The organism is Streptomyces sp. SLBN-8D4 (assembly GCF_049739545.1).
Classification (GTDB): Bacteria; Actinomycetota; Actinomycetes; order Streptomycetales; family Streptomycetaceae; genus Streptomyces; species Streptomyces canus_C.
The window spans coordinates 2,975,330-3,031,504 of sequence record NZ_JBMGQC010000001.1 but is presented as its reverse complement, the minus strand read 5'-3'; the positions used below and the strand labels follow the sequence as shown (position 1 = coordinate 3,031,504).

General features: G+C 70.7%; 52 protein-coding genes, 5 tRNA genes and 1 pseudogene (2 of these 58 only partly in view). 37 read left to right on the top strand and 21 right to left on the bottom strand.

The window, feature by feature from the left end:
• Positions 1-183, top strand: partial view of a glycoside hydrolase family 3 protein gene (locus RKD20_RS13250; protein WP_424877902.1) — the end only. It extends 2,829 nt beyond the left edge of the window; 183 of the gene's 3,012 nt are visible here — the last part of the coding sequence; its start codon lies off the left edge, out of view; the stop codon is at positions 181-183.
• Positions 184-233: 50 nt separating this feature from the next.
• The gene (locus RKD20_RS13245) at positions 234-1,631 is read left to right on the top strand and encodes a hypothetical protein (RefSeq protein WP_424877901.1); all 1,398 of its coding nucleotides are present in this window, start codon (positions 234-236) and stop codon (positions 1,629-1,631) included.
• A gap of 147 nt (positions 1,632-1,778) precedes the next feature.
• On the opposite strand, the gene RKD20_RS13240 is transcribed toward RKD20_RS13245, so the two are convergent.
• Together RKD20_RS13240 and RKD20_RS13235 are read right to left on the bottom strand one after the other, a co-directional pair.
• Positions 1,779-2,561 carry a serine protease gene (locus RKD20_RS13240; protein ID WP_424877900.1) on the bottom strand — a complete coding sequence of 261 codons (783 nt, stop codon included), beginning with the start codon at positions 2,559-2,561 and terminating at the stop codon, positions 1,779-1,781.
• A 170-nt stretch (positions 2,562-2,731) separates the two neighbouring features.
• The gene (locus tag RKD20_RS13235; RefSeq protein WP_424877899.1) at positions 2,732-2,953 is read right to left on the bottom strand and encodes a hypothetical protein; all 222 of its coding nucleotides are present in this window, start codon (positions 2,951-2,953) and stop codon (positions 2,732-2,734) included.
• A 565-nt stretch (positions 2,954-3,518) separates the two neighbouring features.
• Here RKD20_RS13235 and RKD20_RS13230 point away from each other — a divergent pair.
• Positions 3,519-3,668, top strand: a complete 150-nt coding sequence (locus RKD20_RS13230) for a hypothetical protein (protein ID WP_424877898.1) — start codon at positions 3,519-3,521, stop codon at positions 3,666-3,668.
• Between the two features lie 133 nt (positions 3,669-3,801).
• Here the strand turns inward: RKD20_RS13230 and RKD20_RS13225 are convergent, their stop codons facing one another.
• Positions 3,802-4,356: a YceI family protein gene (locus RKD20_RS13225; RefSeq protein ID WP_020121027.1), complete on the bottom strand. Its 555-nt coding sequence runs from the start codon at positions 4,354-4,356 to the stop codon at positions 3,802-3,804.
• A gap of 135 nt (positions 4,357-4,491) precedes the next feature.
• On the opposite strand from RKD20_RS13225, the gene RKD20_RS13220 reads away from it, so the two are divergent.
• The 3 genes from RKD20_RS13220 (at position 4,492) to RKD20_RS13210 (ending at position 8,812) form a co-directional block, all read left to right on the top strand.
• Positions 4,492-6,816, top strand: coding sequence for a polysaccharide lyase 8 family protein (locus tag RKD20_RS13220; RefSeq protein WP_424877897.1), 2,325 nt, complete (start codon positions 4,492-4,494; stop codon positions 6,814-6,816).
• Positions 6,817-6,967: 151 nt separating this feature from the next.
• Positions 6,968-8,563, top strand: coding sequence for an acyl-CoA carboxylase subunit beta (locus RKD20_RS13215; protein WP_424877896.1), 1,596 nt, complete (start codon positions 6,968-6,970; stop codon positions 8,561-8,563).
• A 57-nt stretch (positions 8,564-8,620) separates the two neighbouring features.
• Entirely contained in the window at positions 8,621-8,812 is a 192-nt protein-coding gene (locus RKD20_RS13210) for an acyl-CoA carboxylase subunit epsilon (RefSeq protein ID WP_020121024.1), read from the top strand.
• A gap of 183 nt (positions 8,813-8,995) precedes the next feature.
• On the opposite strand, the gene RKD20_RS13205 is transcribed toward RKD20_RS13210, so the two are convergent.
• The 8 genes and pseudogenes from RKD20_RS13205 to RKD20_RS13170 form a co-directional block, all read right to left on the bottom strand.
• Positions 8,996-9,577, bottom strand: coding sequence for a GTP-binding protein (locus RKD20_RS13205; RefSeq protein ID WP_009314218.1), 582 nt, complete (start codon positions 9,575-9,577; stop codon positions 8,996-8,998).
• Entirely contained in the window at positions 9,558-10,139 is a 582-nt protein-coding gene (locus RKD20_RS13200) for a DUF742 domain-containing protein (protein WP_424877895.1), read from the bottom strand. The genes RKD20_RS13205 and RKD20_RS13200 overlap by 20 nt, the downstream gene beginning before the upstream one ends.
• Positions 10,140-10,239: 100 nt before the next feature.
• Entirely contained in the window at positions 10,240-10,653 is a 414-nt protein-coding gene (locus RKD20_RS13195; protein ID WP_007384910.1) for a roadblock/LC7 domain-containing protein, read from the bottom strand.
• A 10-nt stretch (positions 10,654-10,663) separates the two neighbouring features.
• Positions 10,664-13,963 (bottom strand): nitrate- and nitrite sensing domain-containing protein, encoded by a 3,300-nt coding sequence (locus RKD20_RS13190; RefSeq protein WP_424877894.1) that lies wholly within the window; start codon positions 13,961-13,963, stop codon positions 10,664-10,666.
• Between the two features lie 401 nt (positions 13,964-14,364).
• Entirely contained in the window at positions 14,365-14,940 is a 576-nt protein-coding gene (locus RKD20_RS13185) for a GTP-binding protein (RefSeq protein ID WP_007384912.1), read from the bottom strand.
• Positions 14,921-15,319 carry a DUF742 domain-containing protein gene (locus tag RKD20_RS13180; RefSeq protein ID WP_003973454.1) on the bottom strand — a complete coding sequence of 133 codons (399 nt, stop codon included), beginning with the start codon at positions 15,317-15,319 and terminating at the stop codon, positions 14,921-14,923. The genes RKD20_RS13185 and RKD20_RS13180 overlap by 20 nt, the downstream gene beginning before the upstream one ends.
• Positions 15,320-15,429: 110 nt before the next feature.
• Complete coding sequence (locus RKD20_RS13175; protein WP_003993189.1) at positions 15,430-15,843, bottom strand: roadblock/LC7 domain-containing protein; 414 nt, start codon at positions 15,841-15,843, stop codon at positions 15,430-15,432.
• A gap of 9 nt (positions 15,844-15,852) precedes the next feature.
• Positions 15,853-19,705 (bottom strand): annotated as a pseudogene (locus RKD20_RS13170) (nitrate- and nitrite sensing domain-containing protein).
• Between the two features lie 565 nt (positions 19,706-20,270).
• On the opposite strand from RKD20_RS13170, the gene RKD20_RS13165 reads away from it, so the two are divergent.
• The 10 genes from RKD20_RS13165 (at position 20,271) to RKD20_RS13120 (ending at position 25,034) form a co-directional block, all read left to right on the top strand.
• Complete coding sequence (locus tag RKD20_RS13165) at positions 20,271-20,453, top strand: hypothetical protein (protein WP_007384915.1); 183 nt, start codon at positions 20,271-20,273, stop codon at positions 20,451-20,453.
• Between the two features lie 136 nt (positions 20,454-20,589).
• Entirely contained in the window at positions 20,590-21,375 is a 786-nt protein-coding gene (locus RKD20_RS13160) for a fumarylacetoacetate hydrolase family protein (RefSeq protein WP_424877893.1), read from the top strand.
• Positions 21,359-22,843 carry a glutamate--tRNA ligase gene (gltX, locus tag RKD20_RS13155; RefSeq protein ID WP_424877892.1) on the top strand — a complete coding sequence of 495 codons (1,485 nt, stop codon included), beginning with the start codon at positions 21,359-21,361 and terminating at the stop codon, positions 22,841-22,843. Before RKD20_RS13160 ends, gltX begins: the two co-directional genes overlap by 17 nt.
• A gap of 121 nt (positions 22,844-22,964) precedes the next feature.
• A complete protein-coding gene (locus RKD20_RS13150; RefSeq protein WP_424877891.1) occupies positions 22,965-23,627 on the top strand; it encodes a DUF4241 domain-containing protein in 663 nt (220 codons plus the stop codon).
• A gap of 50 nt (positions 23,628-23,677) precedes the next feature.
• Positions 23,678-24,412, top strand: coding sequence for an HAD family hydrolase (locus RKD20_RS13145; protein WP_424877890.1), 735 nt, complete (start codon positions 23,678-23,680; stop codon positions 24,410-24,412).
• Between the two features lie 91 nt (positions 24,413-24,503).
• Positions 24,504-24,575, top strand: a tRNA-Gln gene (locus RKD20_RS13140).
• A gap of 40 nt (positions 24,576-24,615) precedes the next feature.
• Positions 24,616-24,688, top strand: a tRNA-Glu gene (locus RKD20_RS13135).
• Positions 24,689-24,750: 62 nt separating this feature from the next.
• Positions 24,751-24,823: transfer RNA gene (locus RKD20_RS13130), tRNA-Glu, on the top strand.
• Positions 24,824-24,843: 20 nt separating this feature from the next.
• Positions 24,844-24,915 (top strand) — tRNA-Gln (locus RKD20_RS13125).
• Positions 24,916-24,961: 46 nt separating this feature from the next.
• A tRNA-Glu gene (locus RKD20_RS13120) sits at positions 24,962-25,034 on the top strand.
• A 179-nt stretch (positions 25,035-25,213) separates the two neighbouring features.
• On the opposite strand, the gene ndgR is transcribed toward RKD20_RS13120, so the two are convergent.
• Positions 25,214-25,930: an IclR family transcriptional regulator NdgR gene (gene ndgR / locus RKD20_RS13115; RefSeq protein ID WP_007384919.1), complete on the bottom strand. Its 717-nt coding sequence runs from the start codon at positions 25,928-25,930 to the stop codon at positions 25,214-25,216.
• Positions 25,931-26,121: 191 nt separating this feature from the next.
• Between ndgR and leuC the strand changes: the two genes are divergently transcribed.
• The 4 genes from leuC to RKD20_RS13095 all read left to right on the top strand — a co-directional run bounded on the left by leuC (position 26,122) and on the right by RKD20_RS13095 (position 29,438).
• On the top strand, positions 26,122-27,546 hold the full coding sequence (leuC, locus tag RKD20_RS13110) for a 3-isopropylmalate dehydratase large subunit (protein WP_020121017.1): 1,425 nt from the start codon (positions 26,122-26,124) through the stop codon (positions 27,544-27,546).
• A 5-nt stretch (positions 27,547-27,551) separates the two neighbouring features.
• On the top strand, positions 27,552-28,145 hold the full coding sequence (gene leuD / locus RKD20_RS13105; RefSeq protein ID WP_356594125.1) for a 3-isopropylmalate dehydratase small subunit: 594 nt from the start codon (positions 27,552-27,554) through the stop codon (positions 28,143-28,145).
• A 277-nt stretch (positions 28,146-28,422) separates the two neighbouring features.
• Positions 28,423-28,653 (top strand): hypothetical protein, encoded by a 231-nt coding sequence (locus RKD20_RS13100; RefSeq protein ID WP_007384922.1) that lies wholly within the window; start codon positions 28,423-28,425, stop codon positions 28,651-28,653.
• A gap of 137 nt (positions 28,654-28,790) precedes the next feature.
• A complete protein-coding gene (locus tag RKD20_RS13095) occupies positions 28,791-29,438 on the top strand; it encodes an HU family DNA-binding protein (RefSeq protein WP_424877889.1) in 648 nt (215 codons plus the stop codon).
• A 72-nt stretch (positions 29,439-29,510) separates the two neighbouring features.
• On the opposite strand, the gene RKD20_RS13090 is transcribed toward RKD20_RS13095, so the two are convergent.
• Positions 29,511-29,702 carry a hypothetical protein gene (locus tag RKD20_RS13090; protein WP_007384924.1) on the bottom strand — a complete coding sequence of 64 codons (192 nt, stop codon included), beginning with the start codon at positions 29,700-29,702 and terminating at the stop codon, positions 29,511-29,513.
• Positions 29,703-29,711: 9 nt separating this feature from the next.
• Complete coding sequence (gene cofC / locus RKD20_RS13085) at positions 29,712-30,350, bottom strand: 2-phospho-L-lactate guanylyltransferase (RefSeq protein WP_424877888.1); 639 nt, start codon at positions 30,348-30,350, stop codon at positions 29,712-29,714.
• Between the two features lie 155 nt (positions 30,351-30,505).
• On the opposite strand from cofC, the gene RKD20_RS13080 reads away from it, so the two are divergent.
• The 3 genes from RKD20_RS13080 (at position 30,506) to RKD20_RS13070 (ending at position 33,517) form a co-directional block, all read left to right on the top strand.
• The gene (locus tag RKD20_RS13080; RefSeq protein WP_424877887.1) at positions 30,506-31,270 is read left to right on the top strand and encodes a lysophospholipid acyltransferase family protein; all 765 of its coding nucleotides are present in this window, start codon (positions 30,506-30,508) and stop codon (positions 31,268-31,270) included.
• Complete coding sequence (locus RKD20_RS13075) at positions 31,267-32,277, top strand: NAD(P)H-dependent glycerol-3-phosphate dehydrogenase (protein ID WP_424877886.1); 1,011 nt, start codon at positions 31,267-31,269, stop codon at positions 32,275-32,277. The genes RKD20_RS13080 and RKD20_RS13075 overlap by 4 nt, the downstream gene beginning before the upstream one ends.
• Before the next feature lie 82 nt (positions 32,278-32,359).
• A complete protein-coding gene (locus RKD20_RS13070; RefSeq protein ID WP_424877885.1) occupies positions 32,360-33,517 on the top strand; it encodes a D-alanine--D-alanine ligase family protein in 1,158 nt (385 codons plus the stop codon).
• A 19-nt stretch (positions 33,518-33,536) separates the two neighbouring features.
• On the opposite strand, the gene RKD20_RS13065 is transcribed toward RKD20_RS13070, so the two are convergent.
• A complete protein-coding gene (locus RKD20_RS13065; RefSeq protein WP_424877884.1) occupies positions 33,537-34,019 on the bottom strand; it encodes a DUF3515 domain-containing protein in 483 nt (160 codons plus the stop codon).
• Positions 34,020-34,039: 20 nt separating this feature from the next.
• Entirely contained in the window at positions 34,040-34,273 is a 234-nt protein-coding gene (locus RKD20_RS13060; RefSeq protein ID WP_020121007.1) for an Lrp/AsnC family transcriptional regulator, read from the bottom strand.
• Between the two features lie 206 nt (positions 34,274-34,479).
• Between RKD20_RS13060 and RKD20_RS13055 the strand changes: the two genes are divergently transcribed.
• Positions 34,480-35,448 (top strand): thiamine-phosphate kinase, encoded by a 969-nt coding sequence (locus RKD20_RS13055; RefSeq protein WP_424877883.1) that lies wholly within the window; start codon positions 34,480-34,482, stop codon positions 35,446-35,448.
• Positions 35,445-36,242, top strand: a complete 798-nt coding sequence (gene thiD, locus RKD20_RS13050) for a bifunctional hydroxymethylpyrimidine kinase/phosphomethylpyrimidine kinase (RefSeq protein ID WP_424877882.1) — start codon at positions 35,445-35,447, stop codon at positions 36,240-36,242. Before RKD20_RS13055 ends, thiD begins: the two co-directional genes overlap by 4 nt.
• Positions 36,243-36,339: 97 nt before the next feature.
• Here the strand turns inward: thiD and rpmB are convergent, their stop codons facing one another.
• Positions 36,340-36,525: a 50S ribosomal protein L28 gene (rpmB, locus tag RKD20_RS13045; RefSeq protein ID WP_007384934.1), complete on the bottom strand. Its 186-nt coding sequence runs from the start codon at positions 36,523-36,525 to the stop codon at positions 36,340-36,342.
• Between the two features lie 259 nt (positions 36,526-36,784).
• On the opposite strand from rpmB, the gene RKD20_RS13040 reads away from it, so the two are divergent.
• Positions 36,785-38,503, top strand: coding sequence for a DAK2 domain-containing protein (locus tag RKD20_RS13040; RefSeq protein ID WP_424877881.1), 1,719 nt, complete (start codon positions 36,785-36,787; stop codon positions 38,501-38,503).
• A gap of 10 nt (positions 38,504-38,513) precedes the next feature.
• On the opposite strand, the gene RKD20_RS13035 is transcribed toward RKD20_RS13040, so the two are convergent.
• Positions 38,514-41,447, bottom strand: coding sequence for a tetratricopeptide repeat protein (locus RKD20_RS13035; RefSeq protein ID WP_424877880.1), 2,934 nt, complete (start codon positions 41,445-41,447; stop codon positions 38,514-38,516).
• Positions 41,447-43,273, bottom strand: coding sequence for an HSP90 family protein (locus RKD20_RS13030; RefSeq protein ID WP_424877879.1), 1,827 nt, complete (start codon positions 43,271-43,273; stop codon positions 41,447-41,449). The genes RKD20_RS13035 and RKD20_RS13030 overlap by 1 nt, the downstream gene beginning before the upstream one ends.
• A gap of 165 nt (positions 43,274-43,438) precedes the next feature.
• Between RKD20_RS13030 and recG the strand changes: the two genes are divergently transcribed.
• From recG to mutM, 8 genes are all read left to right on the top strand, one after another.
• Positions 43,439-45,664 (top strand): ATP-dependent DNA helicase RecG, encoded by a 2,226-nt coding sequence (recG, locus tag RKD20_RS13025; RefSeq protein ID WP_424877878.1) that lies wholly within the window; start codon positions 43,439-43,441, stop codon positions 45,662-45,664.
• A gap of 39 nt (positions 45,665-45,703) precedes the next feature.
• Entirely contained in the window at positions 45,704-46,291 is a 588-nt protein-coding gene (gene rsmD, locus RKD20_RS13020) for a 16S rRNA (guanine(966)-N(2))-methyltransferase RsmD (RefSeq protein WP_424877877.1), read from the top strand.
• Positions 46,292-46,317: 26 nt separating this feature from the next.
• Complete coding sequence (gene coaD / locus RKD20_RS13015) at positions 46,318-46,797, top strand: pantetheine-phosphate adenylyltransferase (RefSeq protein ID WP_007384940.1); 480 nt, start codon at positions 46,318-46,320, stop codon at positions 46,795-46,797.
• 57 nt (positions 46,798-46,854) lie between these two features.
• The gene (locus RKD20_RS13010) at positions 46,855-47,910 is read left to right on the top strand and encodes an ATP synthase F0 subunit B (protein ID WP_424877876.1); all 1,056 of its coding nucleotides are present in this window, start codon (positions 46,855-46,857) and stop codon (positions 47,908-47,910) included.
• Positions 47,911-48,043: 133 nt separating this feature from the next.
• Positions 48,044-48,697 carry a YceD family protein gene (locus RKD20_RS13005; protein WP_020120998.1) on the top strand — a complete coding sequence of 218 codons (654 nt, stop codon included), beginning with the start codon at positions 48,044-48,046 and terminating at the stop codon, positions 48,695-48,697.
• Between the two features lie 2 nt (positions 48,698-48,699).
• Entirely contained in the window at positions 48,700-48,873 is a 174-nt protein-coding gene (gene rpmF / locus RKD20_RS13000) for a 50S ribosomal protein L32 (protein WP_006139588.1), read from the top strand.
• Between the two features lie 19 nt (positions 48,874-48,892).
• Positions 48,893-49,702 (top strand): ribonuclease III, encoded by an 810-nt coding sequence (rnc, locus tag RKD20_RS12995; RefSeq protein WP_424883208.1) that lies wholly within the window; start codon positions 48,893-48,895, stop codon positions 49,700-49,702.
• Between the two features lie 108 nt (positions 49,703-49,810).
• Complete coding sequence (gene mutM / locus RKD20_RS12990; protein ID WP_424877875.1) at positions 49,811-50,671, top strand: bifunctional DNA-formamidopyrimidine glycosylase/DNA-(apurinic or apyrimidinic site) lyase; 861 nt, start codon at positions 49,811-49,813, stop codon at positions 50,669-50,671.
• Here mutM and RKD20_RS12985 read toward each other — a convergent pair.
• Entirely contained in the window at positions 50,644-51,045 is a 402-nt protein-coding gene (locus RKD20_RS12985) for a winged helix-turn-helix transcriptional regulator (protein WP_007384945.1), read from the bottom strand. The genes mutM and RKD20_RS12985 overlap by 28 nt on opposite strands.
• Positions 51,046-51,145: 100 nt before the next feature.
• Positions 51,146-52,228, bottom strand: coding sequence for a CAP domain-containing protein (locus tag RKD20_RS12980; RefSeq protein ID WP_424877874.1), 1,083 nt, complete (start codon positions 52,226-52,228; stop codon positions 51,146-51,148).
• Positions 52,229-52,400: 172 nt separating this feature from the next.
• Between RKD20_RS12980 and RKD20_RS12975 the strand changes: the two genes are divergently transcribed.
• The 3 genes from RKD20_RS12975 to smc form a co-directional block, all read left to right on the top strand.
• Positions 52,401-52,682, top strand: a complete 282-nt coding sequence (locus tag RKD20_RS12975; protein WP_057616505.1) for an acylphosphatase — start codon at positions 52,401-52,403, stop codon at positions 52,680-52,682.
• Positions 52,683-53,064: 382 nt separating this feature from the next.
• Positions 53,065-53,268 carry a hypothetical protein gene (locus tag RKD20_RS12970; RefSeq protein ID WP_007384948.1) on the top strand — a complete coding sequence of 68 codons (204 nt, stop codon included), beginning with the start codon at positions 53,065-53,067 and terminating at the stop codon, positions 53,266-53,268.
• A 238-nt stretch (positions 53,269-53,506) separates the two neighbouring features.
• Positions 53,507-56,175, top strand: the 5' portion of a protein-coding gene (gene smc, locus RKD20_RS12965) for a chromosome segregation protein SMC (RefSeq protein ID WP_424877873.1). It continues 904 nt past the right edge of the window; 2,669 of the gene's 3,573 nt are visible here — the first part of the coding sequence; it begins with the start codon at positions 53,507-53,509; the stop codon falls past the right edge of the window.

Below are 56,175 nucleotides of genomic sequence, written 5' to 3'. Positions count from 1 at the left end.
GCCGGTGCCGGCGACCGGGGCCGCGCGCTCGTCGAGAAGGCCCGGCTGATCGTGCAGCGCAAAGCGGGCTCGCGGATGACGGCCGCGGTCGCGGCGCCCTTCGCCGACGCCGAGCACCTCCTTCTGACCGGACGCTACGGAGAGGCGGTGCGGAAGCTGACGCAGGCGTACCGGGCGGCCTGAGGGGGCGGGCGGAGAGGTCGCTTCCGGGGGGCTTCGGGTAGCGTCGAAGTATGAAGGCCACCGCGCAGGCCGTAGTACGGACCCGAAGCCTTCCGGGGCTGCTGTTCGCCCTGGTGCTCGCGGCCCTGGCCGCCCTGGCGGCGACCGCCCCGCCCGCATCGGCCTCGACGAGCGACCCGACCGCCACGAGCGTCTCGGCGATCGGCCAGGCCCTCCGTAAGAGTCCGGTCTACGTCGATCCGGCCGCCGCGGCCCAGCTGTCCGCCAAGGACGCCGACGCCCTGGCGGACCGGATCACGAAGGCGGACAAGCCGCTGTTCGTCGCGGTGCTGCCCGCCGACTACCCGAAGCAGGACCTGTTCACCAAGCTGCGCACGGCGACCGGCATCACCGGCGTCTACGCGGTCCGGCTCGGCGAGGCCTTCGACGCCCGCGCCGACTCCTCGGTCCTGCCGAAGGCGGCCGTACGGAACCTGGTGACGACCGTCCAGGGCGAGGACACCCGTGCCCAGCTGACCGACTTCACCGCGGCCGCGGTCACCAACATGGGCGGTTCGGCCCCGTCGACCTGGCGGTCCGCGGACGACGGCGGCGGGGTGTCGAGCACGGCACTGATCACGGTCGGCGCGGTGCTCGTGGCCGGTGGCGCGGGCGCGTACACGCTGGTGCTCCGTAACCGGCGCCGGCACGCCGAGGAGCAGCGGGCCGCGCTGGAGAAGCTGCGGGTGGTGGTGGACGAGGACATCACGGCGTTCGGCGAGGAACTGGACCGGCTGGACTTCCACCCCGCCGAAGCGGGCGCCGACGACGCGATGCGCGCGGACTACGAGCGGTCGCTGGACGCGTACGAGCAGGCGAAGTCGCTCATGGGGGCGGCCACCCGACCCGAGGACGTACGAGGGGTCACCCAGGCTCTGGAGGACGGCCGCTTCTCACTGGCCCAGCTCGCGGCGCGCCGCGAGGGCCGGCCGCTGCCCGAGCGCCGGGCCCCCTGCTTCTTCGACCCCCGCCACGGCCCCTCCGTCACCGACGCCGCCTGGACGCCGCCGGGCGGTGCCCCGCGCGAGGTCCCGGTCTGCGCCGCGGACGCCACCCGCCTGGCCGACGGCCGCGACCCGGTCATGCGCGAGGTCGACACCGACCAGGGCCGCCGCCCCTACTGGGACGCCGGCCCGGCCTACGGCCCCTGGGCCGGCGGCTACTTCGGCGGCGGCCTCCTCCCCGGGCTCCTGGTCGGCACGGTCCTCGGCAGCATGATGGCCACGCCCGCCTACGCGGCCGACTACGGCTCCGGTTACGGAGACTTCGGCGGCGGCTACGAGGGCGGCGACCTGTCCGGCTCGGACTTCGACTCCGGGGACTTCGGGGACTTCGGGGGAGGCGGGGACTTCGGAGGCGGGGGCGATTTCGGTGGTGGGGGAGGGGACTTCGGGGGCGGGGGGTTCTGAGCGGGGGGTTCTGAGAGGGGGTTCTGAGCCCCGGGGGTCGGCACCGGGTTTTCTTCGCAGGGGGCGTTGCCCCCAACGGGGGCGACAGCCGGGGATCCACCGCACAAGGCACCGGACCCCAGCCCACCGCCCCCGCCTCACCTCACGTCACAGCGACGCAGCCGCCGAAGCGATCGCCGAGGCGAACGTGGACACCTCGGTGTAGACACCGGGCGCGTTGGGCCGGGCGCAGCCTATGCCCCAGCTCACTATGCCCACCTGCACCCACGCGTTCGCCGAGTCCCGCCGGAACATCGGCCCGCCGGAGTCCCCCTGGCAGGTGTCGACCCCGCCGGAGGAGTACCCCGCGCAGATCTCCTCGTTGGCGATGAGCCCGCTGTACCCGCTGTATCCCCGGCAGGCCGCGTCGCTCACGAACGGCACGGTGGCCTTCAGCAGATACCGCTGCTGGGCCCCGCCTTCGGTGGCCGCACCCCACCCGGCGACCGTGAAGGTCCCGGTGTTGTACTGCGTCGTCGTCGCGATCTTCAGCGTGGGAAGGTTGATCGGCGAGGCGAGCTTGATGAGCGCCCAGTCCTTGCCGTCGCCGTTGTAGCCGGGCGCCCGGTAGACGTACGTCGACCTGACCTGTACCCGCCCGGCGCTGGACTGGAGGTCCGCGACACCCGCGGTCGCGGTGATGCTGGTGTTCGCCCCGGTCCCGTTCACGCAGTGGGCGGCGGTGAGCACGATCTGCTGGGTGTACAGCGCCCCGCCGCACCCCATGGACAGCCGCACCATGAACGGGAACTCGCCCTGCGCGGCACGGCTGCCGCCGACGACGGGCGAGGGCGCGGCCTGCGCGGCCGACACGGGCTGGAGGCTGGCGATCGCGAGCGCGGCGGCTCCGACCGCCAGACATCTCTTGACGGCAGTGAGGAGTTTCTTCAAGGTGATGCCTCTTCCAGGTGGGGGCTGGCTTTGACGAGCTCATGCCAAGTCTGGGCATCAAAAGATCCGCCCAAGTTCTGACATGGGCCGGTCAAATCTGTTGATGGATTATGGGAATCCTGTGAACTCGCGCACAAGGGGTGCGATTCAGCCGCCGGTCACGGTGCCGTTCAGGACACCTGACGGGTCAGGGCGTACCGCTCCCCGGCGGCATGCCACCACCCCGGCGGCGAGGGCCCGTCGACGACGGAGGACGGCTGGCCCGGGTGCAACCCGAGCCGCCACAACGCCTCCGCGGTCACCTCCACCCGGAACCACCCCCGCCACCGCCCGTCCGACCCGGGCCCGCACGCGAGACCGAACCGCACCTCGCGCTCGACGTCGAAGGGCATCCAGTCGATTCCGCGCTCCCGCAGTCAAGCCCGCACGGCGGCCAGAGGGGTCGGGCAGCCGCGGACGTTCTCGTACGACGCGACGGTGATCCAGGCGGGAACGTTGGTCATGCGGTCCATGATGCGCCCGTACGACCCCGTGGTGCGCGCCTGTTGAGCACCGTGACCCCAGTGCCACCGCGACCGGCCCCGCGCTCACCCGAACCGGCGACCGGCCCGCGCCCCCTGCGTCGATCACCGCGCCGCCGAGCCAAGGGCCGCACGCGGCGCCGGCCGAGGCGGCACAGGGCGCCGCTCCCCGCCCCCAGCCGCCGGTCGGCGTGCCGCTCGCCGGCCCGCACTCCGCGAACGCCCCGAGACCGAACGGCGCGAGCACCACCGGCAGGCACCCCACACTCGTCCAGCCGCATGGCATCGGTGACGAGGGGCGCGCGACAGGTGAAGGTGCAGAAGGTCGCGCCGTTCACCAGACCGCCCAGCAGCACCAGCGCGGCGGTTCCGGCCGGAACCGAGCGGGCCACCGCCACCAGCGCCGGCACGGACACCGCGGCCACCGCCCAGCGGCATGGACCTCGCCCGCCCCTTGGCGTCCGGCGCGACCATGGCCCTGGCGGTCGCCAACGGGACGGCGAGGAAACCGGCGTTGGCGAGCGCTCCCACCACCCGGATGGCCGGCAGCGCCCCGAAGCCGTCGGTCAGCGAACCGGCGGCATGAGCGCCGACGAAGACGACACCGTCTGATCACCGAGGTCTGCGAGCGCGCCGGTTCGGGTCTTTCCGAGTCCGTCCGGAAGACGTGTCTTCCGGATCTCCCCTACCGGCGCACCTGCTGATCCGCGGCGACCGGGTCACGCGTTCTTGATCGCGGAGATGTCGAAGTGCAGCTTGATCTTGTCGGAGACCAGGACGCCACCCGTCTCCAGGGCCGCGTTCCAGGTCAGGCCCCACTCGGAGCGCTTGATCTCGGCCTTGCCCTCGAAGCCCACGCGCTCGTTGCCGAAGGGGTCCTTCGCGGCGCCGTTGAACTCGAGGTCGATGGTGAGCGGCTTGGTGGTGCCGAGGATCGTCAGGTCGCCGGTGATGCGGTAGTCCTCGTCGCCCAGCGCCTCCGCCTTGGTGGAGCGGAAGGTCATGGTCGGGAACTCGTCGGTCTTGAAGAAGTCCGCGCTCTTGAGGTGCCCGTCCCGGTCCGCCGACCCGGTGTCGATGCTGTCCATCTTGACGTCGATGGAGGCCGTCGACGCGGACGGGTTGCTGCCGTCCAGGTGCAGCGAGCCGCTGAACTCGTCGAACTTGCCCTTGACGTTGGTGACCATGGCGTGACGGACGGTGAAGCCGATCGTGGAGTGCGAGGCGTCGATCGTGTAGTCGCCGGTCAGTGCGGTCAGGTCGGTGTTCGCCATGACGGAACTCCTTGAAGTGAGGATGTTGAATCTTGAACCACTCAACACGGAGGACCGTAGACCTATTCCGCGCACCTTTCAACATCATCCGGAGAAGTGTTGGCGTGCCCGCCCCGCGGTGGTAGATGCCCCGGTATGAACCCACAGCGCAGAGCCCCCCTGCGACCCACCCGAAGGGTCGTCTTACTCGCGGCGGCGCTCCTGGCCGCCGCCGCCCCGCCCGCCCGTGCCGGCGCGGCCGACCCCTACGACACCCTCCGCCGACGCTGGCTCGACATCGCCCTCGGCACCGGCTACGACCCGGCGGCGCAGCCGTACGCCTCCCGCCTCGCCGAGACGGGCGAACTCGCCCGAGGCTTCCGCGCCGCCATGGCCCCGACCCGTACCTCCCTGTGGGCCGGCCTCCCCTACGACCCCCCGGCCGGCATCACCCAGAGCTACAGCCGCCTGTGGACCATGACCCAGGCCTACATCCAGCAGGGCACCGGTTCGACCGGCGACGAGAGCCTCCTCGCGGACGTCCTCCGCGGCCTCGACCACCTCTCCGCGACCGTCTACAACCCCTCCACCACCCGCTACGGCAACTGGTGGGAATGGCAGATCGGCAGCCCCCGCCTCCTCATGGACATCGTGGCCGCCCTCCACGACCACCTCACGGAGACACAAAAAGGAGCTGCCTGCGCCGCCGTCGACCACTTCATCCCCGACGCGATGCTCACCGACTACTCCGGCACCTCCACCGGCGCCAACCGCGTCGACCTGTGCCGCTCCGTCGCCCTGCGCGGCATCCTCGGCAGGGCCCCCGACCGGATCGCCCTCGCCCGCGACGCCCTCTCGCCGGTCTTCCCGTACGTCACGAAGGGAGACGGCCTCTACGCCGACGGCTCCTTCGTCCAGCACACCTGGGTCGCCTACTCCGGCACCTACGGCCAGGTCATGCTCGACGGTCTCGGCCGCCTCTTCGCCCTGCTCGCCGGCTCCGAGTGGCAGGTGACCGACCCGAACCGGCAGACCGTCCTCGACAGCGTCGAGCGTGCCTACGCCCCGCTGATCCACGACGGACTGGTGATGGACAGCGTCAACGGCCGTGCCATCAGCCGCGGTTACCTCAAGAGCGACGACCGCCATGTCATGCGCGGCGACCACTTCCACGGCCAGGGGATCATCGCCGCCATCGCACTGCTCGCGGGCGGGGCGAGCGAGCAGGAGCGCACACGCTGGCACGGCCTGGTGAAGGGCTGGATCGAACGGGACACCGTCACCCCGATCCTGACGGCCCGCCAGTTCGGGGTCGCCGACCTCGCCCGGCTGCACGCGGTGGCCGCGTCCCCCGTCCCGGCCGCACCCGAACCCGTCGGGCACACGCTCTTCGCCGCCATGGACCGAGCCGTCCACCGCCGCCCCGGATTCGTCGCGAGCATCGCGATGGCCGGCGACCGGATCGCCGCCTACGAATGCGGCAACGGCGAGAACCCGCGCGGCTGGCACACCGGCGCCGGAATGCTCTCCTGGTGGGCCGCCGACTCGGGCCCGTACACCGACTGGTACTGGCCCACCGTCGACTGGTACCGCCTTCCCGGCACGACCGTCTCCACCAAACGCCTCCCCGACCGGGCCGGCGGCGAGTGGGGCGAGCCCAAGCCGGACGTCCGCTGGGTCGGCGGCACGACCGACGGCGAGTACGCGGCGATCGGCCAGCACCTGAAGGGGCTCGGGTCGACGCTGGAGGCCCGCAAGTCGTGGTTCTGCGTCGCGGACGCGGTGATCTGCCTCGGCGCGGGCATCACCTGCGCCGACGGCGTCCCGGTCGAGACGGTCGTCGACAACCGCAACCTGGGGGAGGGCGGCACGCAGTCCTTCGCACGGGGGCGGGGCTGGGCCCATCTGGAGGGACACGGAGGCTGGCTCGTCCCCGACGGGCTGCGGGCCCTCCGCGAGGACCGCACCGGCGCCTGGTCCGACATCAACACCTCCAGTACGACCGAACGGCGCACCCGGCGCTGGCAGACCCTCTGGCTCGACCACGGCACCGACCCGGTGGACGCCTCGTACGCCTATGTCCTGATGCCCGGGGCCGACCGCCGCACCGTGGCCGCCCGCGCCGCCGACCGTCACTGGCTGTCGGTCCTCGCCAACGACAGCGCGTGCCAGGCGGTCCGCGTCGACCGCCTGGGCCTGACCGCCGCGAACTTCTGGCGGGCCGGCACCGCGGGCCCGCTCACCGCGTCGGCGGGGGCGAGCGTGCTGGTCCGGCGCAGCGGCCGTACCGCTACCCTCTGCGTCGGCGAACCACCCCGTTCGGGCGAACCGCTGGAGATCGTCTGGAACCGGCCCGTGCGCTCGGTCGTACGGGCCGACGAAACGGTCGAGGTGCTTGCCACCGGCCGCCTGCTGCACCTGCGTGTCACTCCGGGGACGGTATGCGCCGCACACGAATGTGAGGTGGCTCTCACGCCCTGACTTTGTTCGACCCCTACAAGCGTCAGGCCCTCTGAGCAGTTAGAACGCCTGCATGCTTCCAGGGTTCTGTTCGGTCGCACCAGGAAAACGGGCCGGAGACTGTGAGGAGTCGACGGCTCGCTTTCCTCGCGGGTCTTCGTAAGGTCACTACATGACCGTTTTGGATGAGGCGCCGAGTGAGTCGACGGGCGAGCCGACGGACGCGCGCGGGCGGGTGGCCGAGCTGCACGTGATCCGTGCGGCGGCCCTGGCCGGCCCCAGCGAGAAGGCGACCGAGGCGCAGCACGCCAAGGGCAAGCTGACCGCACGGGAGCGCATCGAGCTGCTCCTCGACGCCGGCTCCTTCCAGGAGGTCGAGCAGCTTCGCCGGCACCGGGCGACAGGGTTCGGCCTGGAGGGCAAGAAGCCGTACACCGACGGTGTCATCACCGGCTGGGGCACGGTGGAGGGCCGTACGGTCTTCGTCTACGCCCACGACTTCCGCATCTTCGGCGGCGCGCTGGGCGAGGCCCACGCCACGAAGATCCACAAGATCATGGACATGGCCATCGCGGCCGGAGCGCCCCTGGTGTCGCTGAACGACGGCGCGGGCGCCCGTATCCAGGAGGGTGTGAGTGCCCTCGCGGGCTACGGCGGCATCTTCCAGCGCAACACCAAGGCGTCCGGCGTCATCCCGCAGATCTCGGTGATGCTCGGCCCCTGCGCCGGCGGCGCGGCCTACAGCCCCGCCCTCACCGACTTCGTCTTCATGGTCCGCGAGACGTCCCAGATGTTCATCACGGGTCCGGACGTCGTGAAGGCGGTGACGGGCGAGGAGATCACCCAGAACGGCCTCGGCGGCGCCGACGTGCACGCCGAGACGTCCGGTGTCTGCCACTTCGCCTACGACGACGAGGAGACGTGCCTCGCCGAGGTGCGCTACCTGCTGTCGATGCTCCCGCAGAACAACCGGGAGAACCCGCCGCGGGTGGAGTCCTCCGACGCGGCCGACCGGCGCGGCGACGTGCTCCTGGACCTGGTCCCGGCGGACGGCAACCGGCCGTACGACATGACCAAGGTCATCGAGGAGATCGTCGACGACGGCGACTACCTGGAGGTCCACGAGCGCTGGGCCCGCAACATCATCTGCGCGCTGGCCCGCCTCGACGGGCAGGTCGTCGGCATCGTGGCCAACCAGCCCTCCTCGCTCGCCGGTGTCCTGGACATCGAGGCATCGGAAAAAGCTGCACGCTTTGTCCAGATGTGTGACGCTTTTAACATCCCGATCGTCACTTTCCTGGACGTCCCCGGGTTCCTTCCGGGTGTCGACCAGGAGCACGGCGGAATCATCCGCCACGGCGCCAAGCTGCTGTACGCGTACTGCAACGCCACCGTGCCGAGGATCTCCCTGATCCTGCGCAAGGCGTACGGCGGGGCCTACATCGTCATGGACAGCCAGTCCATCGGCGCGGACCTCACCTACGCCTGGCCGACGAACGAGATCGCGGTGATGGGTGCCGAAGGTGCCGCCAACGTCATCTTCCGGCGCCAGATCGCCGAGGCCGAGGACCCCGAGGCCATGCGGGCCCGCATGGTCAAGGAGTACAAGTCCGAGCTCATGCACCCGTACTACGCGGCGGAGCGTGGCCTCGTGGACGACGTGATCGACCCGGCGGAAACCCGCGAGGTCCTGATCCGGTCCCTGGCGATGCTCCAGTCGAAGCACGCCGACCTGCCCTCCCGTAAGCACGGCAACCCTCCGCAGTAACCCCGCGGACCCTCCGCGACACCCTCGCGGAAACCTCTCTCACGGAGACTGTGACCTATGAGCACCCCTGACATCCGCGTCGAGAAGGGCCACGCCGAGCCCGAGGAAGTCGCCGCCATCACGGCGATCCTGCTGGCTCGCGCGGCGGCTCAGCCCTCCGAGACCCCGGCCCACCGAGGCCGCCCCAAGGCCGGCTGGCGCCGCCTGGAGCGCGAGGGCGGCTTCCGCGCCCCGCACAGCTGGCACTGAGCCCTCCCTGTACGACGCCTGAGGGCCCCTCTCGAAAGAGAGGGGCCCTCAGGCGTTTTTGTCTTTAGGGGCGCGGGGCTGTGTCGATCTGCGGCTCCGCCGCGTGGGCACGACAAGCCACCGGGCTGCCGCAGACGGCACACAACCGTCCGTGGCAGCCCAGTAGCCGCAAGAACCACGTACCTATCGCAGCCGAGCCATAAGAGCGTGCTCGACCAAGGTGATAAGAGCCGACTTCGCATCCGCCCGGTGCCGCGCGTCCGTCGTGATGATCGGAGTGTCAGGACCGATCTGCAGCGCTTCCCGGACCTCGTCCGGGTTGTACGGCTGCTGGCCGTCGAACCCGTTGAGGGCGATCACAAAGGGAAGCCCGGAGTTCTCGAAGTAGTCGACGGCCGGGAAGCAGTCGGCGAGGCGCCTCGTGTCCACGAGGACGATCGCGCCGATGGCGCCGCGGACCAGGTCGTCCCACATGAACCAGAAGCGGTCCTGGCCCGGCGTACCGAAGAGGTACAGGATCAGGTCCTGGTCCAGGGTGATGCGGCCGAAGTCCATGGCGACCGTGGTGGTCGTCTTGTCCCCGGTGTGGGTGAGGTCGTCGATGCCGGCCGACGCGGACGTCATCACGGCCTCTGTGCGCAGCGGGTTGATCTCCGAAACGGCCCCGACGAACGTGGTCTTGCCCACGCCGAAGCCACCCGCCACCACGATCTTCGCCGAGGTGGTGGAGCGGGAAGGACCGCCGCTAGAGCTTGCGAAGTCCACTGAGCACCCTTTCGAGCAGTGTCACGTCTGGCTGGCCGCCGGCGTTCTCGTCGCCGCCGGGCTGATGGATGGCGACCAGGCCCGCCTCCGCCAAGTCGGCGACGAGGATCCTGGCCACGCCGAGAGGGATCGTCAGGAGCGCGGAGATTTCCGCCACCGACTTGATTTCCCGGCAGAGGTTGCAGATCCGCTGATGCTCGGGCAACTGGCCCTGCATCTGGTGCGGCTGCGCGGTGGTGTGCACCAGCGCCTCGATGGCGAGCTGGTACCGCGGCCTGGTACGGCCGCCGGTCATGGCGTACGGGCGCACCAGGGGGTTGCTGGCGCCTCCCGCGGGGGAAGGCTCAGGGGAGCGTCGCTGCGGCTGCACGGGCTGGATGCGCGGGGCCGGCGGCTGGTCGTACGGCGACGGGCCGGGGCCCTGGGGCGCGTACGGCTGCTGGCGCCGATGGCTCGGTGCGGAGGGGAAGTTGTAGTGGTTCGGGTTCTGGGAACCGTCGTTCTGGCCCTGGCCAGGACCGTACGACCAATTGCCAGATGAACCACCTGGGGGTGTTGCCACTTTCTCTCCTCCTCCGACTGTGCCGGGCACCCGTCACGCTGTGTGGAGCCGCGTCCCGAAACCTTACGGCCCCGGGACGCCAAAACGCACCGTCTGTCTGTCAGTTGAGCAGGCTGCCCTGGAGCTCTGCACGCAGATCGGGCGTCAGGACCGAACCGGCACGGTCCACCAGAAGAGCCATCTCGTACCCGATGAGACCGATGTCCGCCTCCGGATGTGCAAGAACCGCGAGGGACGAACCGTCGGATACGGACATGATGAAGAGGAATCCCCGCTCCATCTCCACAACGGTCTGGTTCACCGCGCCGCCCTCGAAGATGCGCGAGGCACCCGCGGTCAGCGAGGTCAGACCGGAGGCGACGGCCGCAAGCTGGTCGGCTCGGTCGCGCGGAAAGCCTTCGGACATCGCCAGAAGGAGTCCGTCGGCGGAGACCACCACCGTGTGGGACACCCCCGGGGTGTTGTCCACGAAGTTGGTGATCAACCAGTTCAGGTTCTGCGCCGCCTGGCTCATCGGGCTCACACTAACGCTCCTGGTTGTAGGTGCTGTCAGGACCGAAGCCCTGGCCGTTCGTTTCACTGCCTGCGTTGCGGCCCCGCTGGACACCGCGGCGCAGGTTGCTCAGCCTGCCCCGGACGTCCTCGGGGGCACGGGAGACCTGTGGGCCTCCCTGGTTAGTGGCTTCGGCGGCTCCCTCGATCAGGTTGGCCTTGGGTACCCGCCGTGGCAGACCGGAGGAGGTGACCCCGCCCGCCTTGGGCTTCCGGAGCTGGGAGGCCTGCTGCCACCGCGCGTCGTTGGCCGATTGCCAGACGTCGCCGCCGTTGCCCTCCGGCGCCGAGGCCGGCGGCTCCTGGTTCGCGTTCCGCGTGCCGTTCGAGCCGTTTGAGCCGTTAGCGCCGCTCCCGGTGGAGCCACGGCGGGGGAGCCCGGCGTCGGTCAGCTGGTGACCCACGGAGGCGGGGGCCGGCCCCGGACGGTCGAAGCCTACGCGGTCACGCTCACTCACGTCAGCGGCCTGCACGGATTCCGTTTCCGGAGCGTACTGGTCCGGGTAGCCGTTGCGGTAACCGTCCTGCTGCGGCCAGTCGTCCTGGTAGCGGCGCTCCTCGAAGCCCGAGAAGGTCTCCGGGGCGGCGGCGTGCACCGCCGCGGGCTCCTCCTGGACCGGCTCCGCATAAGAGGGCTCCGGGTAGCCGCCGCCGGAGGAGAAGGTGTCGTTCTGCGGCAGGCCGCCGTTCTGCGCGTGGTACGGCTCTTCGTACGCCTGACGGTTCGGCTCCTCGTACGCCGTCTGCCGCTGCTCCTCGTACGGCGCCTGCTGCGCCTCCTCGTACGACGTCTGCTGGTCGTACGAGGCCGGCTGCTGCTGCTCGGGGTAGCCGCCCCTGTTGTTGTCGTAGCCGGTCTGCTGCGCGCTGTGGGAGGTGTCGAAGGCGTCGCCGTACGACGAGTCCGGACCCTGCAGGGCGGCCGGCTGGTCCTGGTTCTGGGACTCCAGGGCCGCGCGGCGCTCCTCGCGCATCAGGGAGCGGCCGACCGGGTCCAGCTCGCGTATGTCGTCCGGGACCTCGGAGTAGCGGCTGTCGTCGAAGCCGAGTTCCGCGGCCGTACGCATGGGCAGACCGTTGTTGAAGTCCTCGCCCTGGTACTGCTGCTGCTCCGGCATGATCTGCGAGACGGTGAACTCGTCGCCGGCCGGCTGGTGCTCGCCGCCACCACCATGGGTGATCGCGTCGGGCAGCATGACCAGCGAGGTGGTGCCGGCCTGCTCGCCCGAGGGGCGCAGCTGGACGCGGATGCCGTGCCGGTCGGACAGCCGGCCGACCACGAACAGGCCCATGCGCTGGGAGATCGCGGCGTCCACGGTCGGCGGGTTGGCCAGCTTGTGGTTGATGTCCGCGAAGTCCTCGGCGGTCAGGCCGATGCCCTTGTCGTGGATCTCGATCATGATGCGGCCGTCGGGCAGCCGGGTCGCGGTGACGCGGACCTTGGTCTGCGGCGAGGAGAACGTGGTGGCGTTCTCCAGGAGCTCGGCCAGCAGGTGCACGAGGTCGGTGACCGCGCGGCCGTGGATCTCGGCCTCCGGGACGCCGGACAGCTCGACGCGCTCGTACTGCTCCACCTCGGAGGAGGCGGCGCGCAGCACGTCGACCAGCGGGACCGGCTGGTCCCAGCGGCGGCCGGGCTCCTCGCCGGCGAGGACCAGGAGGTTCTCGCCGTTGCGGCGCATACGGGTCGCGAGGTGGTCCAGGCGGAAGAGGTTCTCCAGCTGGTCCGGGTCGGCCTCGTTGTTCTCCAGGTCGGTGATCAGGGTCAGCTGGCCCTCGATCAGCGACTGGTTGCGCCGGGACAGGTTGGTGAAGATCGCGTTGATGTTGCCCCGCAGCAGGGCCTGCTCGGAGGCGAGTCGTACGGCCTCGCGGTGGACCTGGTCGAAGGCGCGGGCGACCTCGCCGATCTCGTCCTTGGTGGTGATCGGGATCGGGGCGACCCGGGTGTCGACCCGGCCGGGGTCGGTGCGCGAGAGCTGGTCGACCAGCATCGGCAGACGCTGCTCGGCGATGCCGAAGGCGGCGTTGCGCAGCTGGCGCATCGCGCGGGACATCTGCCGGGCGACGGCGCCGGCCAGGATGAACGCGAGGAGCAGGGCCACCACGACGGCGGCACCCACGATGAACGCGTCACGCTTGGCGTTGTCGGCGATGCTCGCGGCCTCGTTCACCGCGGTGTCGGCCAGGTCGGTCTCGATCTGGCGGTAGGCGTTGTACTTGAGGGTGTTGACCGCCCACCAGTTCTCGGCGGTGATGCCGTCCTTGCCGAGGGCCTGACGGGCGCTCTCGTCCATCGACGGCAGCTGGGCGATGCCGGAGACCATGTCCACGGGGTTGGACGGCGGCGGGACGTAGTTCGGGTTCTTGGCGGCGGCCTCCTTGGCCAGCGCCGCGCCCTCCGTCTGGATCTGCTTCTTCGCGGTGTCGAGCTTCGCCGCGTCGGCCTCGGTGCCACCGCCGATGTACTCCTCGACGGCGATGCCCTCCAGGTACGCGTACGAGGAGAGGGCGACCTTCTGGCTGGCGAAGCTGCTCAGCCCCGGGCCGGGCTTGATCAGCAGGTGCATGCCGATGGAGCGCTGCAGCGACAGGGCCGCCTTGGTGAGCTCGATGGCGTAGACCGTACGGCCGTAGCTGGTGATGTTGCCGGTGCCGAGGCCGAGCTCGTTGGCGAACTCCGTCAGCGGGTGCGCGACCTGGGTGTAACCCTCCTCGGTCTTCACACCGGTGAGCTTGGAGGAGGTGTAGGCGCCCGCGCGGAGCGTCTGGAGCGCTCCCTCGCCGTCCCGGAACAGCTTGAGGCGGCGCTCCAGGCCCGCCTTCTGCGGCATGTTCTGGGCGGCCTCGTCGAAGGCGTCGGCGGCCTGGTCCGTCTTCTTGCGGGCGGCGACGACCGTGGCGTTGTCCTGGCCCTCGCCGCTCAGCAACGGGGCGGCACTGCTGTCGCGCTCGTTGTAGAGGGCGTCGGCGTAGCTGAGGGAGGCGCGCACGAGGCGTGCGGTGTGCTCCGCGTCCTGGGCCTCACGCCAGGTGTCGATCGAGCTCTTGACCTGGAAGCCGCCCATGACGAGGCCGACGATCACGGGTATGAGCAGGATCGCGTTCAGCCGGGTGGGCACCCGCCAGTTGCGCGGGGAGAACCGGCCGCCGCTGGACGGCGGCGCGGCCGTCGGTTCCGGACCGGACACAGGGGCGGGCGCCGCTCCGCGCGGCGGCGGGGTGAAGTTGCCCCGGGCCGACGGCTCGGGACCGTTCTTGCTTCGCCTCACTCGACCAACAACCTCTCGGAGGGGTCGGCACCTACGTTGTGCCGCAGTCTCTCAGAGCCCAGTACGTCATCGACTAGTGAGTACGTCTTTGACTATTGGGCAGTTCAGGCATTCCAGCACGACGGCCTGCGCACCTCCAAACAGTGGTACGCGGGGATTCCGAGTGATGTAAGCCCCAGATAAAACGGTCATAAAGAACGAGCCCCGCCAAATGGCGGGGCCGTTGTGAGCGCAGCGAGACCGGTTGGCAACCACGCGTGGCCGTACCACCCGATTCCTCTGCCGAAACGTTATGAACGCCGGGGCCGACCGTGTCTAAGACCACAGCCGGCTCCGGGACATCTACGACAACTGCCGTATGGCGCTGTTGATTTGCAGCGGGTCGACACGCCCTGGGGGCGTTACCGCAGACGCGCCATGAGGGCATGCTCCACCAGGGTGATCAGGGCACTCTTGGCGTCCGAGCGGTGCCGGGCGTCCGTGGTGATGATCGGCGCGTCCGGCCCGATCTGCAGGGCCTCGCGCACCTCCTCGGGGGCGTACGGCTGATGCCCGTCGAAGCCGTTGAGGGCCACGACGAAGGGCAGACCGCTGTTCTCGAAGTAGTCGACCGCGGGGAAGCAGTCGGCCAGACGCCGGGTGTCGACCAGGACGACCGCGCCGATGGCGCCGCGGACCAGGTCGTCCCACATGAACCAGAAGCGGTCCTGGCCCGGCGTACCGAAGAGGTACAGGATCAGGTCCTGGTCGAGCGTGATGCGGCCGAAGTCCATGGCGACCGTGGTGGTCGTCTTGTCCCCGGTGTGGGTGAGGTCGTCGATGCCCGCGCTCGCGGACGTCATGACGGCCTCCGTGCGCAGCGGGTTGATCTCGGAGACGGCGCCGACGAACGTGGTCTTGCCCACGCCGAAGCCACCCGCCACCACGATCTTCGCGGAGGTGGTCGCCCGCCCCGCGTCAGAGCTTGCGAAGTCCACTGAGCACCCTTTCGAGCAGCGTCACATCGGGAGCGCCGCCGTTGTTCTCGTCGCCGCCCGGCTGGTGGATGGCCACCAGGCCGGCCTCGGCGAGGTCCGCGACGAGGATCCTGGCCACCCCGAGCGGCATGGCGAGCAGCGCCGAGACCTCGGCGACCGACTTCACCTCACGGCACAGGTGGCAGATGCGCTGGTGCTCGGGGAGGAGCCCCATCAGTGCCGCCGGGTCGGCCGTGGTGCTGATCAGGGCCTCGATGGCGAGCTGGTAGCGCGGCCGGGTCCGGCCGCCGGTCATCGCGTACGGACGTACCAGCGGCTGGTCGCCCTCATCCTCGTACGGCTCCGCGTACGGATCATGAGAGGCGGTGGGCGGGGTCATGAATCCTCCGGGCGGGACAGCAAGTCGGTCTGGCTAGCCGTCTGGTGAGGCCGGTGGGGGGATTGTGGCGGCCGGACGGTGATTTGGTGAGACGGGTGGATCCGGTGGGGTCAGTGGAGCAGACTGCCTTGCAGCTCGGCTCGCAGATCGGGCGTGAGGACGGCCCCCGCGCGATCGACGAGCAGTGCCATCTCATAGCCGACGAGGCCGATGTCGCATTCCGGGTGCGCGAGCACCGCGAGCGAGGAACCGTCCGAGACGGACATGAGGAAGAGGAATCCCCGCTCCATCTCCACGACGGTCTGGGCCACGCTGCCGCCCTCGAAGATCCGCGAGGCGCCCGCCGTGAGCGAGGTCAGCCCCGACGCGACGGCCGCCAGCTGGTCGGCACGGTCGCGCGGGAAGCCCTCGGACATCGCCAGCAGAAGGCCGTCGGCGGACACGACGACGGTGTGGGACACCCCTGGGGTGTTGTCCACGAAGTTGGTGATCAACCAGTTCAGGTTCTGTGCCGCCTGGCTCATCGGGCTCAACTAACGCTCCTGCTGGTGAGTGGGGTTCGGGAAGCTGCCCGTCTGGCCGTTGCCGCCGACCTGACGACCTTGCGCGATACCCCGACGGAGATTGGTCAGCCGACCGCGCACGTCGTCAGGCGCACGCGAGACAGCCGGACCGCTTTGGTGCTGTTGCTGCTGAGCCGTACCCGGGACGAGGTTCGCCCTGGGCACCCGGCGCGGCAGACCGGAGGTGGTGACACCGCCCGCGGCCGGCTGCCGGACACGCTCCGCCTGCCGGACGAGGTCGTCGTTGGGCGAACTGCGCCAGGCCGCGGAGACCGCGGGCCGTTGCGGAGCGCCGGCAGAACTCTGTGGGGCCGCCGGAGCCTGCTGCTGCCGCGGCGCCTGAGCCGGGGAGGGGTCGGTGCCGTTGGCCGGCTGTCCCTGTCCCTGCTGCTGGCTGCCGTGGAACCAGTTGGTCTCCAACGTGTCGTACAGCGGCGTACGGCCGTCACCGGGACCCGCGGGCGGCAGCGCCTCGGGCTCTTGGCGGACCGGCCGCTGCTGGGGCCGCGGCGGCATGGGCGGCCGTGGGGCACCGAAGTCGGCGCCGTTGGTCTGGGGGCGCTCGAACTGGCCCGTGTTCGCGGGGTCCTGACGGCCCGGCAGGGAGTGCTGCCCGGTGGAGCCGGGGTTGTAGCCGGGCATCGCGAACTGGCCCGTCGAACCGGGGTCGTACGCCTGCGGCGTCGCGAACTGCCCGGTCTGGGAGCCGCCGTTCTGGGAGCCGCCGTTCTGCCCGGACGGAGTGCCGAAGACGTCCGAGCGGACGAAGTCACCCGTGTCCTGGGAGCTGTTGGAGCCCGGCCGCGGGAACTGGCCGGTGTTCTGCGGGCCGACCGCACCCGGACGGGGGAAGTCGCCCTGCGGGGCGTTCGCACCCGGCCGGGGGAACTGGCCGGTGTTCTGCGGGGCGTCGAAGTCCGGGCGGGGGAACTCGGAGGTGCTCGCCGGGCCCTGGTGGTCCTCGATCCGCGGCATGCGCGACGTGGCCGCGGGGTCCTGCTCGTCGTGCCCGCGCGGGACGTCGAGCGAGGCGCGCGGCACCGGCGGCTGGGCGTTCTCGTCGCTCCAGCTCGGCGTGCGGGGCTGCTGGTTGCCCGCCCGGCAGCTCGGCCCGCGGACCACCGCGGCCCGGCAGCTGCGGCCGACGGCGCCGACCGCCGGGCTCGGGAGCCTGGCCCGCGTTCGGGGCCTGCGACTGCGGGGGTACGGGACCCCGGGAGCCGAAGGCGTCCTGGCCGCCGCCGAAAGCGTCCTGACCGGTGAAGGCGTCCTGGCCCGGACCGCTCGTGCCCGCGGCCTGGAGGCCCTGCGGGGCACCCGGCGCCTGGCCGCCGCCGAACCCGGCGCCGGCGCCTGCCGGAGCGGGCCGGCCCTGCGGAGGCGTACCCGGACCCTGCGGTCCACGCTGTCCGCCCGGCCCACCGGGGCGACCGCCCTGGCCACTGCCGGGCAGCGCGGCCCGCGGTCCCTGACCGGCGTTGAGCCGTCCGCCCGAGGGGGCGCCGGCGCCGAGAGCGCCACCGCCGGGGCCACCGGGCGCACCGCCGAGGGCACCGCCGCCCTGGCCGTTGCCGCCGCCCCGACGGGCCGCGGCCACACCGGCGGCGGCCTGCGCGGCGGCGGGCGCACCGGGCGCGCCCTGACCGGGCTTGGCCTGGGGCTTCTTGCCGCCCTGGGCGACATCGACGGGCAGCATGACCAGCGCGGTCGTACCACCGGAGTCGGAGGGGCGCAGCTGGATGCGGATGCCGTGGCGCTGGGACAGCCGGCCGACCACGAACAGACCCATGCGGCGGGAGACGGAGACGTCCACGGTGGGCGGCGAGGCGAGCCGCTCGTTGATCGCGGCGAGGTCCTCCGGGGAGAGGCCGATGCCGGTGTCGTGGATCTCGATCAGGACGCGGCCGTCGGGCAGCGCGTGACCGGTGACCTTGACCTTGGTCTGCGGGGAGGAGAACGAGGTGGCGTTCTCCAGCAGCTCGGCGAGCAGGTGCACGAGGTCGTTGACCACGCGGCCGGCCACTTCGGTGGTCGGCACGGCGGCCAGCTCGATGCGCTCGTACTGCTCCACCTCGGACGCGGCGGCGCGGAGCACGTCGACCAGCGGGACCGGACGGGTCCAGCGGCGGCCGGGCTCCTCACCGGCGAGGACGAGGAGGTTCTCACCGTTACGGCGCATACGCGTCGCGAGGTGGTCGAGCTTGAAGAGCGAGGAGAGCTGGTCCGGGTCGGCCTCGCGGGACTCCAGTTCGGAGATGAGCGAGAGCTGACGCTGGATGAGGCCCTGGGAGCGGCGCGAGAGGTTGGTGAACATCGCGTTGACGTTGCCCCGCAGCAGGGCCTGCTCGGCGGCGAGGCGGACCGCCTCGCGGTGCACGTCGTCGAAGGCCGCGGCCACGCGGCCGATCTCGTCCCGGGAGTGCACACCGACCGACTCCACGGACGTGTCGACGTCCTGCGGGTCGGACTCGGAGAGCTGCTTGACCAGCTCGGGCAGCCGGTCCTGGGCGACCTTGGTGGCGGTCTCCTGGAGGCGGCGCAGCGAGCGGATCATGGACCGGGCGACGACGAAGGCGCCGACCAGGGAGACACCGAGCACGAGCAGGATCAGCGCACCGGCGATGATCGCGTCGCGCTCGGTGGCGCTGCGCAGCTCGCGGGCCTTCTGCTCCATGTCCTCGAGCAGCGTGTGCTCGATGTTGCCCATCTGCTGGATCTTGGTCGAGCTGTCGTCGACCCAGTCCTTGTAGGAGCGCCGGTCCAGGTCGGCAAGGCCCTCCGGCCGGCCGAAGGCACGGCCGGCGTACTGGTCGGAGGCCTCGATCGTGGAGCTGCCGTCCTCGATGGGCTTGAGGAGTTCCTCGGCGCCGTCGTCGCCGTAGATGCTCCGGAAGCTGTTGAGGTCGGACTCCTCGCTCTCGAGGGCGCCCTGGGCGTACAGCCGGTCGTTCTCGGTGAGGTTGCCGAGGGTCTTGTTGTCGGCCGGCAGGGCCGCGGCGAGGACCGCGCGCTGGACGGAGGCGTACTCCTTGGCGGAGGAGAAGGCCGCCAGGGCGCGCGTGCGCTGGATCATGTCCGGGTTGCTGGTGGCCTCGGCCATGTCCTGGGAGAGGTCCAGCAGGTGGGTGATCAGGCGGTGGTAGGACTCCACCGTCTGGGTGGCGTTGCCCTTGGTCTCGTAGGCGTCGCTGCGGATCTTGCTGAGCGTGTCCAGGTCGCGGACCAGGCCGACGAGGCTGTCGCGGACGCCCTGGAGGTTGCCGTCCTTGCTGGAGGTGTCGATGTCCTCGGCGGCGTTGATGAAGTTGGTCGCGGCCCGGTCCGACTTGTCCCGGTAGCCCTTGACCGTGATGTTGCTCGCCGTGGAGTTGTGCGCCAGCGGTCCGGCCGACTGGTCGCGCTCATCCTGGAGGGCCGCGGCCAGCTCGGTGGCCTGCTTGGTCATCTCCGTCAGCAGCTTCATGTTGTCGAGCTGCTGGATGTCGTCCATGGAGTCGTTGATGCGCAGCGCGCCCAGCGAGGTGGCCGCCACGACGGGGAGCGCGAGCAGCGACACCAGACGCGTGGAGATGCGCCAGTTGCGCAGGGCTATGCGGGACCCGGGGCCGCTCGGGCCCTTCGGTGGCTTCACCGGCGGCGTGGCCGCCGGGCCCGAGGACGCCGACGTGCCGAGGCGCCCGGTGCCGGAAGCACCGTCTGGCGACGGTCCCGGGCCCGGGTTCTGGGCGTGCTGGGGGGAGGAACTGCCGACATTGGGGCCAGTCCCGCCGTGCCGCTCCGGCTCGGCCGAAGCGCTGCCATCCCTCTTGAAACGTCCCTGCACTAGCGTCGCAACCTCTGGACCAGGCGCTCCTCCGCAGAACGGCGGAGCACGGTGTCGGCGTTTGGGGAGCGCCCTGAATACGCACCCCGGGTGATCGTGAGTGACCGGCGCTGGCTCCCCCTTCTCACCGCCGCTCGGCGCTTCTGAGCGCCCCCTGTGCGCCGGCTCGATCCCGCGGCGGTCCGTGGAATTCCAGCACAGTGCAGGATCTCCAACAAGGTCCGAGGGTCAGACCGTGACCTACGTGACACCTCGTGAGGACCGGGTCACCGGGTGTGGAAAGCGTTTTTGTCGATATCGGACATAGGTCCGCGAGTCTCCCCGCGGGGGTGGGTGTCCCAGTCGCCATGATCAGGAGCGGAATGATGGCTTCAGGGTGTCAATGTCCGTTTCGTTGGGGTGGGCTGAGGCTGGGAATTGTCCAGTTTGCCCATAGCTCAGTGAGCAAACTCACATGCGGATCGCGGCGTCTTCGCGAGTTCGGAGGGGAACTGCATGTTTAGCCTGACGCTTTACAAGAAGGCCCCATCTGCCCAACCCACCACTGTCGAGGTCGAGTACAACCGTGAAGACGACGATGATGTTCCGCAACATTGCCAACCCGCGGCGCACGACGCTGGCGCACCTCGAGGACGCCGACGCCCTGCAGATCCCGGAGCAGCCGGAGCACCCGCTCGACCTCCCCGCCCAGACCGCCAACCCCCGGCGTACGGTCCTGATGGAGATCCCGGTCTCCGCCGCGAAGTAACCGTAGCGCGCCCGGATCACCGCCCCCGCGGCAGGTGGTCCGGGCGGCGCGCGGTCCGGAGCCTCGGGGCACCCCTTCCCGCGTTAGCCTGGAGCGTCAGACTCCAGCCGGCCGAGTAGAGGGGCGCCCAGATCCCGTGCGCATCGCCAGATTCTCCATCGACGGGAACGTCGCCTTCGGCGCGGTCGAGGGCGACAGGCCGGACGAGCTCGTCCTCGACATCATCAAGGGCATCCCCTTCGCGGACTTCGAGCTCTCCGGTACGAAGGTCCCGCTGAGCAAGGTCAGGCTGCTGCCGCCGGTGCTCCCCAACAAGGTCGTGGCGTACGGCCGCAACTACGCCGACCACGCGAAGGAACTGGGCAACGAGGTCCCGGACGTCCCGTTCGCCTTCTTCAAGCCCTCCACCTCGGTGATCGGCTCCGGCGACGAGATCCAGTACCCGTCCTTCTCCGCGGATGTCCACCACGAGGCGGAACTGGCCGTCGTCATCGGCCGTATGTGCCGCGAGGTGCCGCGTGAGCGCGTCAAGGACGTGATCTTCGGCTACACCTGCGCGAACGACGTCACCGCCCGGGACGTCCAGAAGCGCGAGAAGCAGTGGGCGCGGGCCAAGGGCTTCGACACCTCCTGCCCGTTGGGCCCCTGGGTGGAGACCGGCCTGGACCTGGAGACGGCCTCCGACCTGACGGTCCAGCTCACCGTCAACGGCGAACAACGCCAGCTCGGCCGCACCAGCGAGATGATCCACTCGATCGAGGATCTGATCGTCAACATCTCCGAGGCCATGACGCTGCTCCCCGGCGACGTGATCCTCACGGGCACCCCGGCAGGCGTCGGGCCGCTCACCGTCGGCGACGAGGTCGCCGTCACCATCGAAGGCATCGGCACTCTCACCAACAAGGTTGTCAAGCGTGGCTAGCGCACCCGTCCGCGTACGTTTCTGCCCCTCACCCACCGGTAACCCCCATGTGGGCCTGGTCCGCACCGCCCTGTTCAACTGGGCCTTCGCCCGGCACCACCAGGGCACGCTCGTCTTCCGCATCGAGGACACCGACGCGGCCCGCGACTCCGAGGAGTCCTATGACCAGCTGCTCGACTCGATGCGCTGGCTGGGCTTCGACTGGGACGAGGGACCCGAGGTCGGCGGCCCGCACGCGCCGTACCGCCAGTCGCAGCGCATGGACCTCTACAAGGACGTCGCCGCGAAGCTCCTGGACGCCGGTCACGCGTACCACTGCTACTGCTCCCAGGAGGAGCTGGACACCCGCCGCGAGGCGGCTCGCGCGGCCGGCAGGCCCTCGGGCTACGACGGCCACTGCCGCGACCTCACCGAGGCGCAGGTGGCGGAGTACACGGCCCAGGGCCGTACGCCCATCGTCCGCTTCCGCATGCCCGACGAGACGATCACCTTCACGGACCTGGTCCGCGGCGAGCTGACCTTCACCCCGGAGAACGTGCCGGACTACGGGATCGTACGAGCGAACGGGGCGCCCCTCTACACGCTCGTGAACCCGGTCGACGACGCCCTGATGGAGATCACGCACGTCCTGCGCGGCGAGGACCTGCTGTCCTCCACCCCGCGCCAGATCGCCCTGTACAAGGCGCTGATCGAGCTGGGCGTCGCGAAGACCGTGCCCGCCTTCGGCCACCTCCCGTACGTGATGGGCGAGGGCAACAAGAAGCTCTCCAAGCGCGACCCGCAGGCCTCGCTCAACCTCTACCGGGAGCGCGGCTTCCTGCCCGAGGGCCTGCTCAACTACCTGTCCCTGCTGGGCTGGTCGCTCTCCGCGGACAAGGACATCTTCACCACCGACGAGCTGATCGCGGCCTTCGACATCGGGGACGTGAACCCCAACCCGGCCCGCTTCGACCTGAAGAAGTGCGAGGCGATCAACGCCGACCACATCCGCCTGCTCGACGTGAAGGACTTCACGGAGCGCTGTGCGCCCTGGCTGAAGGCGCCCTTCGCCCCGTGGTCCCCGGAGGACTTCGACGAGACGAAGTGGCAGGCCATCGCCCCGCACGCGCAGACGCGCGTCAAGGTCCTCTCGGAGATCACCGACAACGTCGACTTCCTGTTCCTCCCGGAGCCGGTCTTCGACGAGCCCTCCTGGACGAAGGCGATGAAGGAGGGCTCGGACGCCCTCCTGCGCACGGCCCGCGAGAAGCTGGAGTCGGCGGACTGGACCTCGCCGGAGTCCCTGAAGGAGGCCGTCCTGGCCGCCGGCGAGACCCACGGCCTCAAGCTCGGCAAGGCCCAGGCCCCGGTCCGCGTCGCCGTCACCGGCCGCACGGTCGGCCTGCCCCTCTTCGAGTCCCTGGAGATCCTGGGCAAGGAGACGACGCTGGCGAGGATCGACGCGGCGCTGGAGAAGCTGGCCGCCTAGGACACGCGCGCGTGAGGTGAGGGGCGGCACCCGGGGTCCGGGTGCCGCCCCTCACGCGTCGCTGTCAGTGGTGCGCACTACTGTTCCGGCTCATCCGCACAAGATCCGGAAAGGCGCCCCCATGCCGATGTCCCCGCGCGACTACACCTGGCTGTTCACGCCCGGCAGCACCTTCGCCCTCGAGTCCGGCACCACCGGGGTGATCCACGTGGCCCAGGGCGGGGAGCTCGACCTGCCCACCGGACAGGTCGTCGCCTGCGACCCCTTCGTCTACCTCGGTTCAGGGGACATCGAGCCGTTCACGGTCTCCGTGTCCCCGGGCCGCTACCGCGTGGAGGCGGCCGTCGCGACCCTCGGCCGGCCCGACGAGCCCCCGGCCGGCAAGCCCCACCTGAGGGTGGCCGCCGCCCGCCTGGTCATACGCGACGAGCCCACCGCGACCTGGGAGTTGGCGCTGCGCCCCGAGCAGGACCTCGCGGAGCTCAAGGACGACGAGTTCTTCGGCTACGGCGTGGACGCCGGTACCGGCTGCTTCTACGACGCGGCGGCGGAGGAGGCCTTCCCGGAGGCGCAGGAGGACGAGGGCCCGCTGTGGGACGCCTTCGAGGACAGCGACTGGTCGGGCGGCCCGCACCTGGTCACGTCCCCCTCCACCGGGCGCACCCTCGCCGCCTTCACCTCCGGCTGGGGAGACGGCTTCTACCCCACCTGGATCGGGCGGTCCGCGACCGGCGAGGTCACCTGCTTCCTCACGGACTTCTTCGTCGCGCCCGACCCCTCCTGAGGCACCGCAATCACCGGACGGGCCCCCGCTGTCCGCGTTACCGTCGGATCATGAGCATTCGGGCCGTGGTGTGGGACGTCGACGACACCCTCTTCGACTACACGAGGGCCGACCGCATCGGAATGGGCCTGCATCTGGCGGCCGAGGGGCTGCTGGAGGCGTACGAGAGCGTCGAGCAGGCCATCGCGCGGTGGCGGGCGGTCACCGACGCCCAGTGGGCGCGGTTCTCGGCGGGGGAGGTCGACTTCCAGGGGCAGCGGCGGGACCGGGTGCGGGTGTTCCTCCGTCAGGAGCTGACCGACGCGGAGGCCGACGCCTGGTTCCAGCGGTACATCGCGCACTACGAGACCGCCTGGGCCCTCTTCCCGGACGTCCTGCCCGCGCTGGACGCCCTCGCCGCCAGTCACCGGCACGCGGTGCTGTCCAACTCCAGCATCCACGTCCAGGACCACAAACTGCGCGTCCTCGGTGTCCACGATCGCTTCGAGGTCATCCTGTGCGCCGCCGAGCTGGGCGTCTCCAAGCCCGAGGCGGGCGCCTTCCTCGCGGCCTGCGAGGCCCTGGAGCTGGCCCCGCACCAGGTGGCGTACGTCGGCGACCATCCGGAGATCGACGGCCGGGGCGCCGCCGAGGCCGGACTGCTGTCGGTCTGGATCGACCGGGACGGCGGTGTGCACGCCCAGGTCCCCACGCCCGCAGGACCGCGCCGCATCGCCTCGCTGGCCGAACTCCCCGCGATCCTCGGCGCGGATACCCGTTTTGGAGCCCCGTCCACCTTCGGGTAATGTTCTTCCTGCGCCGCCGGGGAGCGGGCCGAAAGGCCGGGAACCGGAGGAGCGAACTAGAACAAGATCCCCTCCGGGGCTTGCGTTCCAGTGGCCTATGGTGTAATTGGCAGCACGACTGATTCTGGTTCAGTTAGTCTTGGTTCGAGTCCAGGTAGGCCAGCTCGCAGAGCTCATCTGCAGGCGGAGATCAACTCCGCGAAGCCCCCGTTGTGTAGCGGCCTAGCACGCTGCCCTCTCAAGGCAGTAGCGCCGGTTCGAATCCGGTCGGGGGTACAGATCCTTCCCGGAGGGTCAGTCAGGGTCGCACCCGCTGACTCTCATGCAGGATCGCTAGGGCCCCCGTTGTGTAGCGGCCTAGCACGCCGCCCTCTCAAGGCGGTAGCGCCGGTTCGAATCCGGTCGGGGGTACGCGTTTCATCAAATCGCATTGGTCTATGGTGTAATTGGCAACACTACGGTTTCTGGTACCGTCATTCTTGGTTCGAGTCCAGGTAGACCAGCTCGGACCTGCGGCGTTGTAAATTAAACGCATGCAGGATCGCTAGGGCCCCCGTTGTGTAGCGGCCTAGCACGCCGCCCTCTCAAGGCGGTAGCGCCGGTTCGAATCCGGTCGGGGGTACATAGAGGAAGGCCCTCCACTTCGGTGGGGGGCTTTCGCCGTGTGCGGGGTCTGCTCGAAGCCGTATCGCATCAACCGTGCGTTGAGCACGAGGACTTCTGGACTCCCGTTGGTCCAGGACCTGCCGCGGCGCTGAGGCCGGTCCCTTTCCGAACGGGGTGACGACGATCCCGGTGCCCTCAACCGGTACGGCGCAGTGCCTCGGAGAGGCGGGCCGCCGCGTCGATGACCGCCTGGGCGTGCATGCGGCCGGGGTGGCGGGTCAGGCGCTCGATGGGGCCCGAGACCGAGACGGCGGCCACCACGCGGTTGGAGGGGCCGCGCACCGGGGCGGAGACGGACGCGACGCCCGGCTCGCGCTCGCCGATGGACTGGGCCCAGCCGCGACGCCGTACGCCCGACAGGGCCGTCGCCGTGAAGCGGGCGCCCTGGAGGCCGCGGTGCAGGCGCTCCGGCTCCTCCCAGGCCATCAGGATCTGAGCCGAGGAACCCGCCTTCATGGTGAGCGTCGAGCCGACCGGGACCGTGTCCCTGAGGCCCGACAGGCGCTCCGCCGCGGCGACGCAGATGCGCATGTCGCCCTGGCGGCGGTAGAGCTGCGCGCTCTCGCCGGTGATGTCCCGCAGATGCGTGAGCACCGGGCCGGCCGTCGCGAGGAGGCGGTCCTCGCCGGCGGCCGCGGCCAGCTCGGCAAGGCGCGGGCCCAGAATGAACCGGCCCTGCATGTCGCGTGCCACCATGCGGTGGTGTTCCAGAGCCACGGCGAGCCGGTGGGCCGTGGGTCGTGCCAGTCCGGTGGCCGCGACCAGTCCTGCGAGGGTGGCGGGTCCGGACTCCAGAGCGCTCAGAACAAGGGCTGCCTTGTCCAGAACGCCGACGCCGCTACTGTTGTCCATGAAACGATACTCACGTCTCACTCTGTGAAACGCAAGTTCCTTTTTTCGTGAGACGCGCAACCCTTGTAGGCACAGCGGCCCGCAGACCAACGGGCCTGGCGGCGGGTGCCCGGGAACAGGGGCCATGGGCGTCGCCTCCACAAGATCTTCTAGTTGGGTCGGCGCGGCTTTGGCCGACCGGAGGGAAAGCGATGGGTAGGACACTCGCGGAGAAGGTCTGGGACGACCATGTCGTCCGGCGCGCCGAGGGCGAGCCCGACCTCCTCTTCATCGATCTGCACCTGCTGCACGAGGTGACCAGCCCGCAGGCCTTCGACGGTCTGCGCAAGAGCGGTCGCCAGGTGCGCCGGCTCGACCTGACCATCGCCACCGAGGACCACAACACCCCGACCCTCGACATCGACAAGCCGATCGCCGACCCGGTCTCCCGGATCCAGCTGGAGACGCTGCGCAAGAACTGCGCCGACTTCGGGGTGCGCCTGCACCCGCTGGGCGACGTCGAGCAGGGTGTCGTGCACGTCGTCGGCCCGCAGTTGGGCCTGACCCAGCCCGGTATGACGGTCGTCTGCGGCGACTCCCACACCTCCACGCACGGTGCCTTCGGCGGTCTGGCCTTCGGCATCGGCACCTCCCAGGTCGAGCACGTGCTGGCCACCCAGACGCTGCCGCTGGTCCGCCCGAAGACCATGGCCATCACGGTCAACGGCGAACTGCCCGACGGCGTCACCGCCAAGGACCTGATCCTGGCGATCATCGCCAGGATCGGCACCGGCGGCGGCCAGGGCTACGTCCTGGAGTACCGCGGCTCCGCCATCGAGAAGCTGTCGATGGAAGCCCGCATGACCATCTGCAACATGTCGATCGAGGCCGGTGCCCGCGCGGGCATGATCGCCCCCGACCAGACCACCTTCGACTACCTCGAGGGCCGCCCGCACGCGCCCAAGGGCGAGGACTGGGACGCGGCCGTCGCGTACTGGAAGACTTTGAAGACGGACGAGGACGCCGAGTTCGACGCCGAGGTCGTCATCGAGGCCGCCGAACTGTCGCCGTTCGTCACCTGGGGCACCAACCCGGGCCAGGGTGCGCCGCTTTCGGCGAACGTCCCCGATCCTGCTTCGTACGAAGACGCTTCGGAGCGCCTCGCCGCCGAAAAGGCCCTGGAGTACATGGGGTTGGAGGCCGGCCAGCCGCTCGGCTCCATCAAGGTGGACACCGTCTTCGTAGGTTCGTGCACCAACGGCCGCATCGAGGACCTGCGCGCCGCCGCCGAGCTCGTCAAGGGCCGCAAAGTCGCCGACGGCGTACGGATGCTGGTCGTCCCCGGCTCCGCGCGCGTGGGTCTGCAGGCCGTCTCCGAGGGCCTGGACGTCGTCTTCAAGGAGGCCGGCGCCGAATGGCGGCACGCGGGCTGCTCGATGTGTCTGGGCATGAACCCGGACCAGCTGGCCCCCGGTGAGCGCTCCGCGTCCACCTCCAACCGCAACTTCGAGGGCCGGCAGGGCAAGGGCGGTCGTACCCACCTGGTGTCGCCGCAGGTCGCGGCCGCGACCGCCGTGCTCGGCCACCTGGCTTCGCCCGCCGACCTGTCCGACGCCCCTGCCGCCGCTGGAGTCTGAGAGTCATGGAAGCATTCACCACGCACACCGGCCGGGCCGTCCCGCTGCGCCGCTCGAACGTCGACACCGACCAGATCATCCCTGCTCACTGGCTCAAGAAGGTGACCCGGGACGGTTTCGAGGACGGACTGTTCGAGGCCTGGCGCAAGGACGAGAAGTTCATCCTCAACCAGCCCGAGCGCAAGGGCGCCACCGTGCTGGTCGCGGGCCCCGACTTCGGCACCGGTTCCTCCCGTGAGCACGCGGTGTGGGCGCTGCAGAACTACGGCTTCAAGGCCGTGATCTCCTCCCGCTTCGCCGACATCTTCCGCGGCAACTCGCTCAAGAACGGCCTGCTCACGGTGGTTCTGGAGCAGAAGATCGTGGACGCGCTGCAGGAGCTCACGGAGAAGGACCCCACGGCCGAGATCACGGTCGACCTGGAGGCCCGCGAGGTGCGCGCCGAGGGCATCACCGCCGCCTTCGAGCTCGACGAGAACGCCCGTTGGCGGCTGCTGAACGGCCTGGACGACATCTCCATCACCCTCCAGAACGAGGCCGACATCGCCGCGTACGAGGCCAAGCGGCCCTCGTACAAGCCGCGGACGCTGCAGGCGTGACCGCGCCCCTCCTTCGGAGCAACTGAACAGGTCGAGATTCGGCCACCTCAACACCCCTGCCGTACCCCCGATCAGCCCGATCGGGGGTACGGCCGTGTCTGCGTCCGGACGGCCTCGCGCCGGGCGACGTGCCCGCTCAACTTCCCACGTTACGGCGGGTGTTGTCGGGGTACGCGTCTCTTGTAGCCGTGACTCCCGGATGTGCCCGGAAGGCCGTTTGAGACGGCAGTTGCACCCCTAGCAGGCGACAACTCGCCCCAGATGGCACAATCTGTGCATGGAACACGACGGCCAACTCGAGCTCTATGCGGCAGTCGCGGACCAACTCAAGGAAGCGCACGCAAGAGTGCGCGCACTGCAAGTCCCGGAGGGCGTACGGATGGCGCTGACCCGGAAGCTGCTGGTCATTACGGCCGCGGCCAAGCACGACGTCGTCGAAGCGACAAGGCGTCTGGAGGGGTTCATGGCCGACCTCGACGCGGGTCGAATCCCGGAAGAGGAACGCTGAACAAGTCCAGAGCAGTCGAGTTCGTTGCGGCACAAGGGTGATAAGCCCGTTTCGTGTTTGATTTGCGGTATATATCTGCCTAACGTGCGAAAAAGCTTGAACACTTTCGTTCTGGCAATGTCTCCGAAGGGGAAGACGTGAACAAGGCGCAGCTCGTAGAAGCGATTGCCGACAAGGTGGGCGGCCGCCAGCAGGCCGCCGACGCGGTCGACGCGGTCCTGGACGCCATCGTCCGCGCGACGGTCGCGGGCGACCGGGTCTCGGTCACCGGCTTCGGTTCGTTCGAGAAGGTCGACCGGCCGGCCCGTTACGCCCGCAACCCCCAGACGGGCGAGCGGGTTCGGGTCAAGAAGACCTCAGTTCCGCGTTTCCGCGCGGGCCAGGGCTTCAAGGACCTGGTGAGCGGCACGAAGAAGCTCCCGAAGCACGACGTCGCGGTCAAGAAGGCGCCCAAGGGCAGCCTGACCGGCGGGGCTTCGGCCACGGTCAAGAAGGCGGCCGCCAAGAAGGCCACCGCCAAGACCGCCGCGGCCAAGAAGACCACCGCGAGGACGACGACGGCCAAGAAGACCACGGCCACCGCCAAGAAGACGACGGCGAAGAAGGCCCCCGCCAAGAAGGCCACCGGGACCGCCGCCAAGACCACCGCCGCGAGCAAGAGCACCGCCAAGAAGACGACGGCCAAGAAGGCTCCGGCCAAGAAGGCCACCGCCAAGAAGGCGCCCGCCAAGAAGTCGGCGGCTCGTACCACCACCGCCAAGAAGACCACGGCCCGCAAGAGGTAAGGGCACAGGGGTACTCACGCGCCGGGCCGGACTCCGCATCGGAGTCCGGCCCGCGGCGTGTGCAAGGGGGGTTCAGAAGGTCTGGAGCGTCACCAGGGTGACCTTGTCCCCGGCCATCTCGACGCGCACGCGCTGGCCGGGACGCAGCAGCCGCAGACCGCCCGCGTCGAACGCCGCCGCGTCGAAGGGCACGGGGGTGCCGTCGTCGAGGAGCACCTGCCCGCTGCGGCTTTCGGGGTCGTACGTGTACGCGGTCGCCTGCATGGCCGCAGCCTACTGCCCGGGGATCAGCAACCGCGCCGCGGCGGCGGCCGTCCGGGGACCCACCCCGAGCGCCAGCGCGGCCCGCAGGTCCTCGCCGGTGTCCACGTCCTGGCGTACGGAATCCACTGCGGTGAGCGGGAGTTCCGTAGCTCCCGAGGCGCGATGACGCGCGCGTGAATCCGGGCCGAAGGCGGGACTCAATTCCGCGTCCTTGCGGGCCGCCAGCAGAGTGGTGCCGATTGCCGCCGCGTCGGCGAGAAATGCGCGCGGGAATTCCGCGGCGGCGTCGAGGACCCGGGCCAATTCGAGCGGCCGTAGTGCCGGAAGATCGGCGTTCAGGGCGGCGAGGGCACTGTCGGGGCGCGTGGACCGTACGACGGCCGCCGCGTGCGCCAGAGCCGAGTTCAGGCCGCCTCGGGGCTCGTCGGTGACGATGTGGGCGCCCAGGGCCGCCAGCTCCCGGCCGGCCAGGGGATCGTCCGTGACGACCGCCACATCCCCGACCGCCGGGCAGGCCAGCGCGGCCGCCACGGTGTCCTGGGCGAAGGCGAGGGCCAGACCCGGGCGCACCCCGTCGCCGGCGGTGTCCGAGAGCCTGCTCTTGGCCCGCGCCAGGGGCTTCAGCGGGATGACCAACGTCCACTGCACCAGCGTTCCGTCCTTCTCTTCTCGCCGCCATTGTCACTCAGTCGTCACGCGCCCCATCTGGCGGTGTCGGTGGCGGGGCGTACGGTGTTCTCGACAGACAGACGGCCTGGGGCGACACTTGTGCGGCCCCCCAGGTCCAAGAGGAAGGTGTCCGCGTGCCCCGCCGCAGAATCGGCTTCTGGTACCGCCTGGCAGCGGTGATCGCCAAACCGCCGCTCGTGGTTCTGCTCAAGCGGGACTGGCGTGGAATGGAGCACATTCCGGCTGACGGCGGATTTATCACCGCGGTCAACCACAATTCGCACATCGATCCCTTCGCGTACGCGCACTTCCAGTACAACACCGGCCGCGTTCCGCGATTCCTCGCGAAGAGCGGTCTTTTCAACAAGGGATTCGTCGGCGTCATGATGCGCGGCACGGGCCAGATTCCCGTCTACCGCGAGACCACGGACGCGCTCAGCGCGTTCAGGGCCGCCATCGAGGCCGTGGAGCGCGGCGAATGCGTCGCGTTCTACCCCGAGGGCACCATCACCCGGGACCCCCACCAGTGGCCCATGATCGGCAAGACCGGCGCCGCGCGCGTGGCCCTGCAGACCAAGTGCCCGGTCGTCCCGGTCGCGCAGTGGGGCGCCAACGAACTGCTGCCGCCGTACGCCAAGAAGCTCCACGTCCTGCCGCGCAAGACCTCGCACGTCCTCGCGGGACCGCCCGTGGACCTGTCGCCGTTCTACGACAAGGAGATGACCCCGGACCTCCTGAAGGAGGCCACCGAGGTCATCATGGCCGCCGTCACCGCCCAGCTGGAGCTGATCCGCGGCGAGAAGGCGCCCGAGTCGGCGTACGACCCGCGCCGAGAGCGGATCGAGCAGCGGCGCAGGACCCGCGCCCAGAACGGCCACGAGGGGGAGAAGAGCAAGTGAGCAAGCCCGTCAAGGCGGCGGTTCTCAGCGCCGGTTCATGGGGTACGGCCTTCGGAGTCGTGCTCGCCGACGCAGGCTGCGAGGTCACCCTCTGGGCACGTCGTCCGGAGGTCGCCGAGGCCATCAACTCCAGCCGGACCAACCCCGACTACCTCCCCGGCGTGGAGCTCCCGCAAGGGGTCAGGGCGACCACGGATGCCGCCGAGGCCGCCGCCGGCGCCGACTTCACGATCCTGTCGATCCCCTCGCAGACGCTGCGCGCGAACCTCGCCGAGTGGACCCCGCTGCTCGCGCCCGACACGGTCCTCGTCTCCCTCATGAAGGGCGTCGAGCTCGGCTCCGCCATGCGGATGAGCGAGGTGATCGAGGACGTCGCGAAGGTCGGCGCCGACCGCATCGCCGTGGTCACCGGCCCCAACCTCGCGCGCGAGATCGCCGCCCGGATGCCGGCCGCCGCCGTGGTCGCCTGCACCGACGAGGCGGTGGCCCGGCGCCTCCAGGCCGTCTGTCACACGCCGTACTTCCGCCCCTACACCAACACCGACGTGGTGGGCTGTGAACTGGGCGGTGCCGTGAAGAACGTCATCGGCCTCGCCGTCGGCATCGCGGACGGCATGGGGCTCGGCGACAACGCCAAGGGCTCGCTGATCACGCGCGGTCTCGCGGAGACGACCCGGCTCGGACTCGCCATGGGCGCCGACCCGCTGACCTTCTCCGGACTCGCCGGTCTCGGCGACCTGGTGGCGACCTGCTCCTCGCCGCTGTCGCGCAACCACACCTTCGGCACCAACCTCGGCAAGGGCATGACCCTCCAGGAGACCATCGCGGTCACCCGGCAGACCGCGGAGGGCGTCAAGTCCTGCGAGTCGGTGCTGGATCTCGCCCGCAGGCACGGCGTCGACATGCCGATCACCGAGACGGTCGTCGGCATCGTGCACGAGGGCAAGTCCCCGGTGGTCGCCGTCAAGGAGCTCATGTCGCGCAGCGCGAAGCCCGAGCGACACTGAGCCACGACGTCGTTCTTTGCCTCGTTCGCCGCAGGGGTGGACGCTGTCTCAGGGCACTACCAACGGGTACTCTCAACGCGATATGAGCACCGAGAACCTCCCCCAGAACCCTGAGCAGCCGCCTCGCAAGCCGCGCGTGGCCGTCGTGTTCGGCGGGCGCAGCTCCGAACACGGGATCTCCGTGGTCACCGCCGGCGCCGTACTGCGGGCCATCGACCGGACCAAGTACGACGTCCTGCCGATCGGCATCACCAAGGACGGCCGCTGGGCGCTCACCGCCGACGAACCGGAACGCATGGCGATCACCGAGCGCCGTACGCCGAGCGTCGAGGAGCTCGCCGAGTCGAGCGAGGGCGGCGTGGTGCTCCCGGTGGACCCCGCGAACCGCGAAGTCGTCTACAGCGAGCCCGGATCGGTGCCCAAGGCGCTCGGCGAGGTCGACGTCGTCTTCCCCGTCCTGCACGGCCCCTACGGCGAGGACGGCACCCTCCAGGGCCTGCTGGAGCTCTCCGGTGTCCCGTACGTCGGCTCGGGTGTGCTCGCCTCGGCCGTCGGCCAGGACAAGGAGTACATGAAGCGGGTGTTCACCTCCTTCGGGCTCAAGGTCGGCCCGTACGTGGTGATCCGGCCGCGCGAGTGGGAGCGGAACGAGTCCGCCGCCCGCAAGAAGATCGTCGACTTCGCGGGCGAGCACGGCTGGCCGCTCTTCGTGAAGCCCGCGCGCGCGGGTTCGTCGATCGGCATCACCAAGGTCGACGACCTGTCCGGCCTGGACGAGGCGATCGCGGAGGCGCAGAGCCACGACCCGAAGATCCTCGTGGAGGCGGCGCTGCGGGGCCGTGAGATCGAGTGCGGTGTCCTGGAGTTCGAGGACGGCCCGCGCGCGTCGGTCCCGGCCGAGATCCCCCCGCCGCAGGAGCACGCGTACTACGACTTCGAGGCGAAGTACATCGACTCGACCCCGGGGATCGTGCCGGCGCCGCTCACGCCCGAGGAGACGGCCGAGGTCCGGAGGCTCGCGGTCGACGCCTTCGAGGCGGCTTCCTGCGAGGGCCTGGTCCGCGCCGACTTCTTCCTCACCGAGGACGGCGAGTTCGTGATCAACGAGATCAACACGCTCCCGGGCTTCACGCCGATCTCGATGTACCCGCAGATGTGGGAGAAGAGCGGGATCAGCTACCCGGAGCTGGTGGGCCGGCTCATCGAGGCGGCGCTGCGCAGGTCGACGGGGCTGCGGTAGCCGGTCGGCAGTCGGTCGGTCAGTCGGCGATCCCTTCGGGGATCGCCCTCTTTATGCCGGACGCGAGGTCCACCAGCGGTGCCATGCCGTCCGCGGTGCGGTCCTTGGGGATCGTCACCTCGACGTACGCCCTGCGCAGGGTCGTGGTGAACCGGAACGACCCGTTGTCCTGCTTCTCCAGCAGCCACCCGACCCCGTTCACCTCGACCCCGTCGGCCTCCGGATCGTTCATCTTCGAGGGCCGCACGACACCGCACCGCAGTATGATCGCCGGGTCACCCCAGCCCGCGGTCAGTGCGGACGCGGGCTCGGGATCCCGACGGTCCTGGTCGTCGACCTTGGACGGCAGGACCCGGTCCAGTTCTCGGCACAGCTTCGTGACGCCCGCCCCCGGCGAGGGAACCGCCGCCGACGCGCTGTCGTCTGCGGAGGAGCAGCCCGCGACCGTGATCAGCAGGGCGAGCGCGGACAGACCGAGAGGCCGGTGACGGAAGAAGTTCACCGGCCAAGGGTAGACGGGGGCTACAGATGGACGACCGGGCAGGTCAGGGTGCGGGTGATGCCGTCCACCTGCTGGACCTTGGCGACCACCAGCCGGCCGAGGTCGTCCACGGTGTCGGCCTGTGCGCGGACGATCACGTCATACGGTCCTGTCACGTCCTCGGCCTGGATGACTCCAGGGATCTTGCTGATCGTCTCGGCGACGGTCGACGCCTTGCCGACCTCCGTCTGGATCAGGATGTACGCCTGTACCACGGAACCTCCAGGGCGGCCACGAGGATCATGTGGGGAAAAGGAACGCCACGGTATCGCGTCGCCGCTCGTCGCGGGGAGACCCGCGAAGACGCGGACACCCGTGCCGGGGTGCGGACACGACAGAAGTTCACGGTCCCCTCGACCGTATCGAGGACACTGATGACGCGCGACCGGGCACGGCACGGCACAGAAGGGGCGTAAGGGCAATGAAGGGCACTGTTGGTGAGCTCGGCGAGTTCGGGCTCATCAGGGAGCTCACCTCCCGTCTCACCACCACGCCGGCGGTCCGGGTGGGCCCCGGCGACGACGCCGCGGTGGTCGCCGCGCCCGACCGCAGGGTGGTGGCGAGCACCGACATCCTTCTGGAGGGCCGGCACTTCCGCCGCGACTGGTCCACGGCCTACGACGTCGGGCGCAAGGCGGCCGCGCAGAACCTCGCCGACATCGCCGCCATGGGCGCCGTGCCGACCGCCCTGCTGCTCGGCCTGGTCGTGCCCGCCGAACTCCCCGTGACCTGGCCCTCGGAGCTCATGGACGGCCTGCGCGACGAGTGCCAGGTCGCGGGCGCGTCGGTGGTCGGCGGGGACGTCGTACGCGGGGACACGATCATGGTCTCCATCACCGCCCTCGGCGATCTGCGGGGCCAGGAACCGGTGACCCGGGGCGGCGCCCAGCCCGGCGACCTCGTGGCGGTGACCGGCTGGCTGGGCTGGTCGGCGGCCGGGTACGCGGTGCTCGCCCGCGGCTTCCGCTCGCCCCGCGCGTTCGTGGAGGCGCACCGGCGCCCCGAACCGCCGTACCACGCGGGCCCGGCCGCCGCCGCGCTCGGCGCGACCGCCATGTGCGACGTGAGCGACGGGCTGATCGCCGACCTCGGACACATCGCCGAGGCCAGCAAGGTCCGTATCGACATCAGGTCCGGTGCGATCGACATCCCGAGCCAGATGAACGACATCGGGCAGGCCGTCGGTGTCGACCCCATCCAGTGGGTGCTGACCGGGGGCGAGGACCACGCCATCGTGGCGACCTTCCCGCCGGACGTGAAGCTCCCGGCCCGCTGGAAGGTGATCGGCGAGGTCCTCAACCCCTCGGCGCTGCCCCAGGTGACGGTCGACGGAGCGCCCTGGACCAGCAAGGGCGGCTGGGACCACTTCGGCGGGGACATCGAGTCGTGAAGCCCCTGGTGCTCACGGTGGCCGGGTCCGACTCCGGCGGAGGCGCCGGAATCCAGGCCGACCTGAAGACCATGCTCGCGCTCGGCGTGCACGGCATGAGCGTCGTCACCGCCGTCACCGCGCAGAACTCCCTCGGCGTGCAGGGTGCCTGGGAGCTGCCGGTGGAGGCGGTGCGGGCCCAGTACCGCAGCGTCGTGGACGACATCGGCGTCCAGGCCGTCAAGACCGGGATGCTCGCCTCGGCCGAACTCGTCGAGACGGTGGCCGAGTTGATCGGCACCACGGACGCCCCGGCCGTGATCGACCCGGTCGGGGTCTCCAAGCACGGCGACTCGCTGCTGGCCGCCTCCGCCCTGGACTCCGTCCGGCGACGGCTCCTTCCGGTGGCCACCGTCGCCACCCCGAACCTCGACGAGGTGGCCCAGCTCACCGGCGTCCTGGTCGAGTCGGAGGAGCAGCTGAGGGAGGCCGCCGCGGCCGTCCTGTCGTACGGACCGAAATGGGTGCTCATCAAGGGCGGCCATCTCCCCGGTGACGCCGTCGACCTGCTCACCGACGGCTCCGCGGAGCACTGGCTGCGCGCGCCCCGCCACGACAACCGGCACACGCACGGCACCGGCTGCACCCTCGCCTCCGCGATCGCCTCGCACCTCGCGCGGGGCCGGTCAGTGCCGGAGGCGGTGACGGCCGCGAAGGAGTACGTCACCGGGGCGATCACCGCCGGATTCGCGCTGGGCGGCGGGATCGGACCCGTGGATCACGGATGGCGGTTCCGTCAGGACGCGGGCGCGTAGTACGTGGAGGCGCGCGGACACGGCAAAAAGCCGGCCCACCTCTCGGTGGACCGGCTCAGTGCAGCGAACAAGCAGTGGCCGCGCGCTTAGCTGTGCGTCAGCGCGAGACCTTGCCGGCCTTGATGCACGAGGTGCAGACGTTCAGGCGCTTCGGCGTCCCGCCGACCACAGTACGGACGTGCTGGATGTTCGGGTTCCAGCGACGGGACGTACGGCGGTGCGAAAACGACACGCTGTTGCCGAAGCCCGGCCCCTTGCCGCAGACGTCGCAGTTGGCAGCCACGGGTCACTCCAAAGACTTCAGATGCACTTACGGTTGGATCCCGGCAGCAAGCCAGGATCGAGATCGTAGGATCAGAGATCTGAGTGGCACTGCCAGGGGAATGGCCCGATCAGGATCGGGCAACCGGAGCAGCATACAACGACTGCGCCAGTAGAACGAAACTACCATGGCTGATCAGGCACTCGCTCCCGGCCCACTTCCGGCGGACACCCGCCCGGGGTCTACGCTGCGTCCAGTCCAGGAGCCCGAGGAGGCGCAGGTGGCGCAGGTGCCGCAGACATTCTTCGATGCTCTCGCGGTGCGCACCTGGTGCGGTCTCGCGCTGCGGGCGCTGGGTCGGGCGCGCGAGGAGATCGACGCGATCAACGTCTATCCCGTCGCCGACGGGGACACCGGCACCAACCTGTATCTGACGGCGGAGTCGGCGTCCGCGGCCGTGGAGGCCGTCTTCGAGGCCCACGACGCCCACGGCTCGGGGAAACCGGCACTGGCCGACGCCGCGCGCGCGATGGCGCACGGAGCCCTCATAGGCGCCCGCGGCAACTCGGGCACGATCCTCGCCCAGCTGCTGCGCGGCATGGCCCAGGTGCTCGCCGCCGACGGTGAGACGACTCACACGGACGGCGAGGGACTCCGGCTCGCCCTGCGGCGGGCCGCCGACTCCGCCCGCCAGGCCGTGGCCCACCCCGTGGAGGGCACCGTCCTCACGGTCGCCTCGGCCGCCGCCGACGCGGCCGGGAGAGCGGAGGGCGGCTGCGGGACTGTCGCCCGGGCCGCCTACGACGGGGCGCGCGCAGCCCTCGCCGCGACACCCGGCCAGCTGGCCGTCCTGGAGCGGGCGGGAGTGGTGGACGCCGGCGGGCGCGGGCTGGTGGCGGTGCTCGGGGCTCTGGTGGAGACGTTCACGGGGGAGGTGCCCAGGGCGGCGGTGCCGGTGACGAGCGGCCCGGAGTACGCGCGCGTGGCGGGCGACACGGACACGACCTCCCCCGCGGGCTCCGCCGAGATCCTCACGGACTCCCCCGACGAGTGCGCCGACGCCCCGGGCACCGGTGGCCCCGCCTTCGAGGTGATCTACCTCCTGGAGGCCGACGACACCGCCGTCGCGCGGCTGCGGCAGCGGCTCGACGGGCTCGGGGACTCCCTCGTGGTGGTCGGCGGCGACGGACTGTGGAACGTCCATGTGCACGTCGACGACGCGGGCGCCGCCGTGGAGGCGGGCGTCGAGGCCGGGCGGCCGTACCGGATCCGCATCACGCACTTCGGCCTCGGCGACGTGCACACCACCGGCGCCGAACGGCCGCCCCGCGAGCCCGCCCAGCGGGCCGTCGTCGCCGTCGTGCCCGGCGAGGGCCTGGCCGGCCTTTACGCCGAGGCCGGCGCGACCACCGTGCTCGCCCGACCCGGGGAGCCGCCCGCGAGCGGGGAGCTCGTGGAGGCCGTACGACGGGCCCACGCGCGCGAGGTCGTGCTGCTGCCCAACGACGCCGACCTGCGCCACACCGCGGCCGCCGCGGCCGAGCAGGCCCGCACGGAGGGCATCCGGGTCGCGCTGATCCCGACCCGCTCCGCGGTCCAGGGCATCGCGGCGCTCGCCGTGCACGAGCCCGAGCGCCGGTTCGACGAGGACGTCGTGCAGATGACCTCGGCGGCCGGCGCGACCCGCTACGCCGAGGTCACCGTCGCCGAACGACAGTCCTGGACCATGGCCGGCATCTGCCAGGCCGGCGACATCCTCGGGCTCATCGACGGGGACGTGGCGGTGATCGGCTCGGACGTCGCCGGCACCGCCGAGGCCGTCCTCGACCGCATGCTCTCGGCCGGCGGCGAGCTGGTCACCCTCGTCCTCGGCGACGAGGCCCCCGAGACCGTCGCCGACCACCTGGAGGCGCGCGTACGGGAGTCCTACCTCGCCGTCGACACGGTGGTGTACCGGGGCGGACGGCAGGGGGCCGTCCTGCTCATCGGCGTCGAATAGCCCCTGGGCGTCAGCTGTCCTGCCCCTCCATGAGGCCCAGCAGCTGTTCCGCCTCGGCCCGCCGCGCCTGTGCCGTGCCGTCGGTCCCGTCCGTGTCCCCGTCCCCGTACGCGTGGAGCACCGCACGCGCGCGTGCCGCCCCCTCCGCCGGCCGGCCCAGGTCGGCCGCCAGCCAGCCCGCCGCGAGTTCGGCACCGGTGCGGGCGTCCAGGGCGCCGTCCCCGAGCGAGCCGAACACGACGATCGCCTCCACCACCTGGGCCAGCGCCTCCTCCAGCACCGCCCGGATCGAGTCGTCCTCGGCGTCCTCGGGCACGGAACGGGCGATCAGGTCCCCGAACTGCCGGTGGGTGTGCCCGAGTTCGCCGACGAGCCGCTGCCGCGCCTCCTCGTCGTCGTCCCGCGCGTCCCCCAGCGCGGCCTCGCACTCCCGGACCGCGTCCGCCATCAACTCCCGTGCCGCGTCCGCCCCGTCCTCCGCACGCAGTGCGAGCCAGGCGCGGGCCCGCAGGGAGCGGACGAGGCCGTGCACGTTGCCGAGGTCCCGCCACAGAGCGCCCGCGCGCGCGTACGCGCGGTCGGCCTCGGCGGGCAGCCCCGCGGCACCGAGGGACTCGGCGGCGAGGTGGGCGAGCGTGGCGTGGTCGTGCTGCTCGGGCCAGTGCCGGGCGATCTCGGCGGCCTGAAGCCGCCGTTCGGCCGCCTCCCGGTGCTCGCCCAGCTCGCTGAGACAGTCGCCGAGCCACCACCGCGCCTGTACGACCGCGCCCTCGCCGTGCCGCTCCGCGCTCAGGTCCGGCAGCGCCGACTCCAGCACCTCCGCGGCCTCGGCCCACCGCCCGAGACCCAGCAGGAACCCGCCCAGCTGGTGCCGGGCCAGGGCACCCAGCGTCGGCGCCTCCCCGGCCTCGTCGGCCCAGTGAGCGGCCTCCAGGGCATGCTCGGCGGCCTCCTCGGCCCCTCCCCGGCCCCCGACGACCTCCGCGAGCTGGAGATGCAGCTGGGCCCGTCCGACCGCCTCCAGGTGCGGCCCGCCGTGCTCCAGGGCCGCCCGCAGGGCCCGTTCCGTCCCGGCCGGGTCCCCCAGGTGGTGCAGGAGCCCGGCCAGCCGGGCCTCGTACTCCACCGCGAACCACGGCAGGCCCGCCTCCACGAACGCCGTCGCCGCCCACGTGAACAGCTCGGCCGCCGTCGGAAGGTCCCCGGTCCGCGCGGCCAGCTCCGCCAGCATCGCCTGCCCCTCGGCGACCCGCGCGGCGAGCCGCACGTCGTCCCCGGTCCGCCCCTCGACGAGGGCCAGCACCTCCCGTACGGCCGACTCGGCGTCGCTCAGGAACGCCTCGTCGTCGCCCTCGTGCACCCGCCGCATCAGGATCCGCGCCCGGGACATCAGCACCGACGCGGTCTGCCGTACGCCCGTGTCGTCCACGGAGTAGAGCGCGAGGACCTCGTCGTACGGCCCGGCGACCGCCGCGAGGGCCTCCTCCACCTCGCCCGCCAGCGCGCGCACGTACGCGGCACGCGCGCGTGCGGCCAGCGCCTCGCCGGGGTCGCCCGCCGCCGCGTACAACTCGGCCGCCCGCTCGAACAGTTCGACGCCCTCGGGGCCCAGGTCCATCGCCTCGTGGTCGGCGATCTCCGCCCGGTCGCGCGGGTCCAGCTCTACGCCCTCGGCGGCCCGTGCGACCGCCGCCCACGCCTCCACGGCGTTCGGCCGGAGGGTGTCCGACAGCCGCCGGGCCTCGGCGACCAGCGCCGGCAGATCGGGTTCCCGGGCGGGCGCGGGGGCCGTAGGGGCCGCCACGGGAGCGGCGGCGGTCCGGACCGCCCGCACTCCCAGCGGCAGCCGTTCCACCAGCGGCCGCTGCGCCATACGCGCGCGCGTCCGCTCGCTGACGTGGGCCGTGCCGTTGCGCTCGTCGAAGCGGGCCGCCAGCGCGAGCGCCTCCCCGCGCGCGTGGACGGCGAGTTCGGCCGCCGTCCAGGACCGGCCCGCGGGCCCCGGCACCGGCCGCTCGCCCAGGCCCAGCCCGGTCAGCCGGTCCATCAGCAGGGCCACCACGGCCGTGAAGTCCAGCCTGCTGCGCGGATGGCCGTCGTCCGTGAAGTACGCGGGGCGCTCCGCCAGCAGCTCCAGGCCGCGGGCCTCGTTGCCGCTGAGCGCGCAGAACTCGACATGGTCCGCGTAGGCGCCGCGCATGCTCTCCATGGACCGCACGAGGCGGAAGCCCCGCAGATGGTTGGCGCGCGCCTCGTCGAGGCGGCCCAGGCGCAGCAGCGGCCCGAGGGAGGACGCGAGGGCCGCGTGCGGCTCGTGGGCGCACGTGAACTCGCCCTCCAGGACCGGCGCCCACAGCTCCAGCGCCTCCTCGTCCCGCCCGCGCTGCGCCTGCCACCAGCCCTGCTCGTGCAGCTCGCAGGCGTGGCAGTCGGCCATGCCGTCCCGGTCGGCGGCCAGCCACGCGACGTACGCGCGCTCGGCCCGCTCCAGATCCCCGACGTGCGCGGCCACGCTGTGCTCGGCGCTGCGCACGGCCCGCTCGGAGTGCCCGGCCAGCCGGTAGCGGTGCTCCATCTCGCCGAGCCACTTCTCCATGGCGGCGAGCGGGATGTGCGGCTGGTCGAGCATGCCGGCCGTCATCCACTTGAAGACCCAGTGCAGCGCGTGCGTCTCGTACTCGTCGAAGTCCTCGGGGTGCTCGTCCCACATGCGCAGCAGCCGTGCGAAGGGGACGAACATCTTGGCCTTCTCGGAGCTGTAGTTGTAGACCTTCAGCTGGTGTCCGAGCGCCTCGATCACCGCGAGCGGGATGTTCAGCTTCTCCGCCTCGGCGAGCAGCTGTTCCGCGCGCGCGTTGCGGGCGGGCCCCTCCGGTTCCTCGCCGTTCTCCGCCATCGCCCGGCGCAGCGCGTCGAAGGCCGCGCTCCCGTCGACTCCGCTCATCAGCGGCCCTCCTCGCCGTTCGTGGCCCACTCAAGGAGACCTATGAAGGCCCGGTTCAGCAGCGCCGAGTCCGCGGGCCTGAGCGGCCGCTGGGCCATCAGCAGTGCCTGCCCGTACAGGGACTCGGTGGCCGTGCCCATCAGCTCCGGGTCGCCGAGCGAACCGATCCGCCGTACCAGCGGGTTGAGATGGTTCAGCACGAGACGCGCGCGGGGGGCGTTTCCGCGCAGCGAGCCGAGGATGCCCGCCCACAGGTCGTCCGCCCGGTCCTCGGCCTCCGCCCGCGCCTGTTCGTGCCGCGCGTCCCGGTCGTCCAGGTGCAGCGCGGGCACGGACAGCGGCCGGAAGGCACGCAGGACCACGTCACAGCCCAGCGGGTCCAGCCTGGCCCGCGCGGCCGCCAGGAAACCGGACAGCGCCAGCTCCTCGGCCGGATCGACCAGGTCCATGTGGGCGGTGACGGTGTCCGCGTCCAGCTCGGCGACGACCGTGCCCGGGCGCACCGAGGGCAGCGCCTCGACCAGGTCGCTGTCGTACGTGTAGCCGCCGTTGACCACCCCGACGCCCTGCGCCGACGCGATCGCCGCGACCTGCCGGTACTCCTCGACGGTCCGCGTGAAGTGCACCACCGCGTGCCGCTGCGCGAACTCCTCCAGGGACAGCCGCCCGTCCGTCGTCTCGAACGGCAGCCAGGGCAGCATCGTGCGCAGCATGTCCTTGTCGTGCCGCGCGAGCGACTTCACGCCCAGGTGGTGCACGGACAGGAAGGCCGCGAGCCGCTCCGGATCCCCGGCGGCAAGACCCGTCAGCCAGGACCGGATCCGCTCCCCGAGCGCGTCCCGCACGGCAGCCAGCGTCTCGTCCTCGTACAGCGACTCGCGCGACGCCGTGGGCCGCAGGCTGTCGGTGTCCAGGACACAGCGAACGAAGAACGCCCAGTCCGGCAGCAGCTGTTCGGCCCGCTCCGTCAGCAGCATGCCCTTGAGGTGCACGCGATGAGTGGCCCGCTGAGCGGGACTGACCGCCGAGGGCAGGACGTACGCCACGCCCCGGATCCCGGCCAGCGGCACGTTCAGCTCGATCGAGTCCAGTGGGGTGAAACCGAACAGCCCGTGGCAGTGCCGGGCCAGGGCCACCCGGCGGGTGGCGGGGGAGGGGTACGGCCGGTCCCAGGGCGCGGGCAGGTCGGTGACCGCCTCGTCGCCGACCCGGACGTCGTACGGCAGCAGGGAGCCGAAGTCCTGGGCGAGCTGGAGGACCCGGTCGGGCGACAGCCACTCGCCGGCCCCCGCCCGTGCCACCAGATGCACCGTGGTCCCCGGCTCCGGGCGGGCCTCATGGGGCAGCGTCCGCACCCGGTAGGAGCCGTCGTCGCTCGCCGTCCACTCCACGGGCGGCGCGTCCGGCGTACGGGCGCTGCGGCTGACCACCCGGATCCGCTCGGCGACCACGAAACAGGCGAGCAGACCGATCCCGAACTGCCCGAGGAAGTCGGAGCGGGCCTCCTGAAGCCCCTCGGCCCGCTTGGAGCTGCGTCCGATGGTGGCCAGCAGGCTGTGCACGTCCGCCTCGGTGAGCCCGACCCCGGAGTCCTCGACCCGCAGGGTGCCGTTCTCGGCGTACAGCCGTACGCGGGCCGGGGCGTCCGGCTCCTCGGCCCGCCGGGCCGTGATCGCGTCCACCGCGTTCTGGAGCAGTTCGCGCAGATAGACCTTGGGGCTGGAGTAGAGGTGATGGGAGAGGAGGTCCACCAGACCGCGCAGGTCGACCTGGAACGTATGAGGTTGCTGAGGTACCTGGGGTGTCTGTGAGGTCTGGGAATCCATCGTCGCAGCGCCGGTGGGGGGAACATTCGCACGGCGCGGGGTAGGGCGGTCCCGGATGGGGCGGAATCCGCGGATGGCCGGAGCGCGCCATCCTAAGTCCCCAACCAGCCGTCTGACCAGGGGTTTCCCGGGACGTATACGGCAATGTCAGTGGTGTGGTGTGCAATGGATCTCGTGCCCGCACTGGAAGAACCGTTGAAGAAGGTGCTCGGCCCCGCCACCGCGAAGGTGATGGCCGAGCATCTCGGCCTGCACTCCGTAGGCGACCTCCTGCACCACTACCCGCGCAGATACGAGGAGCGGGGGCAGCTGACCCACCTCGCCGACCTGCCCATGGACGAGCACGTCACCGTGGTCGCCCAGGTCGCCGACGCCCGGCTGCACACCTTCGCCTCCGCCAAGGCGCCGCGCGGCAAGGGGCAGCGGCTGGAGGTCACCATCACGGACGGCAGCGGGCGCCTCCAACTGGTCTTCTTCGGCAACGGCGTCCACAAGCCCCACAAGGAACTCCTGCCGGGCACCCGCGCGCTGTTCGCCGGCAAGGTCTCCCTCTTCAACCGCCGCCTCCAACTGGCGCACCCGGCCTACGAGTTGCTGCGCGGCGCCGACGACGAGGCGGCGGAGACGGTGGAGTCCTGGGCGGGCGCCCTGATCCCCCTCTACCCCGCCACCGCCAAACTGGAGTCCTGGAAGATCGGCAAGGCGATCCAGACGGTCCTGCCGAGCGCGCAGGAGGCGATCGACCCCCTCCCAAAGTCGCTGCGCGCGGGCCGCGGCCTGCTTCCCCTCCCCGAGGCCCTCCTCAAGATCCACCGCCCGCACACCAAGGCCGACATCGCCGACGCCCAGGCCCGCCTCAAGTGGGACGAGGCCTTCGTCCTCCAGGTGGCCCTCGCCCGCCGCCGCCACGCGGACGCCCAACTCCCCGCGGTGCCGCGCAAGCCTGCTCCCGACGGCCTGCTCTCGGCCTTCGACGACCGCCTGCCCTTCACCCTCACCGACGGCCAGAAGAAGGTCTCCAAGGAGATCTTCGACGACCTGGCGACGGACCATCCGATGCACCGGCTGCTGCAGGGAGAGGTGGGCTCGGGAAAGACATTGGTGGCCCTGCGCGCCATGCTCGCCGTCGTCGACGCCGGCGGGCAGGCCGCCATGCTGGCCCCCACCGAAGTGCTCGCGCAGCAGCACCACCGCTCGATCGTGGAGATGATGGGCGAGCTCGCCGAGGGCGGGATGCTTGGCGGATCCGAGCAGGGCACCAAGGTCGTCCTGCTCACCGGCTCGATGGGGACGGCCGCGCGCAGGCAGGCGATGCTGGATCTGGTCACCGGTGAGGCCGGGATCGTGATCGGCACGCACGCGCTGATCGAGGACAAGGTGCAGTTCCACGACCTGGGCCTGGTCGTGGTCGACGAACAGCACCGGTTCGGGGTCGAGCAGCGGGACGCCCTGCGTGGCAAGGGGAAGCAGCCGCCCCACCTCCTCGTCATGACGGCCACCCCCATCCCGCGCACGGTCGCCATGACGGTCTTCGGCGACCTGGAGACCTCCGTCCTCGACCAGCTCCCGGCCGGCCGCTCCCCGATCGCCAGCCATGTGGTGCCGGCCGCGGACAAGCCCCACTTCCTCACCCGGGCCTGGGAACGCGTCCGCGAGGAGGTGGAGAACGGCCACCAGGCGTACGTCGTCTGCCCCCGCATCGGCGACGACATCGACGAACCCGCCGACCCCAAGAAGTCCGCCAAGAAGAAGTCCCCCGAGGACGAGGCGGAGAAGCGTCCACCGCTCGCGGTGCTCGACGTGGCGGACCAGCTCACGAAGGGCCCGCTGCACGGCCTGCGCGTCGAGGTGCTGCACGGCCGTATGCACCCCGACGACAAGGACGCGGTCATGCGCCGCTTCGCCGCCGGCGAGACCCACGTCCTGGTCGCCACCACGGTCATCGAGGTCGGCGTAAACGTCCCCAACGCCACGGCGATGGTCATCATGGACGCCGACCGCTTCGGCGTCTCCCAGCTCCACCAGCTGCGCGGCCGGGTGGGCCGCGGCTCGGCGCCCGGGCTGTGCCTGCTGGTCTCGGAGATGCCCGAGGCGAGCCCGGCCCGCCAGCGCCTGAACGCGGTGGCGTCGACGTTGGACGGCTTCGAGCTGTCCCGCATCGACCTGGAGCAGCGCCGCGAGGGCGATGTCCTGGGCCAGGCCCAGTCCGGCGCCCGGACCTCGCTGCGGGTCCTCGCCGTGATCGAGGACGAGGAGATCATCGCGGAGGCGAGGGAAGAGGCGACGGCGGTCGTGGAGGCGGACCCGGAGCTTTCGGAACTGCCCGGCCTGCGGACGGCCCTGGACGCGCTTGTGGACGAGGAGCGGGAGCAGTACCTGGAAAAGGGCTGAGAAACTGAACCCGTAACGATCCCCGAACAAGGACCGAAGATGACGCGCGTGATCGCGGGCACAGCCGGTGGACGCCGCCTGGCCGTCCCGCCAGGGAACGGCACCCGTCCCACCTCGGACCGCGCGCGCGAAGGTCTCTTCTCCACCTGGCAGTCCCTGCTGGGCGGCCCCTTGGCGGGCGAACGAGTCCTCGATCTGTACGCCGGATCAGGTGCGGTCGGCCTCGAAGCGCTCTCCCGGGGCGCGAGCCACACCCTCCTGGTGGAGGCCGACGCAAGAGCCGCCCGCACGATCCGCGAGAACGTCAGGAACATCGGCCTGCCCGGCGCCGAAGTCCGCGCGGGCAAGGCCGAACAGATCATCCGGACGGGGGCGCCGACAGAGCCGTACGACCTCGTCTTCCTGGACCCCCCGTACCGAGTCACGGATCACGATCTTCGCGAGATCCTGCTCACACTCCGCTCGGAACACTGGCTCACGCCGGACGCCCTCGTCACCGTGGAGCGCAGCACCAGAGGCGGAGAATTCAAGTGGCCGCCCGGTTTCGACGCGGTCAAGGCCCGTCGCTACGGCGAGGGAACGTTTTGGTACGGTCGCGCCGCCTCTACGTGCGAAGACGCACGATGACCGGACCGGAGAGCGAGGGATCTCAAGTGCGCCGCGCCGTCTGTCCCGGGTCGTTCGACCCGATCACCAACGGACACCTCGACATCATCTCCCGCGCCTCCAGACTGTACGACGAGGTCTATGTCGCGGTGATGATCAACAAGTCCAAGAAGGGCCTGTTCGAGATCGACGAACGGATCGACCTGATCCGCGAGGTCACCGCCGAGTACGGCAACGTGATCGTGGAGGCCTTCCACGGCCTTCTCGTCGACTACTGCAAGGAGCGCGACATCCCGGCCATCGTCAAGGGCCTGCGCGCCGTCAGCGACTTCGACTACGAGCTCCAGATGGCCCAGATGAACAACGGCCTGAGCGGCGTCGAGACCCTCTTCGTGCCGACCAACCCCACCTACAGCTTCCTGTCCTCCTCGCTCGTCAAGGAGGTCGCGACCTGGGGCGGAGACGTCTCCCACCTGGTCCCGCCGAGGGTTCTCGAAGCCCTGAACGAGCGCCTCCACAAGGGCTGATGGGGCTACAGTCGTCCCGTCCGTCTCCAACACAGCTGTAGAGAGTGGCGAGCACAGGTGGACGTGCAGAAGAAGCTCGACGAGATCGTCGCCGCGGTCTCCGGCGCCCGTTCGATGCCCATGTCGGCCTCCGTGATGGTCAACCGCGCCGACCTGCTCGCGATGCTCGAAGAGCTTCGCCAGGCCCTGCCCGGCTCCCTCGCGCAGGCCCAGGAGCTGATCGGCGACCGTGAGCAGCTGGTCGAGCAGGCACGCCAGGAGGCCGAGCGGATCATCGGGCAGGCGCACGCCGAGCGCGGTTCCCTGATCTCCGACACCGAGGTAGCCCGCCGCTCCCAGGCCGAGGCCGACCGGATCCTGAACGAGGCCCGCCAGGAGGCCGAGGAGGTTCGTGCCGAGGCCGACGACTACGTCGACTCCAAGCTCGCCAACTTCGAGGTCGTCCTCACCAAGACCCTCGGCTCGGTCGGCCGCGGCCGCGAGAAACTCCTCGGCACCGGTCCCGGCCTCGACGAGCACGGCTACGAGGACGAGGACGCCCCCGAGCGCAGCCACGACCCCGAGACGCTGCGCAAGGACGCCGACGCCTACGTCGACGTCAAGCTCGGCGCCTTCGAGGCGGTGCTCGCCAAGACCCTGGAGGCCGTCGGCCGCGGCCGCCAGAAGCTGCACGGCCGTATCGCCTCCGACGACCTCGGTGCCCTCGCCGACGACACCTCCACCGTCCAGCACTCCAGCGACGCCGACTACCTGGCCGACCTCACCGCCCTGGCGGAGCAGGACGCCCAGGCCCAGCAGGCGGCCCAGCAGCCGGACTACGCCCAGCAGCCGGCGTACGGCTACCAGCAGCAGACCGACGCCTACGCCGGGTACCAGCAGCAGCCCGATCCGTACGCGCAGCAGCAGGACCCGTACGGCTACCAGCAGGCCGACCCCTACGCCTATCAGGGCTACGACCAGCAGCAGGCCGCGTACGACCAGCAACAGGCCCAGCAGGCCCAGCAGGCGCACCAGTCCCAGCAGAGCTACGCCCTCGACGAGACCAGCCTCTTCGACACCGGCATGATCACGCCGGAGCAGTTGAGGGCGTACGAGCAGGGTCGCGGCCAGTAGGAAAGGCACCGGATTGGGCCGTGAGCGAAAGGTCCAGTATCCTGGCTCTTCGGTCGCGTGTACGTCCGCGATCAACGCTGCCCGGGAACACCGAAGGGCAGCGTCCCTCTGAGCTCGAAGATCGAAAGCAGGAATGGCCCTGAACGCCCGCCTCGACCACCGCAACCCACTCGTGTTCGACACACACGAGCTGGGGCGGCGTCCTGGCGCGCTGCAGCGCCTGACCCGTGAGATCGACGCTCCCAAGGATCTCGGCATCCAGGGAGTGATCGGAGTGCCGGAAGGCGCCCCGGTCGAGCTCGAACTCCGCCTTGAGTCGGTCATGGAAGGGGTGCTTGTCACAGGCACCGCCCGTGCACAGGCCGAGGGGGAGTGCGTAAGGTGTCTGGAGCCGCTTGAGCTGGCGCTCGAAGCGGACTTCCAGGAGATGTTCTCGTACCCTGACGCCGACGACCGTGGCCGCGTGAAAGCGGAACCGGCCGACGACGCCGAGGAAGACGAGGACAGGCTCTTCATCGAGGACGGCCTGTTCGACCTCGAACCCGTGCTGCGCGATGCGGTGGTGCTCGCACTGCCGATGCAGCCGGTGTGCCAGGACGACTGCCTGGGCCTGTGCTCCGAGTGCGGAGAGCGGCTCACGGACGACCCGGACCACCACCACGACGCCGTCGACATCCGTTGGGCGGCACTGCAGGGACTCGCCGGTTCACTCGAAGACGGCGAGAAGGACGAGATGAGTGGCGAAGCGCCTCGATCGGCGCCCGCCAACGAGAAGCAGGAGAAGTAGCCGTGGCTGTTCCGAAGCGGAAGATGTCGCGCAGCAACACGCGCCACCGCCGGTCGCAGTGGAAGGCTGCGGTCCCCACCCTGGTTGCGTGCGAGCGCTGCCACGAGCCCAAGCTGCAGCACATCGCGTGCCCCGCTTGTGGCACCTACAACAAGCGCCAGGTCCTCGAGGTCTGAGCGGCTGGTGAGAGGCACTGTGTCCACGCCGAAGAAGAACTCGGGCGACAACCAGGCCTCGTCCCACACGCTGTTGGAAGGGCGGCTCGGGTACAAACTCGAGTCCGCCCTTCTGGTGCGTGCACTGACCCACCGCTCGTACGCGTACGAGAACGGCGGTCTGCCGACCAACGAGCGTCTGGAGTTCCTCGGGGACTCCGTGCTCGGTCTGGTCGTCACGGACACGCTGTACACCACCCACCCCGACCTGCCCGAAGGCCAACTGGCCAAGCTGCGGGCCGCGGTGGTCAACTCGCGTGCGCTGGCGGAGGTCGGTCGCGGCCTAGAACTCGGTTCCTTCATCCGGCTCGGCCGTGGTGAAGAGGGCACGGGTGGCCGGGACAAGGCATCCATCCTCGCCGACACCCTGGAAGCGGTGATCGGTGCGGTCTATCTCGACCAGGGCCTCGAAGCAGCGTCCGAACTGGTTCACCGCCTGTTCGACCCGCTGATCGAGAAGTCCTCCAACCTCGGTGCCGGCCTGGACTGGAAGACCAGTCTCCAGGAGCTCACCGCGACCGAAGGACTCGGCGTGCCCGAGTACCTGGTCACGGAGACCGGCCCCGACCACGAGAAGACCTTCACTGCTGCCGCCCGCGTCGGAGGCGTCTCGTACGGCACCGGCACCGGCCGCAGCAAGAAGGAGGCGGAGCAGCAGGCCGCGGAGTCCGCCTGGAGGTCCATCCGGGCCGCCGCGGACGAGCGCGCCAAGGCGGCGGCCGAAGCGGCTGTCGAAGCCGCCGAAGCCGCCGAGGAGGACGACGAAGGTCCGTCGTCCGTCTCCGCCTGACGCCTGGAAGCACCCAGCGCGTCTGGAAGAACAGCGCAGCCGAGCGCCTGTCCCTGAACACCGGGGCGGGCGCTCGGCTCATACACCGGTCCGTGACGGGGGAGCCCCATGCCCGAGTTGCCCGAGGTCGAGGTCGTACGGCGTGGCCTTGAGCGGTGGGTCGCCCACCGCACGGTCGCCGAGGCCGAGGTGCTGCACCCGCGCGCGGTCCGCCGTCACCTCGCCGGTGCCGAGGACTTCGCGTACCGCCTCAAGGGCCACCGCGTCGGCACCCCGAGCCGCCGCGGCAAGTACCTCTGGCTGCCCCTGGAGGACACGGACCAGTCGGTCCTGGCCCACCTCGGGATGAGCGGCCAGCTGCTGGTCCAGCCGCATGCCGCGCCCGACGAGAAGCACCTCCGGATCCGGGTGCGGTTCGCGGACGAGGTGGACACCGAGCTCCGCTTCGTCGACCAACGCACCTTCGGCGGGCTGTCGTTGCACGACGACACCCCCGACGGACTGCCCGACGTCATCGCGCACATCGCGCGCGACCCCCTCGACCCGCTCTTCGACGACGACGCCTTCCACCAGGCCCTGCGCCGCAAGCGCAGCACCATCAAACGGGCCCTGCTGGACCAGTCGTTGATCAGCGGAGTGGGCAACATCTATGCGGACGAGGCCCTTTGGCGCTCCCGCATCCACTACGAGCGCCCCACCGCCGCCTTCACGCGCCCGCGCACGGCCGAACTCCTGGGCCACGTCCGGGACGTGATGAACGCGGCCCTCGCGGTCGGCGGCACCAGTTTCGACAGCCTGTACGTCAACGTCAACGGCGAGTCCGGGTACTTCGACCGGTCCCTCGACGCGTACGGCCGTGAAGGACTGCCGTGCAAGCGGTGCGGTACGCCGATGCGCCGACGGCCCTGGATGAACCGGTCCAGCTACTTCTGCCCGAGGTGTCAGCGGGCGCCGCGCGTCACGTCGTAGCGTTCGCGGGCGGCCAGGACGTCGTCCATGCGGCCCTCGACGAAGCGGATGAGGCCCAGCAGTCGCTCGGCCACCTCGTGGCCCAGCGGGGTCAGCTCGTAGTCGACCCGGGGCGGGTTGGTGGGCTGGGCCTCGCGGTGCACCAGGCCGTCGCGCTCCAGCCCCTGGAGTGTCTGGGAGAGCATCTTCTCGCTCACGCCGTCGACCCGGCGGCGCAGCTCGTTGAAGCGCAGCGAGCCCTCGTACAGCGCGCCGAGGGTGAGGGCGCCCCAGCGGCCCGTCACGTGCTCCAGCGTGCCGCGCGAGGGGCAGGCCTTGGCGAACACGTCGTACGGGAGGTCCCGGGCCTCCGGGGGCTGCTGCGTGGTGTCCATATCAGGAGCGTACTGGAAGGCAGCACTAACCGACAGGTCGCACTAACCAAAAGTTAGTGCGACCCGTGATCGTCGTGCGCCGCCCGACCGTCGGCAGCCTCTAGTAGCCGAAGTCCTGGGTCCACCAGGGGCCGCCCGCACCGAACTGCACGCCCACGCCCAGCGTCTTGAAGTCGCAGTTCAGGATGTTGGCCTTGTGGCCGGGGCTGTTCATCCAGGCTTCCATGACCGAGGCCGCGTCGGCCTGGCCCCGGGCGATGTTCTCGCCGCCGAGGCTGGTGATCCCGGCCTGTGCGGCGCGGTCCCACGGGGTGGCACCGCTCGGGTCGGTGTGGTCGAAGAAGCCCTGGTCGGCCATGGCCTTGCTGAAGGTCTCGGCGAGCTGGGTCAGCGCGCTGTTGGCGGCGACGGGGCTGCACCCGACCTTCGCCCGCTCGGCGTTGACGAGCCTGAGCACCTCGGCCTCGGCGGCGGCCTCCGTGGAGACCTCCACCGGCGCGGTGGTCTCCTTCTTCGCAGGCTCCCGCTCCTTCTGCGAGGGCGTGGTCTTCGGCTTCTTGCTCGGCGGGGCCTTCGGCTTCTCCGTCGGCTTCTCGGTCGGGGCGGCCGTCGAGGTCGAGGGGGCCGGCGCGGGCGAGGAGGCGCGGTCGGCGTCCCGGCTCGTCGACGAGCCGTCCTCGCGACTGTCCGAGCTCCCGGCGCTGCCGGAGGTGCCGCCCTGCTCGGCGGGGGAGTTGGTCGGCGAGCCGGCCGCCTGCACGTCGCCGCCGGTGGTGCTGCCGCCGCCGATCTTGTAGTTGTCCAGGCCGGGCACGACGCCCGTGGCGACCGCCACCGTGCCGATCGCGACGGCGGCCGAGACGCCGAGCAGACCGGTCTTGACCGGCGTCACGAGGTTCCTCTTGCGGCGGCGGTGCGAGCCGCCCCGGCGCGGACCGTCGGCGGGCGTGTAGCCCTCGCCCCGGTACAGCGCGTACTCCTCCTCCGACGCGAACAGGTAGGCGTCACTGCGCGCATAGGGGTCGGCGTCCTCGCGGCTCGGATAGGTCGAGGTGCCCACCGAGGCGAAGTTGTACGAGTCCTGCGGGTCGAAGTCGCTCCCGTAGGAGCTGTGTGTCTGTGTGAACCCCGTGGCGCGGCCCGTGGCGGCGCGGCCGGCGGCGGAGCGTCGGTGGCGTCCCATGTCCTTGCCTTCCTCGTCTGTTCGTGAGGTCGACGCGTCCCCCCGGTCAACCAGAGTCACAAAACCCACACGATCGAGTGAGTTTCGTATGAGATTCATTGGCAGCGGACAGTACCGCATGCCGCCAGAGGACGGTGTGCCAAGAGAGACATTGGCCCGTTAGGTTGCACCTATGAGCGAGGATGTACGGCTGGTCGCCTGGGTGCGCGGACGCGTCCAAGGTGTGGGTTTCCGCTGGTTCACGCGGGCCAAGGCGCTGGAGATCGGCGGCCTGAGTGGTTTTGCTCTCAATCTGGACGACGGACGCGTGCAAGTGGTCGCGGAGGGACCGCGCAAGGGCTGTCAGGGACTCCTGGACTGGCTCCTGGGTGACGACACGCCCGGCCGCGTCGACGGTGTCACCGAGATCTGGGACACACCCCGCGGGGGGTACGACGGCTTCGCCATCCGATGAGCCGTTTCTGTAAAGCGGCCCCGGCGGGAGCGGTGGGACATGCCGCAGGCACCTGCCCGGAGGAGAAAGGTGCTGGTGGTTGCCAAGAAGCCCGGTGCCGTGGCAGGCTCCGCAGCTAAGAATGATCGTCACGCCCCCGGGTCCCGAGGGAGCCGCAGCGCCGCCGTTCTCAGGCCGCGCCGGCGCGGGTTGCCGCCAATACGGGGCGTGATCGTGTTGACCGTCAAACTTTTTGGTGAGACGCTGAAAGCACCCCGCGCACCTTAGCTGTTTGGCATGGAAGAACGGCAGCACGAACTCAAAAGTGTCAAGCACCGCGGGTGCGAATCCCTCACGACCCACACCGCATCGGTCGGTCACTCATTGTGGAGGACCATCCATCATGGCAAAGGCGCTTCTCGGTTACGTCGGCGGCTCGGACCCTCGACTCCTCGCCGAGATGCGACGGCTCCAGCAGCGCGTCCAGGACCTGGAATCCGAGCTCGTACGGATCCAGGCTGAGAACGACGAGCTCGCGGCTGCCGCTTCTCACGACAGGATCATGGAGAGCATCGACGCACACCAGGCGGAGCCTGCGCTCACCTGATCGCTGCATCGCTCCACGACAGCTCACGCAGTGGTCGGGCGGCCCGTAAAACCGCTGATCCGTATCAACCGCTCAGTTGTCAGAGTTTGCAAGGGACGCTTCGGCGTCCCTTCTTTCTTGCCCCCGTGCACCCTTTCACTCTCTTAACGTTTGGTGTGCCCTGCACGTTCAACGGTGAAACCGCGGGGGACATCGCGTTCATGGAGTGAGACACCCCCGGAAGGTAGAGTCCAGCGGCGTGCACCTCAAGGCCCTGACCCTCCGAGGGTTCAAGTCGTTCGCCTCGGCCACCACGCTCCGGTTCGAGCCGGGGATCACGTGTGTCGTCGGCCCGAACGGTTCGGGCAAGTCCAATGTCGTGGACGCGCTCAGCTGGGTCATGGGCGAGCAGGGCGCCAAGTCGTTGCGCGGCGGCAAGATGGAGGACGTCATCTTCGCCGGCACCACCGGGCGCCCGCCGCTGGGCCGCGCCGAGGTGTCCCTGACGATCGACAACTCCGACGGCGCCCTGCCCATCGAGTACGCCGAGGTCACCATCACGCGGATCATGTTCCGCAACGGCGGCAGCGAGTACCAGATCAACGGTGACACCTGCCGTCTCCTGGACATCCAGGAACTCCTGTCCGACTCCGGCATCGGCCGCGAGATGCACGTGATCGTCGGCCAGGGCCAGCTCGACTCAGTCCTGCACGCGGACCCGACGGGCCGCCGCGCCTTCATCGAGGAGGCCGCCGGCGTCCTCAAGCACCGCAAGCGCAAGGAGAAGGCGCTGCGCAAGCTGGACGCGATGCAGGCCAACCTCGCGCGCGTGCAGGACCTCACCGACGAACTCCGGCGCCAGCTCAAGCCGCTCGGCAGACAGGCCGCGGTCGCCCGCCGGGCCGCCGTCATCCAGGCCGACCTGCGCGACGCCCGCCTCCGGCTGCTCGCCGACGATCTCGTACGACTGCGCCAGGCGCTCCAGGCCGAGGTCGCGGACGAGGCCGCGCTGAAGGAGCGCAAGGAGGCCGCTGAGCAGGAACTGAAGAAGGCCCTCCAGCGCGAGGCGCTCCTGGAGGACGAGGTACGGCAGCTCACGCCCCGGCTCCAGCGCGCCCAGCAGACCTGGTACGAGCTCTCCCAGCTCGCCGAGCGGGTGCGCGGCACGATCTCGCTGGCCGACGCCCGCGTGAAGAGCGCGACCTCGGCGCCGCCCGAGGAACGGCGGGGCCGGGACCCCGAGGACATGGAACGCGAGGCCGCGCGGATCCGCGAGCAGGAGGCCGAGCTGGAGGCCGCCCTGGAGGCGGCCGAGCGCGCTCTGGAGGACACGGTCGCGCACCGCGCCGACCTGGAGCGCGCGCTCACCCAGGAGGAACGGCGCCTCAAGGACGTGGCCCGGGCCATCGCCGACCGCCGCGAGGGCCTGGCCCGCCTGAGTGGCCAGGTCAACGCGGCCCGTTCCCGCGCCGCCTCCGCGCAGGCCGAGATCGACCGCCTCGCCGCCGCGCGGGACGAGGCCCAGGAGCGGGCGTTCACCGCGCAGGAGGAGTACGAGACGCTGAAGGCCGAGGTCGACGGCCTCGACGCCGGCGACGCGGAGCTGGCGGAGCAGCACGAGAGGGCCAAACAGCGGCTCGCGGAGGCGGAGGCCGCCCTGACGGCCGCCCGGGAGGCGACCACGGCGGCGGAACGCAGGCGGGCGGCGACCCAGGCCCGCCATGACGCCTTGGCGATGGGCTTGAGGAGGAAGGACGGGACGGGGGCGCTGCTGAGCGCGAAGGACCGTCTCACCGGGCTGCTGGGTCCGGCGGCCGAGCTCCTGACGGTGACACCGGGCCACGAGGTGGCGCTCGCGGCGGCGTTCGGGGCGGCGGCGGACGCCCTCGCTGTGACGTCCGTGTCCGCAGCGGCAGAAGCGATCCGCCTGCTCAGAAAGCAGGACGGAGGCAGGGCCTCACTTCTGCTCGCCGGTTCGCCCGAGGCGCCCCTCGGGTGCGCGACCAGCCACGACGGACCCGCGGACGCCACCCATCAGCACGCTGCAGACTTCGTCCGTGCCCCCTCCGACCTCACGCCCGCAGTGAGACGCCTCCTGCACGGCATGGTGATCGTCGGCACCCTCGAAGACGCCGAGGACCTCGTCTACGCCAACCCCCACCTCACCGCCGTCACCGCCGAAGGCGACCTCCTGGGCGCGCACTTCGCCCACGGCGGCTCCGCGGGCGCCCCGAGCCTCCTCGAAGTACAGGCCTCGGTGGACGAGGCCGCAGCCGAACTCGAAGAGCTCGCGATCCGCTGCGAGGAACTCACCGAGGCCCAGCACACGGCCGTAGAAGACCGAAAGACATGCGCCGGCCTCGTCGAGGAGCTGGGGGAGCGCCGCCGGGCCGCGGACCGGGAGAAGTCGGCCGTGGCCCAGCAGCTCGGCCGGCTGTCCGGTCAGGCGAAAGGCGCCGCCGGTGAAGCCGAGCGCTCCACCGCGGCGGCCGCCCGCGCGCAGGAGTCGCTGGAGAAGGCCCTCGAAGAGGCCGAGGAACTCGCCGAACGCCTCGCCGTGGCCGAGGAGATGCCGGTCGAGGAGGAGCCCGACACCTCCGTGCGGGACCGGCTCGCCGCCGACGGGGCCAACGCCCGCCAGACCGAGATGGAGGCCCGTCTCCAGGTCCGTACGCACGAGGAGCGGGTCAAGGGACTCGCCGGCCGTGCCGACTCCCTCGACCGCGCCGCCCGCGCGGAGCGGGACGCACGCGCGCGTGCCGAACAGCGGCGGGCCCGGCTGCGGCACGAGGCCGCCGTGGCCGGGGCTGTGGCTTCCGGTGCGCGGCAGCTGCTCGCGCACGTCGAGGTGTCCCTCGCGCGCGCGGACGCCGAGCGCTCCGCCGCCGACGCGGCCAAGGCGCTCAGGGAACGGGAGCTGACCGCCGC

What these genes read in the sequence shown, in the direction of transcription:
- RKD20_RS13245 (WP_424877901.1), top strand. Translation starts at nt 234, where the DNA reads ATGAAGGCCACCGCGCAGGCCGTAGTACGGACCCGAAGCCTTCCGGGG.
- RKD20_RS13235 (WP_424877899.1), bottom strand. Translation starts at nt 2,953, where the DNA reads ATGCCCTTCGACGTCGAGCGCGAGGTGCGGTTCGGTCTCGCGTGCGGG.
- RKD20_RS13230 (WP_424877898.1), top strand. Translation starts at nt 3,519, where the DNA reads ATGGACCTCGCCCGCCCCTTGGCGTCCGGCGCGACCATGGCCCTGGCG.
- RKD20_RS13225 (WP_020121027.1), bottom strand. Translation starts at nt 4,356, where the DNA reads ATGGCGAACACCGACCTGACCGCACTGACCGGCGACTACACGATCGAC.
- RKD20_RS13220 (WP_424877897.1), top strand. Translation starts at nt 4,492, where the DNA reads ATGAACCCACAGCGCAGAGCCCCCCTGCGACCCACCCGAAGGGTCGTC.
- RKD20_RS13215 (WP_424877896.1), top strand. Translation starts at nt 6,968, where the DNA reads ATGACCGTTTTGGATGAGGCGCCGAGTGAGTCGACGGGCGAGCCGACG.
- RKD20_RS13210 (WP_020121024.1), top strand. Translation starts at nt 8,621, where the DNA reads ATGAGCACCCCTGACATCCGCGTCGAGAAGGGCCACGCCGAGCCCGAG.
- RKD20_RS13195 (WP_007384910.1), bottom strand. Translation starts at nt 10,653, where the DNA reads ATGAGCCAGGCGGCGCAGAACCTGAACTGGTTGATCACCAACTTCGTG.
- RKD20_RS13180 (WP_003973454.1), bottom strand. Translation starts at nt 15,319, where the DNA reads ATGACCCCGCCCACCGCCTCTCATGATCCGTACGCGGAGCCGTACGAG.
- RKD20_RS13175 (WP_003993189.1), bottom strand. Translation starts at nt 15,843, where the DNA reads ATGAGCCAGGCGGCACAGAACCTGAACTGGTTGATCACCAACTTCGTG.
- RKD20_RS13150 (WP_424877891.1), top strand. Translation starts at nt 22,965, where the DNA reads ATGCCGATGTCCCCGCGCGACTACACCTGGCTGTTCACGCCCGGCAGC.
- RKD20_RS13145 (WP_424877890.1), top strand. Translation starts at nt 23,678, where the DNA reads ATGAGCATTCGGGCCGTGGTGTGGGACGTCGACGACACCCTCTTCGAC.
- ndgR (WP_007384919.1), bottom strand. Translation starts at nt 25,930, where the DNA reads ATGGACAACAGTAGCGGCGTCGGCGTTCTGGACAAGGCAGCCCTTGTT.
- leuC (WP_020121017.1), top strand. Translation starts at nt 26,122, where the DNA reads ATGGGTAGGACACTCGCGGAGAAGGTCTGGGACGACCATGTCGTCCGG.
- leuD (WP_356594125.1), top strand. Translation starts at nt 27,552, where the DNA reads ATGGAAGCATTCACCACGCACACCGGCCGGGCCGTCCCGCTGCGCCGC.
- RKD20_RS13100 (WP_007384922.1), top strand. Translation starts at nt 28,423, where the DNA reads ATGGAACACGACGGCCAACTCGAGCTCTATGCGGCAGTCGCGGACCAA.
- RKD20_RS13090 (WP_007384924.1), bottom strand. Translation starts at nt 29,702, where the DNA reads ATGCAGGCGACCGCGTACACGTACGACCCCGAAAGCCGCAGCGGGCAG.
- RKD20_RS13070 (WP_424877885.1), top strand. Translation starts at nt 32,360, where the DNA reads ATGAGCACCGAGAACCTCCCCCAGAACCCTGAGCAGCCGCCTCGCAAG.
- RKD20_RS13055 (WP_424877883.1), top strand. Translation starts at nt 34,480, where the DNA reads ATGAAGGGCACTGTTGGTGAGCTCGGCGAGTTCGGGCTCATCAGGGAG.
- RKD20_RS13035 (WP_424877880.1), bottom strand. Translation starts at nt 41,447, where the DNA reads ATGAGCGGAGTCGACGGGAGCGCGGCCTTCGACGCGCTGCGCCGGGCG.
- RKD20_RS13030 (WP_424877879.1), bottom strand. Translation starts at nt 43,273, where the DNA reads ATGGATTCCCAGACCTCACAGACACCCCAGGTACCTCAGCAACCTCAT.
- recG (WP_424877878.1), top strand. Translation starts at nt 43,439, where the DNA reads ATGGATCTCGTGCCCGCACTGGAAGAACCGTTGAAGAAGGTGCTCGGC.
- rsmD (WP_424877877.1), top strand. Translation starts at nt 45,704, where the DNA reads ATGACGCGCGTGATCGCGGGCACAGCCGGTGGACGCCGCCTGGCCGTC.
- RKD20_RS13005 (WP_020120998.1), top strand. Translation starts at nt 48,044, where the DNA reads ATGGCCCTGAACGCCCGCCTCGACCACCGCAACCCACTCGTGTTCGAC.
- mutM (WP_424877875.1), top strand. Translation starts at nt 49,811, where the DNA reads ATGCCCGAGTTGCCCGAGGTCGAGGTCGTACGGCGTGGCCTTGAGCGG.
- RKD20_RS12985 (WP_007384945.1), bottom strand. Translation starts at nt 51,045, where the DNA reads ATGGACACCACGCAGCAGCCCCCGGAGGCCCGGGACCTCCCGTACGAC.
- RKD20_RS12980 (WP_424877874.1), bottom strand. Translation starts at nt 52,228, where the DNA reads ATGGGACGCCACCGACGCTCCGCCGCCGGCCGCGCCGCCACGGGCCGC.
- RKD20_RS12975 (WP_057616505.1), top strand. Translation starts at nt 52,401, where the DNA reads ATGAGCGAGGATGTACGGCTGGTCGCCTGGGTGCGCGGACGCGTCCAA.
- RKD20_RS12970 (WP_007384948.1), top strand. Translation starts at nt 53,065, where the DNA reads ATGGCAAAGGCGCTTCTCGGTTACGTCGGCGGCTCGGACCCTCGACTC.